The sequence below is a fragment of the Streptomyces sp. WAC 01529 genome (assembly GCF_003945545.1).
In the GTDB taxonomy this organism is placed as follows: domain Bacteria; phylum Actinomycetota; class Actinomycetes; order Streptomycetales; family Streptomycetaceae; genus Streptomyces; species Streptomyces anatolicus.
The window spans coordinates 7,773,356-7,831,026 of sequence record NZ_CP029617.1; the positions used below are offsets into that span (position 1 = coordinate 7,773,356).

Here is a 57,671-nt window from a genome sequence, read left to right on the forward strand (position 1 = left end):
CGAACTGAAGGACCTCGCGGAGACGGTCGACGGGCTGCTCGGCCGTCTCGAAAGCGCCCTCGACTCCCATAAACGCTTCGTCGCCAACGCCGCGCACGAACTGCGGACACCACTGACCGTCGAACACGCCCTCCTCGAGGAGTCGTTGATCGACCGCGACGCCACCGTCGAGTCCTTCCGGTCCAACTTCGAACGGCTCCTGGTGCTCAGCGAGCAGCAGGCACGGCTTCTGGAGTCCCTGCTGACCCTGTCGAGCAGCGAACGCGGCCTGGACCAGCGGGAGCCGCTCGAACTGGCCGAGCTGGCGGAGAAGGCGGTGCTCGGCTGCCGTGAGCAGGCGGAGCGGCGGGGGCTGCGGGTGGATACGGTGACCGGGCCCGCCGCCACCTGGGGCGACAGCGCGCTGGTGGAGCGCCTGATGGCCAACCTCCTGGACAACGCCATCGGTTACAACGTCCCCGACGGCTGGGTGAGGCTCGTGACCCGCGTCGAGGACGAGCACGCCGTCGTCCGGGTGGCCAATTCCGGCAGCCTGATCCCGCCGGACCGGGTGGGCCGCCTCTTCGAACCGTTCCAGCGGCTCGACCGCACCGCGGGCGACGGACACCACGGGCTCGGCCTGTCGATCGTGCGCTCCATCGCCACCGCCCACGGCGCGACCCTGGACGCGCACGCCAGGCCGGAGGGCGGTCTCGTCGTCGAGGTCGCCTTCCCGCTCCGGGCGGCGCGGCGCCCGCAGACCCGGCAGCAGCACGGCGGGCAACGCCGGCCGCGGGCCGCCTCCGTGACGAGCGCGGGCGACTCCGCCTCCGGGTGATCGCGCCCTGGGCCGCCACTGTGGACGGGTCGCGTCAATTCCCCCCTCGGCCATAGCATCGAATTCACCGCGCTTGTTCATGCGCCTGCCCGGTGTCCAAGTGCGCACGGGGCGCGGTTGGACGGCCCGGGAATGAAATAGCCGACGCGGTTCGCGCGGCGAGGGGGAATGATGAACGGCAAAGCTGGTCGCACTCTGCCCTTGCTCGATTCCCAGGAAGGAATCTGGCTGGCGCAGCGCGTGGAAGGCTCCCGTCGGATGTACGGCGTCGGCCAGTACGTCCAGATATCGGGGCCCATTGACGCGCGGTTATTCGAGCGAGCGTTGCGGCAGGTGGTCGGCGAAACGGAAATCCTGCGTGTGCGATTCGTGGAGGACGGCGACAAGGTCTCGCAGGTACTCGCCCCGGAACATCTCCCCGGCCCTTTCCTCGGCGTACCTCTTCTCGACTCCGCACCCCTTCTGGACTCCGTCGACCTCAGTACGGAGGACGATCCCGAAACCGCTGCCGATGAATGGATGCGGGCGGAACTGAACCAGGAGCGGGGCGCTGATTCCGACCGGCCCTTCTCGTACACGCTCTTTCGCCTCGCCCCTGACCGGCACATCTGGTTCCAGCGCTACGACCACCTGCTGATGGACGTGTTCGGCTGTTCCCTCGTGGCCCGCCGCCTCGCGCACGTCTATACGGCGACGCTGCGCGGGCAGGCCCCGGAACCGGCCGGACACGCCGCGCTCGGCGAGCTGTTGGAGGAGGAGTCCGCGTACCGGGCGTCGGATCGGTACGCGCGCGACCGGCAGTACTGGCTCGACCGTTTCGCCGACCGGCCGGACCTGCCCGATGTCCCCGGCCCCGGCCCGGCCGCCCGTACCGAACGCCAACCCGAGCCCCACCCCGAGCCCGAACCCGAGCTTGAACGCGAGCCCGAGATCCTGCGGGAGACGGGCCACTTGGCGCCCTCCGCCGTGCGGGCGCTGTGCGCGGCGGCCGACCGTGCCGGGGTGAGCTGGCCCAGGCTCGTCGTCGCCGCGGTCGCCGCCTTCACGGGCCGTATGACGGGGTCGGCCGAGGCCGTCCTGAGCCTCCCGGTCCCGGGCCGCGCGAGCGACCAGGCGCGGCGCACCCCCTGCACCATGGCGAACCTGCTTCCCCTGCGGTTGTCTGTCGCCCCCGGCACGAGCCTGGTGGATCTGGCGCGGGAGGCAGGGAGCGAGATCGAAGGCCTCCTCGCGCACCAGGGCTTCCGGGGTGAGCGGCTGCGTCGTGAACTCAACTGGCCGGTGGGCGATCGCTGGCACTTCGGCCCCTCCGTCAATGTCATGCCGACGGCCGGCGAGAGCCTGTCGTTCGGCGAGCACCAGGGCGTCGTACGCGACCTGTCGAGCAGGCGCGTCGAGGACTTCGGTGTGCTGGTGAGCGGCTGGTCCGCGGGCGAGGGCATGCGGGTCACCTTCGAGGCCAACCCCGCGCTGTACAGCCGTGACTGGCTCCGGGCGGCGCACCGGTCGTTCCTGACGTTCCTGGAGAGCGCGGTCGGGGATCCGTCGGCGCCGGTCGGCCGCGTCGATGCGGTGGACGGAGCCGAGCGCGACGCGTTGGTGCGGGCGGGGAGTGCCGCCGCGCGGCCGCCCGCCGCGGACTCGGTGCCCGCTCTGCTCGCCCGCCAGCTCGGCTGGTCTATGGACGCGGTCGCCGTCGTGGACGGCGAACGCACGCTTTCGCACGGCGAGTTGGACGCGGCGGCCGGGCGTCTCGCGTCGTATCTGGCCGGTGTCGGCGTGCGGCGCGGGGACCGGGTCGCGGTGGTGATGGAGCGCTCCGCGGAGTTGATCGTCGCGCTGCTCGCGGTGTGGCGGGCGGGCGCGGCGTTCGTGCCGGTGGACGTGGAGTACCCGGCGGAGCGGGTGGCGTTCCTGCTGGCCGACTCGGACCCGGCGGCGGTGGTGTGCACCGAGGCCTACCGGGGCGCGATCCCCCCGGACAGCGGGGCGGAGCCGGTGGTAGTCGACGATCCCGGGGTACGGGCGGCCGTCGCCGCGTGCCGGATCGACGGCCCCGACGTCCCGGTGGGCGGGCAGGACCTCGCGTACGTGATGTACACGTCGGGCTCGACGGGGGTGCCCAAGGGCGTGGCGGTGCCGCACGGGGGTGTGGCGGCGCTGGTGGCTCCCGACGCGGGCTGGGCGGTGGGTGCGGGCGACGCGGTGCTGATGCACGCGCCGCACGCCTTCGACGTGTCGCTGTTCGAGGTGTGGGTGCCGCTGGTGGCGGGCGGCCGGGTCGTGATCGCCGGACCGGGCGTGGTGGACGCGGGGCGGATCAGGGCCGCGGTCGCGGCGGGCGTGTCGGCGCTGCATGTCACGGCGGGCATGTTCCGGGTCCTCGCCGAGGAGTCCCCGGAGTGTTTCGCGGGGCTCGGCGAGGTGCTGACGGGCGGCGACGTGGTGCCGGCCGGGGCGGTGGCCCGGGTGGCGCGGAGGTGCCGGGAGGTGGCGGTGCGGCACCTGTACGGGCCGACGGAGACCACGTTGTGCGCGACCTGGCATGAGCTGCCCGCGGGCGCGGCGGGCGGTCCGGTGCTGCCGATCGGCCGCCCCCTGGGCAACCGTCAGGTGTATGTGCTGGACGCGGCGCTCCAGCCCGTCCCGGCGGGCGTCGTGGGCGAGCTGTATGTGGCGGGGGCGGGCCTGGCGCGCGGATATCAGGGGCGCTCGGGCCTGACCGCGGAACGGTTCGTGGCGTGCCCGTTCGACCACGGCGGGCGGATGTACCGCACCGGTGACCTCGTGCGGTGGGCGCCCGAGGGCGAGTTGGTGTTCGTGGGGCGCGCCGACGAGCAGGTGAAGGTCCGCGGGTTCCGGGTGGAGCCCGGCGAGGTCGAACTGGTCCTCGCCGGGCATGAATCGGTGGCCCAGGCGGTCGTGGTGGCCCGCCGGGACGGCGGCCCCGGCGGCGACAAGCGGCTGATCGGCTACGTCGTGCCGGACGGGCGGTCCGCAGTGGATCCCCGGCTGCTGCGGGAGCACGTGGCCAGGGCCCTGCCGGAGTACATGGTCCCGGCGGCGGTGCTCGTCCTGGACGCGCTGCCCCTCACCGCGAACGGGAAGCTCGACAGGTCCGCCCTGCCCTCACCCGACTTCGCCGACGCGGGCGGTGCCCGCGGCCCCGCGACGCCCGTGGAGGACGTGCTGTGCGCCCTGTTCGGCGAGGTCCTCGGCCTGGGCCGGGTCGGCGCCGACGCGTCGTTCTTCGATCTTGGCGGGGACTCGCTCCTCGGGATGCGGCTGGTGGCGCGGGTGCGTGCGGTCCTGGACGTGGAAGTGGGGATCGGGGAACTGTTCGGCGCGCCGACGGCGGCAGATCTCGCCCGCCTGATCGACGACGGGGGCGCCGGCGGCGTCGGCGGCCTCGACGGGGAGGCGCGGGCCGCGCTGCGTCCGCGATCGCGCCCGCGGGCGGTGCCGCTGTCGTTCGCGCAGCAGCGGATGTGGTTCCTGAACCGGATGGCGGACTCCGTTCCAGGCGCGGCCGCCGCCTACAACTTGCCGCTCACCCTGCGGATTTCAGGCGCCCTGGACATGTCCGCCCTGGAAGCGGCGCTCGGTGATGTGGCTGACCGGCACGAGAGTCTGCGCACGGTCCTCCCGGACGCCGGGGGCGTCCCGTACCAGCGGGTGCTGGAGGGCGAGGAGAGCCGCCCGCCCTTGACCGTGACACCGGCCGGTGAGGAGCGGCTCACCGAGATGCTCGCCGCGCAGCTGGGTGAGGGCTTCGACCTGCGGGTGGATGTGCCGTGGCGGGTGTGGTTGTTGGTGGTGGGTCCGGGTGAGTTTGTGTTGTCGGTGGTGGCTCATCATGTGGCGGTTGATGGCTGGTCGATGGGTGTGCTGGCGCGGGATCTGGAGGCGGCGTACGGGGCTCGCTGCGAGGGGCGCGCTCCTGGGTGGGGTGCGTTGCCGGTGCAGTACGCGGATTACGCGTTGTGGCAGCGGGAGATGCTGGGCGGTCTGGATGATCCGGCGAGTGTGATCAGTGGACAGTTGGCGTACTGGCGGGATGTGTTGACCGGAGTCCCGCAGGAGATTGCTCTGCCGGTGGACCGTGCTCGTCCTGTGGTGCCTTCGTTCGAGGGGCGTCTGGTGGCGGTGGCGGCGGATGCGGGGACGCATGCGCGGCTGGTGGAGGTCGCCGGGCGTGGTCGGGCGACGATGTTCATGGTCGTGCACGCGGCGGTGAGTGTGCTGCTGTCCCGGTTGGGGGCGGGGGAGGACATTCCGCTGGGGACGCCGGTGGCCGGTCGCGGCGACGCCGCGTTGGAGGAGCTGGCCGGATTCTTCGTGAACACGCTGGTGCTGCGGACGGATCTGAGTGGTGATCCGACGTTCGCGGAGCTGCTTGAGCGGGTGCGGGCCACGGATCTGGCGGCGTACGCGCACCAGGACGTGCCCTTCGAACGCCTCGTCGAAGAACTGAACCCCTCTCGTTCCGTCTCCCGCAATCCGCTCTTCCAGGTGATGCTGGCCCTGCCGAACCTGCCCGACCCGGAGTGGAGGCTCCAGGGCCTCCGGGTGCGCCCGCTGCCGATGGTCGCGCCCGCCGCGCGCTTCGATCTCGCGGTCACGCTCACCGAGCGGCGTGACGAGCGGGGGGCTCCGGCCGGGCTGGCCGGTGACGTCCTCCTGGCCGCGGACCTGTTCGACGAGAACACGGCCCGGAAGCTGGCCGAGCGCCTGGTGTACGTCCTCGAACAGGTCGCCGCCGACCCGGAGATCCGGCTCAGCGACGTGGACGTCCTCACGGCGGACGAGCGCGCCCAGGTGGTGGAGCGCTGGAACGATACGGCGGTCCCCGGCACGGACACATCGGTGCCGGGCCTGTTCGAGGAGCGGGCGGGGCGGTCGCCGGACGCCGTGGCCGTACGCTGCGGCCAGGACGCGGTCCCGTACGGGGAGTTGGACGCGCGGGCCAACCGCCTGGCCCGCCACTTGACGGGCCTCGGTGTCGGTCGCGAGGACAAGGTGGGCCTGTGCCTGCCGCGCGGGATCGACATGATCGTCGGCGAGCTGGCGGTGTGGAAGGCGGGCGGCGCGTTCGTGCCGCTCGACCCGGAGTACCCGGCGGACCGGCTCGCGTTCATGGTCGCCGACAGCGGGGCGCGGGTGGTACTGGGCACCACCGCCACCATGACCGACGTACCGGTAACGGCGCAGGTGGTGCTGCTGGACGAGGCGCGGACCACAGCCGCCTTGGCTGCGGAGTCCCCGGCCCCCCTGTACACGGCCGTCCTGCCCGATCAACTCGCCTACGTCATCTACACCTCCGGCTCGACAGGCCGCCCGAAAGGTGTCGCCGTGGCCCACGGCGGGGTGGCGAACCTCGCGGAGGCCATGCGACCGGCGATGGGCGTGGCCGAGGGCGTGGCCGTGCTCCAGTTCGCGTCCTTCAGCTTCGACGCGGCGGTCCTTGACGTGGCGGTGACGCTGGCCGCGGGCGGCACGCTCGCCATCGCGACGAGCCGGGAACGGGCCGAGCCCGCCGCACTGGCCCGGATGATCGACGCCGCCGGGGTGAGCACGGCGAGCGTGGTGCCGTCGCTGCTGAGCGTGCTGGATCCGGCGGCCGTGCCCGGCGTACGCAACTGGGTCCTCGGAGCCGAGTTGCTCACCGCCGACCTGGCGGCCCGCTGGACTCCACAGGCCCGGGTCTGGAACACGTACGGGCCCACCGAGGCGACCGTGATGGCCACCGTCGGACCGGTCGACTCCGCGATCACGGCGGGCGACGAGCCCCCGCCCATCGGGCGCCCCCTGGCCAATATGCGTACGTACGTGCTCGACGGCTTCCTGCGCCCGGTGCCGCCGGGCGTGGTGGGCGAGGTGTACCTCGCGGGGCCCGGTGTGGCGCGCGGCTATGTGGGGCGGGCGGGTCTGACGGCGGAACGGTTCGTCGCCTGCCCGTTCGGCGCGGGCGGGCGGATGTACCGGACCGGGGACCTGGCCCGCTGGACGTCTGACGGGCAGTTGCTCTTCGCCGGACGCGCCGACGACCAGGTGAAGATCCGTGGGTTCCGGGTGGAGTTGGGCGAGGTCGAGGCGGCGCTCTCCGCGCACCCGGCGGTCCGGCAGGCGGTGGCGGTCGTGCGCGAGGACCGGCCGGGCGACCGGCGCCTGGTCGCCTACCTCGTACGTGAGGGGGAGTACGGCATCGCCCCCCAGCGCATCCGCGACCAACTGGCACTGCGCCTGCCGGAGTTCATGGTCCCGGCGGCCGTACTCGTCCTCGACGCGCTGCCGCTCACGGTGAACGGCAAGCTGGACCGGGCGGCTCTGCCCGCGCCGGACTTCACTCCCCGGGCCTCCGGCCGGGAGCCGCGTACGCAGACCGAGGAGATCTTGTGCGGTCTGTTCGGGGAGGTGCTCGGCCTTGAGTGGGTCGGGGCCGAGGACGGGTTCTTCGAACTCGGCGGCGATTCGCTGCTGGCGATGCGGCTGATCTCCCGGGTGCGGGCGGTGCTGGAGGCGGAGGTGGGGATCGCCGAACTGTTCGGCGCGCCGACCGTGGCGGGCCTCGCCCGGCTGATCGACGGCGGCGCCGGCGGCTTCGCGGGGGAGGCGCGGGCCGCGCTGCGTCCGCGGCCGCGCCCGGATGTGGTGCCGTTGTCGTTCGCGCAGCAGCGGATGTGGTTCCTGAACCGGATGGAGGAGTCGGTCCCGGGCGCGGCCGCCGCGTACAACGTGCCCTTGGTGCTGCGCATTTCGGGTGTGCTCGATGTGGCGGCCCTGGAGGCGGCGCTCGGCGATGTGGCGGAGCGGCACGAGAGCCTGCGCACGGTCTTCCCCGACATCGACGGTGTCCCGCACCAGCGCGTCCTGCACGGAAGGACGGGCCGCCCGCCCCTGACCATCGCGCACTGCGACGAGGAGCGGCTCACCGAGATGCTCGCCGCGCAGCTGGGTGAGGGCTTCGACCTGCGGGTGGATGTGCCGTGGCGGGTGTGGTTGTTGGTGGTGGGTCCGGGTGAGTTTGTGTTGTCGGTGGTGGCTCATCATGTGGCGGTTGATGGCTGGTCGATGGGTGTGCTGGCGCGGGATCTGGAGGCGGCGTACGGGGCTCGCTGCGAGGGGCGCGCTCCTGGGTGGGGTGCGTTGCCGGTGCAGTACGCGGATTACGCGTTGTGGCAGCGGGAGATGCTGGGCGGTCTGGATGATCCGGCGAGTGTGATCAGTGGACAGTTGGCGTACTGGCGGGATGTGTTGACCGGAGTCCCGCAGGAGATTGCTCTGCCGGTGGACCGTGCTCGTCCTGTGGTGCCTTCGTTCGAGGGGCGTCTGGTGGCGGTGGCGGCGGATGCGGGGACGCATGCGCGGCTGGTGGAGGTGGCCGGGCGTGGTCGGGCGACGATGTTCATGGTCGTACATGCGGCGGTGAGTGTGCTGCTGTCCCGGTTGGGGGCGGGGGAGGATATTCCGCTGGGGACGCCGGTGGCCGGTCGTGGTGATGCGGCGTTGGAGGAGCTGGCGGGGTTCTTCGTGAACACGCTGGTGCTGCGGACGGATCTGAGTGGTGATCCGACGTTCGCGGAGCTGCTTGAGCGGGTGCGGGCCACGGATCTGGCCGCGTACGCGCACCAGGACGTGCCCTTCGAACGCCTCGTCGAAGAACTGAACCCGTCCAGGTCCCTCTCCCGCACCCCTCTGTTCCAGGTGATGCTGGCACTCCAGAACGTGCCCGAGGCCACCTGGGACCTGCCCGGCGTGCGCGTGAGCCCCGCGCCACTGCCGCCCAGGCTCGCGGCCCGGTTCGACCTGGCGGTCTCCATGGTCGAACGGCGCGACGCGCTCGGCGCCCCGGCCGGTCTGGACGGCGAGATCCTCTACGCCACCGACCTGTTCGACGACGACACGGCCCGGAAGCTGGCCGAGCGCCTGGTGTACGTCCTCGAACAGGTCGCCGCCGACCCGGAGATCCGGCTCAGCGACGTGGACGTCCTCACGGCCGCCGAACGCGCCCAGGTGGTGGAGCACTGGAACGACTCCGCCCTGCCGGTGCCCCCCTCGACGGTCGTCGAACTCTTCGAGGATCGCGCGGCACGGTCCCCGCACGCGGTGGCGGTCGAATCCGGCGTGACGGGGGAAAACGCCCTGACCTACGGGGAGTTGGCCGCCCAGGCCGCTCGGCTCGCCCGGTACCTGGTCGACGCGGGCGTGGGCCCCGAGTGCCGGGTGGCGGTCGTGGTCGAGCGGTCGGTGCCGATGATGGTGGCGCTCGTCGCCGTCTCGATGGCCGGCGGGGTCTTCGTCCCGGTGGACCCGGAGTACCCGGCGGACCGGGTGGCGCATCTGCTGGAGGACTCCGATCCGGCGGTGGTGCTGTGCACGAGGACGACGCGGGGCGCGGTGCCGACGGACGCCGCGGGAATGAGCACGGCGAGGCCCACCGGCTCGGCGGCAGGACACCCACGCTCCGCCCGCCGCGTCGTCGTCATGGACGACTCCGCGGTCGCCGAGGACATGGCCTCGTACGCGCCCGGCCCCCTGCGCCCCATCGAGCGCCTGGCGCCACTGACCGGGGACAACGCCGCGTACGTGATCTACACCTCGGGCTCGACGGGCACCCCGAAGGGCGTCGCCGTCTCCCACCGCGGCCTGCGCAACGTCGTCGAGGACAACCTCCGGCGGTACGCGCTCGACGAGGACAGCCGCGTCCTGCAACTCGTCTCGCCGAGCTTCGACGTCTCCATGGCGGACATCTGGCCGACGCTGTGCGCGGGTGCGCGGCTGGTCCTCGCCCCGTCGAAACTGGACGCCTCCGGCGAGGAGCTGACCCGCCTTATGCGGGCGCGGCGCGTCACCCACCTGGCGACGACCCCGACGTACCTGCTGCAGATGGACGCCGAGGACGTACCGGAGCTGCGCCTGCTGATCATCGGCGGCGAGCCCATGCCACCCGAGGCGCGCCGCCGCTGGCGCCGGGGCCGCGCCATGTACCAGCAGTACGGCGTCACCGAGGCGACGATCATCTCCACGGTGAGCGCGGTCCGGCACGACCGCGACGGCACGGCGCCGATCGGCGGCCCGATCGCCAACACCCGCGTGTACGCGCTGGACACCTCCCTGCGGCCGGTGCCCGTCGGCGTGCCGGGCGAGCTGTACGTCGCCGGGGCCGGGCTCGCGCGCGGCTATCTGGGGCGCTCGGCGCTCTCCGCGGAACGCTTCGTCGCAAGCCCGTTCGGGGCGGGGGAGCGGATGTACCGCACCGGGGACGTGGTGCGGTGGACCGGAGACGGCGAACTGATCTTCGCGGGCCGCGCCGACGACCAGCTGAAGATCCGCGGACACCGCATCGAACCCGGCGAGATCGAGTCCGCCCTCGCCGGCTGCCCCGGAGTGCGCGAGGCCGTGGTGACGGTCCGCGAGGACCGCCCGGGCGAGCGCCGTCTCATCGGCTATGTGGCCGCCGACCCGGGGACGGTGGACGGAGGGACCGTACGCGCGCACGCCGCGGGTCTGCTCCCGGAACACATGGTGCCGACGGCGGTCCTGGTCCTCGACGCGCTGCCGCTGACCGCCAACGGCAAACTGGACCGGGCCGCGCTGCCCGCGCCCGACTTCGCCGAGCGCGTCTCGGGCCGGGAACCGCGTACGGAGACCGAACGCATCCTGTGCGACCTGTTCGCCGAGATGCTGCGGCTCGAACGCGTCGGCGCCGACGACGGCTTCTTCGAGCTGGGCGGCGACTCGATCAGCTCGATGCAGCTGGTGTCGCGGGCCCGCCGGGCGGGCCTTGTCATGACGCCCCGGCACGTGTTCGAGGCGAAGACGCCCGAGCGCCTCGCGGCCGTCGTGGAGGCGGCGGGGGCGCAGGAACGCGCCGTCGACGACGTCGGTGTCGGGGAGGTGCCCTGGACGCCGGTGATGCGGGCCTTCGGCGAGCGCGCCGCGGGCGCCCGCTTCGCCCAGTGGACGACCGTCGGCGCGCCCGCCGGGCTCGGCCTGGACGTGCTGGCGGCCGGTCTCGGCGCCCTGCTCGACACGCACGACATGCTGCGGGCGCGTACCGTACCCGGCGAGCCGAAGCTGATCGTCGGCGAAACGGGGTCGGTGGACGCGGGAAGCCTGGTCGCGCGCGTGGACGCGGTCGGCGTACGGGAAGCCGCACCGGGGGCCGACGTGCCGGTCGGCGCCGACGCGCCGAGGGACCCCACCAGGCTGGACGAGGTGGCGGGACGCGCGGCACAGGAGGCGGCACTGCGCCTCGACCCGGCGCACGGCGTGATGGCACAGGCCGTATGGGTGGACGCCGGACCCGGCCGCACGGGCCGGATCGTGCTGGTCGTCCACCACCTGGTGGTCGACGGAGTCTCCTGGCGGGTGCTGCTCCCCGACCTCCGGGCGGCCTGCGAGGCGGCCGCCGCCGGGCGCGAACCGGCGCTCGACCCGGTCGGCACCTCGTTCCGGCGCTGGGCGCACCTGCTCGCCGAGCAGGCCCACGACGACAGGCGGACCGCCGAACTGGACGGCTGGACCGCCCTCCTGGGAGAGCCCCAACCCCCCCTGGGGAAACGGGCGTTGGACCCGGCAATCGACACCGCGCTGACCCTCCGCCGCCACTCGTGGACCCTCCCGCCCGAGCAGGCGGCCACCCTGGTGGGCCGGACCCCGGGCGTCTTCCACTGCGGTGTGCGCGAGGTGCTCCTCGGTACCCTGGCGGGCGCGGTCGCCCACTGGCGGCCCGAGACCGCCACCGGACTCCTGGTGGAGGTCGAGGGCCACGGCCGCGAACCGCTGGAGGGCGCGGACCTGTCCCGTACCGTCGGATGGTTCACCGGCGTGCACCCGGTCCGCCTGGCGGTGACCGGCGCCGACCTGGACGACGCTATGGCCGGTGGCCCGGCTGCCGGTACGTTGGTCAAGGCCGTGAAGGAGCAGGTCCGGGCGGTGCCCGGGGACGGCCTCGGCTACGCACTGCTCCGCAGGCTCAACCCCGGCACGGGCTCGGCCCTGGCGGCCGCGCCGAGCGCGCAGATCGGCTTCAACTACCTCGGCAGGTTCGCCGCGGGGGCGGCGGGCACCGTCGACGACTGGCAGCAGGCCGGGGCCGCCGCGGTCGGCGGCTCCACCGAACCGGACCTGCCCGCGATGCACGTGGTGGAAGGCCTCGCGGTGGTCCGGGACACCCCGGAGGGACCCGAGCTGACCGTCACCCTCAGCTGGCCGGGACGGCTCCTGGACGAGACCGACGTGGAGCGCCTCGGCCGGGCCTGGGTGGCGATGCTCGGCGGCCTCGCCGTGCACACCGACGAGCCCGCCGCGGGCGGGCACACGCCTTCCGACTTCCACCTCCTCGACCTCGAACAGGACGAGGTCGACCAGTTCGAAGCGATAGCAGCCAAGCTCGAGGAGGGTCTGTCCCGGTGAAGTCATCAACCGCCGCGCAGAGTTCGGCCCACGGCTCCGCCCTGGCGGGAGTGTGGCCGCTGTCACCGCTACAGGAAGGCCTGCTGTTCCACGCCGACTTCGACGACAGCGGCCCCGATGTCTACGCCGTGCAGTTCACGCTGGACGTCGAAGGCCCCGTGGACGCGCGCCGGTTACGGACCTCATGGCAGGCGCTCCTGGACCGGCACGCGGCGCTGCGGGCGAGCTTCCACCGCAGGAAGTCGGGCGAGGCGGTCCAACTCATCACCCGGAACGTCACGTTGCCCTGGCACGAGGCCGACCTCTCCGCGCACCCCGCGGCCGACCGCCCGGCCCGCGCCGAGAAGCTGGCCGCGGGCGAACGCGCGGAGCGACTGGACCTGTCGGCGCCACCACTGCTCCGGCTGCTCCTGATCCGGCTCGCCGACCACCGGCACCGGCTCATCGTGACCTCGCACCACCTCCTGATGGACGGCTGGTCGATGCCCGTCCTGCTGGGCGAGCTGTCACAGGTCTACGCGGCGGGCGGCGACGCCTCCGTACTCGCACCGGCCGCCTCCTACGGGGACTACCTGCTGTGGCTCGGCCGGCAGGACAAGGAGGCGGCACGGGCCGCCTGGCGTGCGGAGCTTGCCGGGGCCGACGAGCCGACCCTCGTGGCCCCCGCGGAGGCGGGCGGGACCCCGGTGCTGCCGGACGAACACCTTGTACGGCTCCCCGAGGAGACCACCCGGGCCCTCGCGGAGACGGCCCGCGCCCAGGGGCTGACCGTGAACACCGTCGTCCAGGGCGCGTGGGCGCTGGTCCTCGCGCGTCTGGCGGGGCGCACGGACGTGGTGTTCGGCGCGACAGTCGCGGGCCGCCCGGCGGAACTGCCGGGCGTGGAGTCGATGGTGGGCCTGCTCATCAACACGCTGCCCGTGCGGGTGCGCCTCGACGGCAAGCAGTCCGTGACGGAGATGCTGGCGCGGCTCCAGGACCGCCAGGCCGCCCTCATGGCGCACCAGCACCTCGGCCTCTCCGAGATCCAGAAGGTGGCCGGCCCCGGCGCGGTCTTCGACACGCTCGTGGTCTACGAGAACTACCCCAACCCGCCCGCCGACCCGACCGCTCCCGACACCCCCACCTTCACCGTCTCCCCGGGCGAACAGGCCACCAACTACCCGCTGACCCTCGGCGTCCTGATGGCCGACCGCCTCCACGTCCGCTTCACGTACCGACCCGACCTGTTCGACCGCCACGCCGTCACCGAACTGGGACAACGCCTGGTGCGGGTGCTCGAACAGATGGTGGCGGATCCGTTGGTGCCGGTGGGGCGGGTGGAGGTGGCGGGTGCGCAGGAGCGCGCGCTGGTGGTGGAGGCGTGGAACGCGACGGCGGGCCGGGTGCCAGGTGTGTCGGTGCCGGAGCTGTTCAGCGGGCAGGTGGCGCGGGCGCCGGACGCGGTGGCGGTGACGGATGGCGAACGCTCGTATAGCTATGGCGAGTTGGCGGAGCGCTCGGGTCGTCTGGCGGCGTTCTTGGCTGGGCGGGGTGTGGGTCGTGGCGATCGTGTCGCGGTGGTGATGGAGCGGTCCGCTGATCTGCTGGTGGCGTTGCTCGGGGTGTGGCGGGCGGGAGCGGCCTACGTTCCGGTGGACCCCGACTACCCGGCGGAGCGCGTGGCGCTGCTGCTGGACGACTCGGACCCCGTCGCGGTCGTGTGCACCGAGGCGACGCGCGGGATGGTGCCCGAGGGTGTAGGGGTCCGGCCGGTGGTGCTGGATGACGCCGAGGTGGCAGCGGCGATCGCGCGGGTTCGGCCCCTGGGGGCGGCGGTTCCCGTGGGCGCGCAGGACCTGGCATACGTGATGTACACGTCCGGGTCGACCGGTGTGCCGAAGGGCGTGGCGGTTACCCACGGGAGCGTGGCGGGGCTGGTCGGCGACCCGGGGTGGTCGGTGGGCGCGGGCGACGCGGTGCTGATGCACGCGCCGCACGCCTTCGACATCTCCCTGTTCGAGGTGTGGGTGCCGTTGGTGGCGGGTGGCCGGGTGGTGGTGGCCGCGCCGGGTGCGGTGGATGCGGGTCGGGTGCGGGAGGCGGTCGCGGAGGGCGTCACGGCGGTGCATGTCACGGCGGGTCTGTTCCGGGTGCTCGCGGAGGAGTCCCCGGAGTGTTTCGCCGGTCTGCGTGAGGTGCTGACGGGCGGGGACGTGGTGCCCGCCGGGTCGGTGGCGCGGGTGCGCGAGGCGTGCCCCGAAGTGCGGGTCCGGCATTTGTACGGGCCGACCGAGGTCACCTTGGCAGCGACCTGGCATGGGCTGCCGGTGGGCGCCGAGGGCGGGCCGGTGCTGCCGATCGGGCGGCCGCTGGGCAACCGGCAGGCGTATGTCCTCGACGCGTTCCTGCGTCCGGCCGGGCCGGGCGTGGTGGGCGAGCTGTATATAGCGGGGACCGGTCTCGCGCAGGGATACCTCGGACGGTCGGGGCTGACGGGGGAGCGGTTCGTGGCGTGCCCGTTCGGTGCGGGCGGGGAGCGGATGTACCGGACGGGGGATCTGGTCCGGTGGTCGTCCGAGGGTGAGTTGCTCTTCGTGGGGCGTGCGGATGAGCAGGTGAAGGTCCGTGGGTTCCGGGTGGAGCCGGGTGAGGTCGAGGCGGTGCTGGCCGGACATGAGACGGTCGGCCAGGCAGTTGTGGTGGCTCGTCAGGACGGCCCCGGCGACAAGCAGTTGATTGGTTACGTGACTGCTGCGGACGGCTTGGGTATCGACACGGAGGAGTTACGTGCGTACGTGACCGACCGTCTGCCCGACTACATGGTCCCGGCGGTGATCCTGACCCTGGACACCCTGCCTCTCACGGTGAACGGCAAGGTGGACCGGGCGGCCCTGCCCGCGCCGGACTTCGCCGCCCGGGTGACCGGACGCGCACCGCGCACGGCGGCCGAGCGGATCCTGTGCGGCGTCTTCGCCGAGGTCCTGGGGCTCGACCGGGTCGGCGTCGAGGACGGGTTCTTCGAGCTGGGCGGCGACTCGATCAGCTCCATGCAGCTGGTCTCGCGCGCCCGCCGGGCCGGGCTCGTGGTGACGTCCCGGCAGGTCTTCGAGGAGAAGACCCCGGAACGGCTCGCGCAGGTCGCCACCACGGTCGAAGAGGCGGGCGCCACGCTCGACGTGGGCATCGGTGAAGTTCCCTGGACGCCGGCGATGCGGGCGCTGGGCGAGCGTGCGGCGCGGCCCGGGTTCGCACAGTGGGTGGTCCTCGGCGCCCCGGCCGGGCTGGGTCTCGGCGTGCTGGCGGCGGGACTCGGTGCCGTCCTGGACGCGCACGACATGCTGCGGGCGCGGACCGTTCCCGGCGAGCAGAAGCTGATCGTCGGCGAGCGTGGCTCGGTCGACGCCGGGAGCCTGGTCGGGCGGGTGGACGCGGCGGATCTCGGCGCCGATGGCGTGGAGGCCGTCGCGCGTGAGGCCGCGGAGCGCCTTGACCCCGCCGCCGGGGTGATGGTCCAAGCGGTATGGGTGGACCCCGGACCCGGCCGGGCCGGTCAACTGGTATTGATCGCCCATCACTTGGTGGTGGACGGGGTGTCCTGGCGCGTACTGGTGCCGGACCTGCGAGCCGCGTGTGAGGCGGCCGTCGCCGGGCGGGTACCCCGGCTGGACCCCGTGGGCACCTCGTTCCGCCGCTGGGCGCAGCTGCTGACGGCCGAGGCGGCCAGTGAGCGGCGCACCGCCGAGCTGGACAGCTGGCTGGCCTTGCTAGGAGCGCGGCAAACACCCTTGGTGAGCGCGGAGTTGGACGCCGCCCTGGACACCGTACGGACCCTGCGCCGCACCACGTGGACCGTCCCCGCGCGCCAGGCCGAGACCCTGCTGACGCGCACCCCGGCCGCGTACCACTGCGGTGTGGAAGACGTGCTCCTTGCCGCGCTGACGGCCGCGGTCGCGTACTGGCGCACCGACGAGGAGACCGACGTACTCGTCGACATCGAAGGGCATGGCCGCGAGCCACTGGACGACGGGGTGGAACTGTCGCGCACGGTTGGCTGGTTCACCAGCGCGCACCCCGTCCGGCTCGGCACGGCGGGAGTGGATCCGGCCGAGGTCCTGGCAGGCGGCCCGGCCGCCGGTGAACTGCTGAAGGCGGTCAAGGAGCAGACGCGCGCGGTCCCCGGCGACGGTCTCGGCCACGCACTCCTGCGCCACCTCAACTCCGAGACCGCCCCCGTCCTGGCGGCCGCCCCGGCCCCGCAGATCAACTTCACCTACATGGGCCGGTTCGCCGCCGACACGGCGGACGGCCACGGCGGCGGAGCCTGGCAGATGGCCGCGGGGAACGCGATCGGGGGCTCCGTCGACCCCGAGACCCCGCTGCGGCACCTGCTGGACGTCGGCGCGATGGTCCGGGACACGCCGGGCGGGCCCGAGCTGACCCTCACCGTGCACTGGCCCCGACGGCTGGTGCGGGACGCGGACGCCGAACGGCTCGGGCGCGCCTGGGCGGACATGCTCGGCGGCCTCGCGGCCCACACCGCGGCACCCGCCTCTGGAGGACACACGCCCTCCGACTTCCCTCTCCTCGACCTCGCCCAGGACGAGGTCGACGAATTCGACCGACTCGACTGACCTGAGGGCCTTGCCGGCCCGACTTCCGTGATCGCCCCGGCACCCCGCCGCTGTGAGGAGACAGAACGATGACCCGATCCGTTGTCGAGGACGTCTGGCCGCTGTCGCCGTTGCAGGCGGGGCTGCTCTTCCACGCCGCCTTCGACGACCAGGGCCCGGACGTCTACCAGGGGCAGCGGACGCTGGAGCTGATCGGGCCACTGGACGCGGACCGGCTGCACAGGTCGTGGCAGGCGCTGCTGGCCCGGCACGGAGCACTGCGGGCGAGCTTCCGCGGCCGCAAGTCCGGCGAGGCGGTGCAGGTCATCGCGCGCGAGGCGGTGCTGCCCTGGCGCGTGGAGGACGTCTCGGGGCTCGGGGAGGCCCCGCCCATGGCCGGACGGGAAGCGGAAGCCGAGGCCGGCCGGGGAGCTGAAGTCGGAGTCGGCCTGGAAGCGGAAGCGGAGGCCGACCGGCTTGCCGCGCGCGAGCGGTCGCAGCGTTTCGATCCGGCCACGGCGCCCCTGCTGCGGCTCCTGCTGATCAGGCTGGGCGACGAACGGCACCGGCTGGTCCTCACCAGCCACCACGTCGTCATGGACGGCTGGTCCATGGCGGTGCTCTTCAACGAACTGCCCGCCGTGTACGCGGCGGACGGCGAGACCCGCGGGCTCCCCAGGACGACGTCCTACCGCGAGTACCTCGCGTGGCTCGCCCGCCAGGACAAGGAGGCGGCGCGCACCGCCTGGCGCGCGGAACTGGCCGGGGCCGACGAACCGACCCTCGTCGCACCGGCCGACCCGGCCCGGACACCGGTCGCTCCCGAAAGCCTCGTCATCCGGCTCTCCGAGGAACTGACGCACGGCATAGCGCAGTTGGCGCGCGCCCACGACCTGACGGTGAACACCGTGATCCAGGGCGCGTGGGCGCTGCTCCTCGCGCGTCTGGCGGGGCGCACGGACGTGGTGTTCGGCGCGACCGTCGCCGGGCGCCCCGCCGAACTGCCGGGCGTGGAGTCCATGGTCGGCCTCTTCATCAACACCCTGCCGGTACGCGTACCGCTCGACGGCGCACAGCCCGTCTCCCGGATGCTGACGCGGCTCCAGGAGCGCCAGGCCGCGCTCATGGCACATCAGCATCTCGGCCTCTCCGAGGTCCAGAAGCTGGCCGGTCCCGGCGCTGTCTTCGACACGATCGTGGTGTTCGAGAACTACCCCCGCCCGCCCCAGGAGGAGCCCGCCCTGGACGCCTTCACCATGCGTTCCCTCGGCGAGCGGGAGGCCGCCCACTACCCGCTCACCCTGGTCGTGGCACCCGAGGGCGCCCGCATGGCCGTCAAGCTCGACCACCGCCCCGACCTGTACGACCGTGAGGCCGCGCAGTCGGTCGTCGAGCGCCTGGTGCGGGTGCTCGAACAGATGGTGGCGGATCCGTTGGTGCCGGTGGGGCGGGTGGAGGTGGCGGGTGCGCAGGAGCGCGCGCTGGTGGTGGAGGCGTGGAACGCGACGGCGGGCCGGGTGCCAGGTGTGTCGGTGCCGGAGCTGTTCGCCGGGCAGGTGGCGCGGGCGCCGGACGCGGTGGCGGTGACGGATGGCGAACGCTCGTATAGCTATGGCGAGTTGGCGGAGCGCTCGGGTCGTCTGGCGGCGTTCTTGGCTGGGCGGGGTGTGGGTCGTGGCGATCGTGTCGCGGTGGTGATGGAGCGGTCCGCTGATCTGCTGGTGGCGTTGCTCGGGGTGTGGCGGGCGGGAGCGGCTTACGTTCCGGTGGACCCCGAGTACCCGGCGGAACGCATCGCGTACGTACTGGCCGACTCCGCCCCGGCGGCGATCCTCTGCACCCGCGAGACCCAGGGGTTGCTGCCCGAGGGCGTAGGGGTCCGGCCGGTGGTGCTGGATGACGCCGAGGTGGCGGCGGCGATCGCTCGATGCCCGGCGGGCGGAGCCGAGGTGCCGATCGGCGCCGAGGACCTGGCGTATGTGATGTACACGTCCGGGTCGACCGGTGTGCCGAAGGGCGTGGCGGTACCGCACGGAAGCGTGGCTGCCCTGGCCGGGGACGCCGGGTGGTCGATCGGCGCCGACGACGCGGTGCTAATGCACGCGCCGCACGCCTTCGACATCTCGCTGTTCGAGGTGTGGGTGCCGTTGGTGGCGGGTGGCCGGGTGGTGGTGGCCGGGCCGGGTGCGGTGGATGCGGGTCGAGTGCGGGAGGCGGTCGCGGAGGGCGTCACGGCGGTCCACGTCACGGCGGGTCTGTTCCGGGTGCTCGCGGAGGAGTCCCCGGAGTGTTTCGCCGGTCTGCGTGAGGTGTTGACGGGCGGGGATGTGGTGCCCGCCGGGTCGGTGGCGCGGGTGCGTGAGGTGTGTCCGGAGGTGTGGGTCCGGCATTTGTACGGGCCGACGGAGGTCGCGTTGTGTGCGACCTGGCATGTGCTGCCGGTGGGCGCCGAGGGCGGGCCGGTGCTGCCGATCGGGCGGCCGCTGGGCAACCGGCAGGTGTATGTCCTGGACGCGTTCCTCAAGCCGGTCCCGCCGGGAGTCGTGGGAGAGCTGTATGTCGCTGGTGCCGGGCTCGCACGCGGGTATGCCGGGCGGTCGGGGCTGACGGGGGAGCGGTTCGTGGCGTGCCCGTTCGGTGCGGGCGGGGAGCGGATGTACCGGACGGGGGATCTGGTCCGGTGGTCGTCCGAGGGTGAGTTGCTCTTCGTGGGGCGTGCGGATGAGCAGGTCAAGGTCCGTGGGTTCCGGGTGGAGCTGGGTGAGGTCGAGGCGGTGCTCGCCTCCCACAAGACGGTCGGCCAGGCAGTCGTGGTGGCCCGTCAGGGCGGCCCCGGTGAGAAGCAGTTGATCGGTTACGTGAGCGCTGCGGACGGCTTGGGTATCGGCACGGAGGAGCTACGTGCGTACGTAACCGACCGTCTGCCCGACTACATGGTCCCGGCAGCGATCCTGACCCTGGACACCCTGCCCCTCACCGTGAACGGCAAGGTGGACCGGGCAGCCCTGCCCGCACCGGACTTCGCCTCCCGGGTGACCGGACGCGCACCGCGCACGGCGGCCGAGCGGATCCTGTGCGGCGTCTTCGCCGAGGTCCTGGGGCTCGACCGGGTCGGCGTCGAGGACGGGTTCTTCGAGCTGGGCGGCGACTCGATCAGCTCCATGCAACTCGCCTCGCGGGCCCGCCGTTCCGGCCTCGTCGTGACACCTCGCCAGGTCTTCGAGGAGAAGACCCCGGAACGGCTCGCCACGGTGGCGGAGACCGCCGGGAAGGCCACCGACAGGCATGACGTCGGTGTGGGCGAGGTGCCCTGGACACCCGTGATGCGGGCGTTGGGGGAGAGGGCGGCGCGGCCCGGGTTCGCGCAGTGGGTGACCCTCGGCGCCCCCGCCGGGCTGGGCCTGGACGTACTGGCTGCCGGCCTCGGTGCCGTACTGGACGCGCATGACATGCTGCGGGCCCGCACGATCCCCGGCGAGCAGAAGTTGATCGTCGGCGAGCGGGGATCGGTCGATGCAGGGCGGCTGGTCGCACGAGTGGACGCCGTGCACGTGGCGGAGTGTGACCTGGACGGCGTCGCGGCACGGGCCGCGCAGGAGGCGGCCGGCCGTCTCGACCCGGCCGCCGGGGTGATGGTCCAGGCGGTATGGGTGGACCCCGGGCCGGAGCGCGTCGGCCGACTGGTCCTGGTGGCCCACCACTTGGTGGTGGACGGGGTGTCCTGGCGCGTACTGGTGCCGGACCTGCGAGCCGCGTGCGAGGCGGCCGCCGACGGTCAGGTGCTCCGGCTGGACCCGGTGGGCACCTCGTTCCGGCGCTGGGCGCAGCTGCTGGCGGCCGAGGCGACCGGCGGGCGCCGGACCGCCGAGCTGGACGACTGGCTGACGCTTCTCGGCGGCGCACAAATACCTCTGGGTAAACGGGCGTTGGACCCGGTGGTGGACACCGCCCGGACTCTGCGTCAGCGGACATGGGTGGTGCCGCCCGAGCAGGCGGCCACGCTGGTGGGCCTCACGCCAAACGCCTTCCACTGCGGGGTCGACGATGTCCTCCTCGCGGCGCTGGCGGGCGCGGTCGCGCAGTGGCGGCCGGAGGCGGGCTCGGGGCTTCTGGTGGACATCGAAGGGCATGGGCGTGAGCCGTTGGGTGATGGCGTGGATCTGTCGCGCACGGTCGGTTGGTTCACCAGTGCGCGCCCGGTGCGGTTGGGTGCGGCAGGTGTGGATCTGGCCCAGGCCCAAGCCGGAGGCCTGGCTGCCGGTGACCTCCTGAAAGCGGTCAAGGAGCAGGCCCGTGCCGTCCCCGGTGACGGCCTCGGCCACGCACTCCTGCGCCACCTCAACCCCGCGACCGCCCCCGCCCTGGCAGCCGCCCCGACCCCGCAGATCGGCTTCAACTACCTCGGCCGCTTCACCGCCACCCCGGGCGACGCCCGAAGCGCCACCCCGGGCACACCCGACGCCACCCCAGGGGCCACCCCCGGCGCGACCGCACCCTGGCAGATGGCGGGCACGGCCCCGATCGGCGGCTCGGTCGATCCGGACATGCCCCTCCCGCACGCCCTGGAAGCGAACGTCACCGTCCACGACACGCCCAGCGGACCCGAGTTGGAGATCAGGCTGAGCTGGCCCGGCGACCTGCTCGAGGAAGCGGACGCCGAACGCCTCGGCCGGACCTGGACCGCGATGCTCGCCGGTCTCGCCGCGTACACTGAGCAGAACGGGGCGGGCGGACACACGCCCTCCGACTTCCCCCTCCTGGACACCCTGACCCAGGCCGGCGTCGAACGGCTGGAGTCGGCCGTGCCGGGACTCACCGACGTATGGCCGTTGTCGCCACTGCAGGAAGGCATGCTCTTCCACGCCACCTTCGACGGCGAGGGCCCGGACGCGTACCAGAGCCAGCGTGTGCTCGCCGTCGACGGGCCGCTCGACACCGACCGGCTGCGCGCGTCGTGGCAGGAACTGGTGGCGCGGCACGACGCGCTGCGGGCGAGCTTCCACCGGCTGCCGTCCGGCGAGGCCGTGCAGGTCGTGGCGCGGCGGGTGGAACTGCCCTGGCGCGAGGCCGACGTGTCCGACCGCCCCGAGGACGAAGCCCTCGCCGAGGCGCGGCGGCTCGCCGCGCGCGACGCGGCGGAGCGCCTGGACCTGTCGGCGCCCCCGCTCCTGCGGCTGCTCCTGATCCGCCTCGGCGAGAACCGGCACCACCTGGTCGTCACCAGCCACCACATCGTGGCCGACGGCTGGTCGACACCCCTCCTGCTCAACGAGGTGTCCGAGGCGTACGCGGCGGACGGCACCGCCCCCGCACCCCCGCGGGCCGCCTCGTACGGGGAGTACCTCGCATGGCTGAACCGGCAGGACAAGGAGGCCGCGCACCGCGCCTGGCGGGCCGACCTGGCCGGAGCCGACGAGCCGACCCTCGTGGCCCCCGCGGACCTGGGCGGGGCCCCGGTCCTGCCCGAGGAGTGCTCGCTGCGCCTCTCCAGGAGCACGACACGCGCCCTCACCGAACTGGCCCGCGCCCAGGGCCTGACCGTGAACACCGTGGTGCAGGGCGCGTGGGCGATGGTCCTCGCCCGCCTCGCCCGGCGCACGGACGTGGTGTTCGGCACCACCGTGGCCGGGCGGCCCCCGGAGATCCCCGGCGTCGAGACGATGGTCGGCCTGTTCATCAACACGCTGCCGGTGCGGGTGCCCCTCGACGCCCGCGAACCGGTCCTCGCGATGCTCACCCGACTCCAGGAGCGGCAGACCGCGCTGATGGCGCATCAGCACACCGGTCTCACGGAGATCCAGGCGGCCTGCGGCGCGGGCGCGACCTTCGACACCATGCTCATGTTCGAGAACTATCCCCGGAGCACACCCCTGCTCCCCGCCCCCGGCTCCGGCTCCGGGCGTGACGGCGACGGCGGCGAGGTCGCGCTCACCCAGGTGGACAGCCGTCTCGGAACCCACTACCCGCTGGCCGTCGGAGTCGTCCCCGACGACCGCCTCGGCATCCGCCTGACCTACCGGCCGGACGTGTTCGACGGGCCGCGGGCCCTGCACGTGGGCCGCCAGCTGGCGCGCGTCCTCGACCGGCTCGCGGCCGATCCGGCGCTCCGGGTCGGCGACATCGACGTACTGGAGCCGGCCGAGCGCACCACGGTCCTGGAGCGGTGGAACGCCACCGACCGGCCCGTTCCCGGCGGGACCCTGACGGAACTGTTCCAGGCGCAGGCGCGCCGCTCCCCGGACGCGCCTGCCGTGATCGCCGCGGACCGACAGTGGACGTACGCGCAGCTCGCACGGGCCGCCGACCGCGTCTCGCACGAGCTGCGGGCGCGCGGAGTGCACCGCGGCGACCTGGTCGGCGTGGTGATGGAACGCTCGGCCGACGTGGTCGCGGTCATGCTCGGCGTGGCCGGGGCCGGAGCGGCCTTCGTACCGGTGGACCCGGCATACCCGCGGGAGCGCCTCGCGCATGTGCTGGCCGACGCCGACCCCGCCCTCGTGGTCTGCACGGCCGCGACCGAACCGGTGCTCCCGGCGGGCGTGTCGCGGTGGGTGCACGACACACCCGCGACGCGCCCGGCGCCGACCGGCGAGACCAGTGACGTCGACGAGGTCGGCGGGGCCGTCCGGACACACCGTGCCGGGAACGGCACCAGCCGCGCGGCGGACCCGGCCTACGTGATCTACACGTCCGGCTCGACCGGAACACCGAAGGGCGTCCTGGTCACCCACAACGGACTCGGCAACCTGGCGACCGGCCAGATCGAACGGTTCGCCGTACGCCCGGACTCCCGCGTCCTGCAACTGGCCTCCTGGAGCTTCGACGCCGCCGTCTCCGAGATGTGCATGGCCCTCCTGTCGGGAGCGGCGCTCGTGGTGGCCGGGGCGGACCGGCTGCCCCCGCACGGCGCGCTCGCGGAGGTGGCCGCCGAGTTCGGGGTGACGCACATGACCGTCCCGCCCTCGGTCCTCGCGACGGTGGACGCGCTGCCGGACACCGTCGAGACCCTGATCGTCGCGGGCGAGGAGTGCCCGCCGTGGCTGGCCGAGCGCTGGTCGGACCGGCGCCTGGTCAACGCGTACGGTCCGACGGAGGTGACCGTCTGCGCCGCGATGAGCGAACCGCTGCGCGTGGCCCGGGACGGCGGCCCGGTGCCCGTCGGCCGCCCGCTCGTCAACAGCCGGGCCTATGTCCTCGACGACTTCCTGAAGCCGGTCGCCCCCGGAACCGTCGGCGAACTGTACGTCGTGGGACCGGGTCTGGCGCGCGGATACCTCCACCGGCCGGGCCTGACGGCACAGCGGTTCGTCGCCAACCCCTTCCGGGCGCCGGGCGACGCGGACCGGATGTACCGGACGGGGGACCTGGCCCGGTGGACGGCCGACGGACAGCTGATGTTCGCGGGGCGTGTGGACGAGCAGGTGAAGGTCCGCGGCTTCCGGGTGGAGTCGGGTGAGGTCGAGGCGGCCCTCGCCGGGCACGAGGCCGTGACGCAGGCGGTGGTGGTGGCCCGTCAGGACGGTCCGGGGGAGCGGAGGTTGATCGGCTACGTGACTGCCGCGGACGGGGCTCGCGTGGAAGCGCGGGATGTGCGTGCGTACGTAGCCGACCGTCTGCCCGAGTACATGGTCCCGGCGGCCGTCGTCGTCCTGGACGCCCTGCCGCTGACCGTCAACGGCAAGCTCGACCGGGCGGCGCTGCCCGCACCGGACTTCGCCGCCCGGGTGAGCGGACGGGAGCCGCGCACCGAGACCGAGCGCGTGCTGTGCAGGCTCTTCGCCGAGGTGCTGGGCCTGGAACGGGTCGGGGCCGAGGACGGCTTCTTCGAGCTGGGCGGCGACTCCATCAGCTCCATGCAGCTCGCCTCGCGGGCACGTGAGGCGGGCCTGGTGGTGACACCACGGCAGGTCTTCGAGGAGAAGACGCCCGAACGCCTCGCGCTGGTCGTGGCGGCCGCCGCGGGGCAGGAGGCTCCGACTGTCGACGTGGGCGTCGGGGAAGTGCCCTGGACGCCGGTGATGCGGGCGTTCGGCGAGCGTGCCACGGATGCCGGGTTCGCGCAGTGGGTGATCCTCGGCGCCCCGGCCGGGCTGGGCCTGGACGTACTGTCCACCGGCCTCGGTGCCGTGCTGGACGCGCACGACATGCTGCGGGCCCGGACCGTTTCGGGGGAGCCGAAGCTGATCGTCGGCGAGCCCGGCACGGTGGACGCGTCCGCGCTGGTCTCCCGGGTTCCCGCCGCCGCCGCGGAGGTCGGCGAGGTCGCGGAGCGGGCGGCGCGCGAGGCCGTGGCGCACCTCGACCCGGCAGCGGGCGTGATGGTGCGGGCGGTCTGGGTGGACGCCGGGCCGGACCATGACGGCCGACTGGTCCTGGTGGCCCACCACTTGGTGGCGGACGGAGTGTCCTGGCGGATCCTGGTGCCGGACCTGCGAGCCGCGTGCGAGGCGGCCGCCGACGGGCGTGAGCCCCGGCCTGCCCCGGTCGGCACGTCATTCCGGCGCTGGGCGGAGCTGCTGGCGGCGGAGGCGGTCGGCGAGGGGCGGGTCGCCGAGCTGGACGCCTGGCTGACCTTGCTTGGGTCGGGCCAAGCACCTTCGACATCGCGGGAGTTGGACCCGGCGGTGGACACCGCCCGGACCCTGCGCCGCACGTCCTGGGTGGTGCCGCCCGAGCAGGCGGCCACGCTGGTGGGCCTCACGCCAAACGCCTTCCACTGCGGGGTCGACGATGTCCTCCTCGCGGCGCTGGCGGGCGCGGTCGCGCAATGGCGACCGGAGACGGGCTCGGGGCTTCTGGTGGACATCGAAGGGCATGGGCGTGAGCCGTTGGGTGATGGCGTGGATCTGTCGCGCACGGTGGGCTGGTTCACCAGCGCGCGCCCGGTGCGGTTGGGTGCGGCAGGTGTGGATCTGGCCCAGGCCCAAGCCGGAGGCCTGGCTGCCGGTGACCTCCTGAAAGCGGTCAAGGAGCAGGCCCGTGCCGTCCCCGGCGACGGCCTCGGCCACGCACTCCTGCGCCACCTCAACCCCGCGACCGCCGCCACCCTGGCAGCCGCCCCGACCCCGCAGATCGGCTTCAACTACCTCGGCCGCTTCACCGCCACCCCGGGCGAAGCCCCAAGCGCCACCCCAGGCACACCCGACGCCACCCCAGGAGCCACCTCCCCCCCGGTCGTCGCCCCCTGGCAAATGGCCGGTGAGGCCGCGATCGGTGGCTCTGTCGACCCCGACATGCCCGCCCTCCACGTCCTGGAGGCGGCAGCGGCGGTGCGGGACACTCCGGACGGGCCCGAGCTGACGCTCACCCTGACCCGGGCCGGGCTCCTGGTGACGGAGGGCGAGGCCGAGCTGCTCGGCCGTGCCTGGGTGGCGCTGCTCGGCGGTCTCGCCGCGCACACCGAGGAGAGCGGCGCGGGCGGACACACGCCCTCCGACTTCCCCCTCGTCCACGCCCTGACGCAGGGCGGCGTCGAGGAGCTGGAGTCGGCGGTGCCGGGACTGGACGACGTATGGCCGTTGTCGCCCCTCCAGAAAGGCATGCTCTTCCACGCCACCTTCGACGAGGAGGCGCCGGACGTCTACGAGGGGCAGCGGGCCCTGGCCCTGGAGGGGCCGCTGGACGCCGACCGGCTGCGCGCCGCGTGGGAGACCGTGCTGCGCAGGCACCCGATCCTGCGGGCGAGCTTCCACCGCCTCGCGTCGGGCGAGGCCGTACAGGTCGTGTCCAGGAACGTTGAGCTGCCTTGGCGTGAGGTGGACTTGGCAGGTCTGGCGGAGGGTGAGGCGAGCACCGAGGCCGAACGCCTGGCCGAGACCGAGCGGGCGGACCGGATCGATGTGACGCAGGCCCCGCTGCTGCGCCTCCTCCTGATCCGCTTCGGCGAAAACCGGCACCGGCTGGTCATCACCAGCCACCACATCACGATGGACGGCTGGTCCCTGCCGGTCCTGATCAAGGACCTCCACACGGCGTACGAGGCGCGCGCCGCCGGCGGCGACGAGCGGGTCCTGCCCCCGGTGACGTCCTACCGGGACTACCTCGCATGGCTCGACCGGCAGGACAAGGACGAGGCGCGGGAGGCCTGGCGGGCGGAGCTGGCCGGCCTCGACGAGCCGACGCTGGTCGCGCCCGCCGAGTCCGTACGCGTGCCGATGGTCCCGGACCGGATCCGGTTCGCCTTCCCCGAGGAGGTGTCACGGGGCGTCGCGGCGCTGGCCCTGAGGCACGGCCTCACCGTGAACACGGTGGTGCAGGGCGCCTGGGCGCTGCTCCTCGCGAGGCTCGCCGGGCGTACGGACGTGGTGTTCGGCGCGACCGTGGCGGGCAGGCCCGCGGACCTGCCCGGCGCGGAGTCGGCGATCGGTCTGTTCATCAACACCGTGCCCGTACGCGTACCGCTGGCGGCCGCGCAACCGGTCCGCGACATGCTCGCCGAACTGCAGCAACGCCAGGTCGCCCTGATGGCCCACCAGCACATGGGCCTCGCCGAGATCCATCAACTCGCGGGCCCCGGCGCCACCTTCGACACACTCGTCGTCTACGAGAACTACCCCCACCCGCCCGACGGCCCGGCGGCCCCCGGCTCCCTGCGCATCCGCCCCGACGGAACCCCGCAGGACATGGGCCACTACCCGCTGACGTTCGTCGTCTCGCCGGGGGAGCGCATGCACGGCGACTTCGTCTTCCGGCCGGACGTGTGCGACCGCGCCCGCGCCGAGGACATGGTCGCCTCACTGGTGCGGATCCTGGAGCAGCTGGTCGCGGACCCCTCAGTACCCGTGGGCCGGGTGGACGTGGTCTCCGCCGCCGGGCGCGACCTCGTCGTACGGGAGTGGAACCGGACGCGGGACCCGGCGGCCGCCGCGGCACCGCTGCCCGAGCTGATCGCGCGGCAGGCGGAACGGACGCCCGACGCGGCGGCGCTCGTCGCCGGTGAACAGACGCTCACCTATCGGGAGTTGATGGAGGACACCGGGCGGCTCGCGCGGTATCTGACGCGGGCCGGGGTCGGCCCCGAGTGCCGGGTGGCCGTCGTCGGGGAGCGGTCGGCGACCATGGTGCGCTCGCTCCTCGCCGTGTCGATGGCCGGAGGCGCCTTCCTTCCGGTGGACGCGGACTACCCGGCGGAGCGCATCGCGTACGTACTAGCCGACGCCGCCCCCTCGGTGGTGGTGTGCACCGAGCGGTCCCGGGGCGCGGTGCCCGCCGGATACACCGGGCGTGTCGTGGTGACCGACGACCCGCGCGTGGCCGACGAGGTGCGCCGGTGCGCGGGCGGCCCCCTGCGGGACGAGGAACGGACGGCACCCCTGAAGGCGGCCAGCGCCGCCTACGTCATCTACACGTCGGGGTCGACGGGAACACCCAAGGGCGTCGTCGTCACCCACGCGGGTCTCGGCAACCTCGCGCGGGCACAGATCGACCGCTTTGGCGTACGCGCGGACTCACGCGTGCTCCAGTTCGCGTCGCTGAGCTTCGACGCGGCGGTCTCCGAACTCTGCATGGCGTTCCTGTCGGGCGGATCACTCGTCGTGGCCGCCCCCGACGAGCTGCCGCCACGGGTCTCCCTGGACGAGGCGGTGCGCCGGGCGCGGGCGAGCCACGTCACCGTGCCGCCGAGCGTCCTCGCGGCCGAGGAGCGGCTGCCCCGGGAGCTGGAGACCGTGATCGTGGCGGGCGAGGCGTGCCCGCCGGGGCTCGTGGACCGGTGGGCGGGGGACCGGCGGATGGTGAACGCCTACGGCCCCACGGAGACCACCGTCTGCGCGGCGATGAGCGCGCCGCTGACGCCGGGCCGCGACACCGTGCCCATGGGGCGGCCCATGGCGAACGCACAGGTGTTTGTCCTCGATGAGTTCCTGCTGCCCGCCCCGCCCGGCGTGGCCGGTGAGCTGTATGTCACCGGCGCCGGGCTCGCACGCGGCTATCTGGGACGGGCCGGCCTTTCGGCCGCACGCTTCGTCGCCTGCCCGTTCGAGACGGGGACACGGATGTACCGCACCGGGGACGTGGCGCGGTGGACGCGCGAGGGCGAACTGCTATTCGTCGGCCGCGCCGACGACCAGCTCAAGATCCGCGGCCACCGGATCGAGCCCGGCGAGATCGAAGCGGCCCTGACCACCCACCCCGACGTCGTACAGGCCGTGGTCATCGCACGCCAGGACCACGCCGACGGCCACCGCCTCGTCGCGTACGTCGTCGCCGACCCCGCCCGCCGCGGCGGCGACGCGATGACCGCCGATGTCGTCGCCGAACTGCCCGCTCACCTACGCGAGCGGCTGCCGGAGTACATGGTCCCGGCGGTGTTCATACCGCTCGACCGGCTGCCGCTGACCGTCAACGGCAAGGTGGACCGGGCCGCGCTCCCCACGCCGGACTTCGCCGAACGGGTCACGGACGGGGAAGCGCGCACGGGGACCGAACGGCTCCTGTGCGACCTGTTCGCCGAAGTACTCGGTCTGGAGCGGGTCGGGGTCGGCGACAGCTTCTTCGAGCTGGGCGGCGACTCGATCATGTCGATGCAGCTCGCGTCCCGGGCGCGCCGGGCAGGACTCCTGCTGACCTCCCGGCAGGTCTTCGAGGAGAAGACCCCCGAACGGCTCGCGGAGGTGGCCCAGGGCGCCGAACCCGAGGCCGCCGTCGACGACGTCGGTGTCGGCGAAGTGCCCTGGACGCCGGTGATGCGGGCGCTCGGCGAGCGGGCCGCGCGCCCCGGGTTCGCGCAGTGGATGGTCCTCGGCGCCCCGGCCCAACTGGGGACGGAGACGCTGGCGGCGGGGCTCGGAGCCCTGCTCGACACGCACGACATGCTGCGGGCGCGCACGGTCCCCGGCGAGCCGAAACTGACCGTCGGCGAGCGGGGATCGGTGGACGCCGAGAACCTGGTCGTACGCGTGGACGCGGCAGGCACCGACACGGACGCCTCCTCGGACGCCCCGGCCTCCCCGGACTCCCTGGACCAGATCGCGGCGCGGGCGGCGCGCGAGGCCGTGGAGCGCCTCGACCCCGCCTCCGGCGTCCTCGCACAGGCCGTCTGGGTGGATGCGGGCCCCGCACGCACGGGCCGCGTCATCCTGGTGGTGCACCACATGGTGGTGGACGGAGTCTCCTGGCGGGTGCTGGTGCCGGACCTGCGGGCGGCCTGCGAGGCGGCGGCCGCCGGACGCGCACCGGCACTCGACCCGGTCGGCACGTCGTTCCGCCGCTGGGCGCAGCTGCTCACGGCCGAGGCGTCCAGTGAGCGCCGGACCGCCGAACTGGACGACTGGCTCGCCCTGCTGGGCAAGCCGCAACCCCCGCTCGGCCAGGGCGAACTCGACCCCGACCTGGACACCGTACGCACCCTGCGCCACCACACCTGGACGCTGCCGCCCGAGCAGGCCGCCACCCTGGTGGGCAAGGCCCCGGCCGCCTTCCACTGCGGGGTCGACGACATCCTCCTCGCCACCCTGGCGGGGGCGGTCGCGCACTGGCGGCCCGACACCGCCTCAGGACTCCTGGTCGACGTCGAAGGGCACGGCCGTGAGCCGGTGGAGGGCGTGGATCTGCTGCGCACGGTCGGCTGGTTCACCAGCGTGCGGCCGGTCCGCCTGGAGGTGGGCGCTGCTCAGTTGGACGCCGCTATGGCGGGCGGCGAGGCTGCCGGTAGCTTGGTGAAGGCCGTCAAGGAACAGGCCCGGGCGGTGCCCGGGGACGGCCTCGGTCATGAGCTGTTGCGTCATCTCAACCCCGTGACGGGCCCGGTCCTCCAAGCCGCGCCGGCCGCGCAGATCGGCTTCAACTACCTGGGCCGGTTCGCGGCGGGCGGCGGTGCGGACGACGGCACCGGCACGGGTCCGGCCGGACCGTGGCAGCTGGCCGGTGAGACCGCGATCGGCGGCTCGGTCGACCTGGGCATGCCCGCCACACATGTCGTGGACGCGGGCGCCGTGGTGCGGGACACCGCCGACGGGCCCGAGCTGACGATCACGCTGAGCTGGGCGAGCCGGCTGCTGGAGGAGGCCGAGGCGCGGCGGCTCGGAGCCACCTGGCTGAAGATGCTCGACGGCCTCGCCGGTCACACCACCGACCCCACGGCGGGCGGACACACCCCGTCCGACTTCCGCCTCCTGGACCTCGCACAACACCAGATCGACGAACTCGAAGCCGGATTCTCCGGCGAGCAGTCATAGCCGAGCCATTGCAGGACCGGACGCCGGCAGCCACCGGACGTCGTGAGCCGACAGGCACCAGCCGTTGTGAGGAGACAGAGCGATGACCCGACCCCGATCCCTCGTCGAGGACGTGTGGCCCCTGTCGCCGTTGCAGGAGGGCATGCTGTTCCACGCCTCCTTCGACGACCAGGGTCCGGACGTCTACACCGTGCAGTCCGCGGTGGACGTCAACGGCCCGCTGGACACGGATCGGCTGCGGACGTCGTGGCAGGCCCTGCTGGCCCGGCACGCCGCGCTGCGGGCCTGCTTCCGGCCGGTCACCGGCGCGCACATGGTGCAGGTCATCCCCCGCGAGGTCGTGCTGCCCTGGCACGAGGCGGACGTCTCCGGACTCGCGGAGCCCGAGGCCCTCGCGGAGATCGACCGGCTGGCCGCACAGCAGCGGGCGGAGCGCTTCGACCTCACGGTCCCGCCCCTGCTGCGCCTGCTGCTCGTCAAGCTCGGCGAGAACCGGCACCGCCTGGTCATGACGCTCCATCACATCCTGTTGGACGGCTGGTCGATGCCCGTCCTGCTGGGCGAGCTCTCGGCGACGTACGCGGCCGGGGGCACCACCTCGGCGCTCAAGCGGGTCGCGCCCTACGGCGAGTACGTGGCCTGGCTGGGCCGCCAGGACAAGGAGGCCGCGTCGGCCGCGTGGCGGGCCGAGCTGTCCGAGGTCGACGGCTCGACGCTCGTGGCACCGGCGGACCCCGGCCGCATACCCGTGCTCCCCGAGCAGGTGCACACGGCCGTCACCGCCGAACTCGCTGACTCACTCTCCGAGTTGGCGCGCGGCAGGGGCCTGACGCTGAACACGGTCGTCCAGGGCGCCTGGGCGCTGGTCCTGGCACGCCTCGCGGGCCGTACCGACGTGGTGTTCGGCGCGACCGTCGCCGGACGCCCCGCCGAACTGCCCGGCGTGGAGTCCATGGTCGGCCTCTTCATCAACACCCTGCCGGTGCGCGTGCCGCTGGACGGCGGGCAGCCGGTCGCGGAGATGCTGGCGCGGCTCCAGGAGCGCCAGTCCGCGCTCATCCCCCACCAGCACGTGGGGCTCGCGGAGGTCCAGAAGCTCGCGGGCGCCGCGGCCGTCTTCGACACCCTCGTGCTGTACGAGAACTACCCGCTGCCGCCCGCCCCTCCCGCCCCCGGTCCCGACACGGTCTCCCTCAGCCCGGCGGGCGCCTCGCGTGACGCCTCGCACTACCCGCTCACGCTCGTCGCGGTCCCCGGCGGCGACCGGATGCGGTTCAAGCTGGACTACCGGCCGGATCTGTTCGACCGCGGCACGGCGGAGTCGATCGTCCAGCGGTTCATCCGGGTCCTGGAGCGCATGGCGGCCGACCCCTCCGCGCGGATCGGCGACATCGACGTACTGGACGACGCCGAGCGGTCGCGGGTGGTGGAGCGGTGGAACGCCACCGGACAGCCCGTGTCCGCGGACTCCGTGCCGGCCGCGTTCGAGGAGTGGGCGGGCCGCACACCGGACGCGGTGGCGGTGCGCTGCGGCCAGGACGCGGTGTCGTACGGGGAGTTGGAGGCGCGGGCGAACCGTCTGGCCCGCTACTTGACGGGCCTCGGTGTCGGCCGTGAGGAGAAGGTGGGGCTGTGCCTGCCGCGCGGGATCGACATGATCGTCGGTGAGCTGGCGGTGTGGAAGGCGGGCGGCGCTTTCGTGCCGCTGGACCCGGAGTACCCGGCGGACCGGCTCGCGTTCATGGTCGCCGACAGCGGCACCCAGGTGGTGCTCCACGCCGGTCAACCGCCGATCGGGGCCGCGCGCATGGTGCGCGTCGACGACCCGGAGACCGTGCGGGCCATCGCCGCGGAGTCCGCCGATCCGCTCGCCGTGCCCCTCCTGCCGGACCAACTCGCCTACGTCATCTACACCTCCGGCTCGACGGGACGCCCCAAGGGCGTGGCCGTCGCCCACCACGGTGTGGCGAATCTCGCGGACGCGCTGCGCCCGGCGCTCGACCTCGACGCGGGCACGGTCATGCTGCAGTTCGCGTCGTTCGGCTTCGACGGATCCGTCCTCGACGTGGCCGTCACCCTGGCGGCCGGCGGCACCCTCGCCATCGCCTCGGCCGAGGAGCGCACCGAACCGGACGCGCTGACGGGGATGATCCGCGAGGCGGGCGTCGAGGCGGCCAGCGTCGTGCCGTCGGTGCTGCGCGTCCTGGACCCGGCCGACGTGCCCGGCGTACGCAACTGGGTCCTCGGCGGCGAGCTGCTGACCGCCGACCTCGCGAGCCGGTGGACATCCCGGGCCCGCGTGTGGAACACGTACGGGCCCACCGAGGCGACCGTGATGGCCACCGTCGGACCGGTCGACTCCGGGATCACGGCGGGCGACGAACCCCCGCCGATCGGACGCCCCCTCGCCAACATGCGTACGTACGTGCTCGACGGCTTCCTGCGCCCGGTGCCGCCCGAGGTCACCGGCGAGCTGTACGTCGCCGGGCCCGGCCTGGCGCGGGGCTACGCGGGACGGCCCGAGCTGACGGCGGAGCGGTTCGTGGCCTGCCCGTTCGGCGCGGGCGGGCGGATGTACCGGACCGGGGACCTGGCCCGCTGGACGTCCGACGGCCAACTGGTCTTCGCCGGACGGGCCGACGAACAGGTGAAGCTGCGCGGATTCCGCGTGGAGCCCGGCGAGATCGGGGCGGTGCTCGCCGGACACGCGGCGGTGGGCCAAGTGGCGGTCGTCGCCCGCGAGGACCTGCCGGGCGACAAACGGCTCGTCGCGTACGTCGTGCCCGCCACGGCCCCCGCGACCGGCGCCGGAGCGGAAGCCGGAACCGAAGGCGTCGACGACACGATCGACCCCGAGGCGCTGCGCGCGTTCGCCGGAGCCCGGCTCCCCGAGTACATGATCCCCGCGACGGTCGTCGTCCTCGACGCACTGCCGCTCACCGTGAACGGCAAGCTCGACCGGGCCGCCCTGCCCGCACCCGAACACGCCGTCCAGGGCGGCCGGGAGCCGCGGACGCCCGTCGAAGCGGTCCTGTGCGGACTGTTCGCCGAGGCGCTCGGCGTCGAACGGGTCGGCGCCGACGACTCTTTCTTCGCCCTCGGCGGCGACTCCATCCTGTCGATGATGCTGGTCTCCGCAGCCCGCCGCGCGGGCCTCGCGATCACCGCACGCCAGGTGTTCGAGCACCGGACACCGGCCGCCCTCGCGCTGGTGGCCCTGCCCGTGGACGGCGCGGCCGTCGGCGGCGGCGAACCCGGGACCGGCGAAGTGCCCCTGACCCCGGTGATGCACGAACTGCTCGACCGCGTCGGCGCCGGCCAAGTGGGCCGGGTCGTCCAGTCCGCCGTGGTCGAGGCCCCGGCCGCACTGCGCTCGCAGACGCTGGCCGACGCGGTGCGCGCCGTGGTGGACCACCACGACATCCTGCGCGCACGCCTGGAGACCGAACCGGCACGGCGGCTCGTGGTGTCCGCACCGGGCACGGCACCCGCCGGAGCGTGGGTGCGCCGCGTCGACGCGACCGCGCTCGACGCCGACGACCTGGCACGCACCATCGCCGAGGAGAGCAGGGCGGCGGTGACGCGGCTCGACCCGCGCTCCGGCGTCATGGCGCAGGTGGTCTGGTTCGACCGCGGACCCGAGACCGCGGGGCGGCTGCTCCTCGTCGTCGACCACCTCGTGATGGACGCGGTGTCGTGGCGGATCCTGCTGCCCGACCTGGAGCAGGCCTGCGCGGCGCTCGCCGCCGACCGCAAGCCCGAACTGGAGCCGGTCCCCACGTCGTTCCGGCACTGGGCGCGCGCGCTCGCCGAGCAGGCCGGCAGCCCGGAGCGGATCGCCGAACTCCCGCGCTGGACCGAGCTGCTCCAGGGCCCCGACCCGCAGCTGACCGAGGTGCCCCCGGACCCGGCACGCGACGTGGCCGCCACCGTGCGGCGGGTCTCGGTGACGGTACCGGCCGACGTCACCTCCGCCCTGCTGACCGGCTTGCCCGCCGCCTACCACGCGGGCGCCGACGACGTACTCCTGACCGGCCTCGCCGCCGCGGTCGCGCACTGGCGCGACGGCGCCGACCCCGAGGGCGGCTTCCTGGTGGACGTGGAGGGCCACGGCCGGGTGGAGCTGACCGACGGCATGGACCTGTCCCGGACCGTCGGCTGGTTCACCGGCACGCATCCGGTGCGGCTCGACGCGGGCACCGCCGACCTCGAAGAGATCCTCACCGGCGGCCCGGCCGCCGGCGAGACGGTGAAGCGGGTCAAGGAACAACTGCGCGCGGTACCCGGCGACGGCCTCGGCCACGGCCTGCTGCGCCACCTCAACGAAGAGACCGCGCGGCAGCTCGCCGCCCTGCCCGCCGCCCGGATCGGCTTCACCTACCTCGGCCGTGTCCCCGGCGCACCGGCGGACGACGACCACGGGGCGGCGCCCGACCCCGTCGGCGGTCAGCTCCCGGTCGCCCACCCCCTGGAGGCCGTCGGCGTCGTCCACGACCTCCCCGAGGGGCCGCGCCTCACCCTGAGCCTGGCCTGCCCGGAACACCTCCTGGACGAGACGCGGGCGCGCGCCCTGGTCGAGGGCTGGGCGGCCATGCTGACCGGCCTCGCCGCCCACGCCGCGGACCCCGCCGCGGGCGGCCACACCCCCTCCGACTTCCCGCTGGTCACGCTCACCCAGAACCAGGTCGGGAAGCTGGAGGACGCGGCGCCGGGCCTCGCGGACATCTGGCCGCTGTCACCGCTGCAAGAGGGACTGCTGTTCCACTCGATGTTCGCGGACGAGGGCCCGGACGTGTACGTGGAGCAGATGATCGTGGGCCTCGAAGGGCCGCTGGACACCGAAGCCCTCAGGGCGTCCTGGCAGTCGCTCCTCGACCGGCACGCGAGCCTGCGCGTCGGCTTCCGTCAGGTGGCCGGGTCCGGGCAGGCCGTCCAGATCGTCATGCCCCGGGTCGTCCTGCCGTGGCGCGAGGAGGACCTGTCGGAACTCGGCGACGACGCGGCCCTGGAGGAGTCGGAGCGGATCGGCAGCGGGGAGCGGGAGAAGGGCTTCGACCTGGAGCAGCCGCCGCTCCTGAAGGTGCTGCTCGTCAAGACGGGCCACGAGCGGTACCGCATGATGGTGACGCTCCATCACATCATCCTCGACGGCTGGTCGTTGCCCGTGCTGCGGCGCGAGCTGTGGTCCTGCTACGAGGCCGGGGGCAGCGCCGACGACCTGCCTGCGGTGACGCCCTACTCCGAGTTCCTCGCCTGGCTGGGACGCCAGGACAAGGAAGCGGCACAGCGGGCGTGGGGGACCGAGCTGTCCGGCGCGGAGGAGCCGACGCTGGTCGTACCCGTGACCCCGGGCGCCACGGTCGAGGCGTCCGGCGCCTCCGGCGAGGTCTTCGCCGTCGCCGACGAGGCGCTGAACGCCGCGCTCGGCGAGCTGACCCGCGCCCACGACGTGACGCTGAACACCGTGATCCAGGCCGCGTGGGCGCTGGTCATCGGCCAGCTCGCGGGGCGCAAGGACGTGGTGTTCGGCGCGTCCGTCGCGGGCAGGCCCGCCGAACTGCCGGGCATGGAGGACATGCTGGGCCTGTTCATCAACACCGTCCCCGTCCGGGTGCGCTGCGAACCGGCGCGGACCGTCGCCGAGGTCCTCACCGACGTACAGGCCAGGCAGTCCGTCCTGATGGACCATCAGTATCTGAGCCTGGGCGACATCCAGCGGATCGCGGGACCGGGGGCGACCTTCGACTCCCTCATGGCGTTCGAGAGCTTCCCCACCGGCATGGACGCGCCCACCCAGCCCGGCGAAGGGCCCCGGGAGGCCACACCGCCCGGCCTGAGCTTCACCGAGGCCGGGATGCGCGAGTCGATCAACTACCCGCTCGGTCTCGTGGTGGACCCGCTCGGCGGGCTGCGGCTGCGGCTCACCTACCGCTCGGACGCCTTCGAGGAGCCGGCCGCCCACGCCCTCCTCGACCGGTTGGTGCGGGCCCTGCGGCAGATGGCCGCGGACCCCGCGCTCCCCGTGGGCCTCATCGAGCTGTCGGACGACGCCGAACGGTCCCTGGTGACCGAGCGGTGGAACACGCCGGCGGTTGCGGTCCCGGACGCGCTGGTGCCGGAGCTGATCCGGACCAGGGCGGACCGCGCCCCGGACGCGGTGGCGGTCCGGTGCGGCGAGGAATCCGTGACGTACGGGGAGCTGGAGGCCCGGGCGAACCGCCTGGCCCGCCATCTGGCCGGGCTCGGTGTGGGGCGTGAGGTGCGGGTGGGCCTGTGCCTGCCGCGCGGGATCGACATGATCGTCGGCGAGCTGGCGGTGTGGAAGGCGGGCGGCGCGTTCGTGCCGCTGGACCCGGAGTACCCGGCGGACCGCCTGGGCCATGTGATCGCCGACAGCGGCGCGCGGGTCGTGCTGGGCGCCGGTGACTCACTCGACGGCCTGCCGATGGGCGCGGCGCGGGCGGTCCTGCTCGACCAGGTGGAGACCGCGCAGGCGCTCGCGGCGCAGCCCGCCGAGCCCCTCGCCGTGACGGTGACACCGGATCAACTCGCCTACGTGATCTACACATCGGGGTCGACCGGCACCCCGAAGGGCGTGGCCGTGGCACACGGCGGCGTGGCGAACCTGGCCGAGACCATGCGGCCCGCCCTGGGCGTCGCCGAGGGCGTGGCGGTCCTGCAGTTCGCGTCGTTCAGCTTCGACGCGGCGGTCCTGGACGTGGCGGTCACCCTCGCGGGCGGCGGCACGCTGGTCATCGCCTCGGGACAGGAGCGGGCCGAGCCGGGGGCGCTGGCCGAGATGATCCAGTCCTCGGGCGTCAGCACGGCGAGCGTGGTGCCGTCGCTGCTGAGCCTGCTCGACCCCGACGCGGTCACCGGCGTCGGCAACTGGGTCCTCGGCGCGGAGCTGCTCACCGCCGACCTGGCGAGCCGATGGACCCCGCAGGCGCGGGTGTGGAACACCTACGGCCCCACCGAGGCGACCGTGATGGCCACCGCGGGACCCGTGGACGAGGACATCAGGTCGAACGACGGGCCGCCGCCGATCGGCCGCCCGCTCGGCAACATCGGGACGTACGTCCTCGACACCTACCTCCACCCGGTGCCGCCGGGCGTCACCGGCGAGGTCTACATCGCGGGACCGGGTGTGGCGCGCGGTTACATCGAGCGTCCCGGCCTGACCGCCGAGCGGTTCGTGGCCTGCCCGTTCGGCGCGGGCACACGGATGTACCGGACCGGGGACCTGGTCCGCTGGACGACCGACGGACAGCTGCTGTTCGTGGGGCGTGCGGACGAGCAGATCAAGATCCGCGGATTCCGGGTGGAGCTGGGCGAGATCGAGGCAGCCCTCACCTCCCACCCGCAGGTACGGCAGGCCGTGGCCGTGCTCCGCGAGGACCGGCCCGGCGAACGGCGCCTGGTCGGCTACGTGGTGGCCGCCCCCCAGGGCGACGCCCCGGGGGCCACCCCGGGCACCACCCAGGACGACGCCAAGGACGCCTCCGTGGACGTGGAGGCGGTCCGCGAGCACCTGGCCCGCACCCTGCCCTCGTACATGATCCCGGCGTCGGTCGTGGTCCTGGAGAAGCTGCCGCTGACACGCAACGGCAAGGTGAACCGCAGGGCGCTGCCCGTCCCGGACTTCGCGGGACGCGTCTCCGGGCGGGAACCGGAGAACGAGACCCAGGCGACCCTCTGCGCGCTCTTCGCCGAGATCCTGGACCTCGAACGGGTCGGCGTCGACGACAACTTCTTCGACCTGGGCGGCGACTCGGGCCTCGCGATGCGGCTCGCCGCGCGGATCCGCGAGAAGTTCGGCATCGAGCTGAGCATGCGGCGCTTCTTCGGCACCTCGACCCCCCTCGGCGTCGCCAGGCTCCTGACGTCGAAGGAACTCCCGGAGCTGCGGCCGGTCGACCACCCCGCAGACATCCCCGCCACGGCGAGCCAGGCACGCGTCTGGCGGCTGGAGCGGGAGAACCCCGGCGCGGCGGTCCGGCGGGCCCCGATCGCCCTGCGGCTGAACGGCACGCTGAACCGCGACGCACTGCGGGAGGCGCTCGGCGATGTGGCCGCACGCCACGACCTGCTGCGCACGACCTTCGCCGAGTCCGATAGCGGTGAGCTGTACCAGCACGTCCTGGACGTCGACGAGGCCCGGCCCGCGTTGCCGGTGACACCGGCGACCGAGGAGGAGCTGCCGGACCTGCTCGCCGACCACGCCGGGTACGAGTTCGACCTCACCCGCGAGACCCCGTGGACGTGCCGCCTGTTCGCGCTCTCGGAGACCGACCACGTCCTGCTGATCGTGGTGCACAGGATCGCGACGGACGACGCCTCGCTGGTCATCCTGGTCCGTGACCTGGCGGCCGCCTATGGAGCCCGCCGGGAGGGCCGCGCCCCCGAACGGGCCCCGCTGCCCCTGCAGTTCGCCGACTACGCGCTCTGGGAGCGCGAGATGCTCCGGGACGAGCGGGACCCGGACAGCCTGATCGGCGAGCAGTTCGCCCACTGGAAGAAGGTGCTGGCGGGCCTGGGCGCGGAGCTGGACCTGCCGACCGACAGGCCGCGGCCGGCCGTCGCGTCCCACCGGGCCGACTCGGTGCCGCTGGTCCTCGACGGTGACACGCACGCCCGGCTGAAGGAGGTGGCCGAGGGCGAGGGCGCGACCGTCTCCATGGCGCTGCACGCCGCGCTCACCCTGCTCCTCTCGGCGCTCGGCGCCGGGCCCGACGTCACCCTCGGCACGGTGCTGCCGCTCCGCGACGAGGAAGGCGACCTGGACGGCCTCGTGGGCCCCTTCGCCGACCCGATGGCCCTGCGGACCGACGTCTCCGGCGACCCCACGTTCCGCGAACTGCTCGGCCGGGCACGGGACACGCACCAAAGGGCGGCGCAGAACACCGATGTGCCGTTCGCCCGCCTGGTGGAGGCCCTCTCCCTGCCGCCTTCCACGACGCGGCACCCCGTCTTCCAGGTCCTGCTCGAAGTCCACGGCGACGCCGCCGAGATATGGGAGTCGCCCGCCCTGCCGGGCCTGAGCACCACCCGCCTGCCCGTGGGGACACCGGTGGGCGAACTGGACCTGGAGCTGAGCCTCACCGAACGGCAGGGCGCCGAGGGCCGCCCGAACGGCGTCGACGGCACCATCCGCTACGCGGCCGAGCTGTTCGACAGGTCCACCGTCACCGCGCTCGCGCGGCGCCTCGTCCGCGTCCTCGCACAGGTCGCCGCCGAGCCGGGGCTGCGCCTGAGCCAGGTGGACATCCTCCTCGACCCGGCCGAACGCCACCAAGTGGTGGAGGCCTGGAACGACACGGCGTCGGAGGTACCGGACCGCACCGTCGTCGACCTCCTCGCCGAGCAGGCCGCGCTGCACCCCGACGCGGTGGCCGTCACCGACCAGCACGGCGGCACGCTCACCCACGGCGCGCTGGACGCCGCGGCAGGCCGGCTCGCGGACCGGCTGGCCGCGCGGGGTGTCGGCGCGGAGGACGTGGTCCTCGTGGCGCTGCCGTCCACTGCCGACCTCGTCGTCGCACTGCTCGGCGTACTCCGGTCCGGTGCCGCCTGCCTGTTCGCCGACCCGAACCGGCTCATGGAGGACATCGCCTCGTGCCTGCGCCGGGCCACCCCCGCGACCCTGGTCTGCGACACGGCCCTGGCCCCGCTCCTTGCCGACGGCATCACGGTGCCGATGCTGCTGCTCGACGCCCCGCAGGCGGCCGAGGCGACCGGCACGCACACCGCCGACGGGACCGGCGGCAGGCTGCCGCTGCCCGGCCAGGCGGCGCTCGTCCTCGGCACCACCGCACCCGGCGCCGCGGACGGTTCCGTCGCGGGCGCCGTCATCGAGCACCGGACGCTGCGCGACCAGACCGCGCACCGGACGCACGTCTCGCCCGCAGGGCACGGGGTGACCGTCCTTGACGTACGCGCACCCGTCTCCACGTTCCTGACACCACTGCTCGCGGCCCTGTGCGAGGGCGGCGGCGTCCGGCTCGCAGTGCCCGGCGACGACACCACACCGACCGCAGGGCCGGACGGCACGCAATTCCTCGTCACCACCCGCGAACTGCTGCCGACGGTCCCCGAACCGGCCTCCGGGCAACCGGCGTTCGCCGCTGTCACGGTCGTGGACGACACCGGGACGACCACCGCGGCGGAGACGCGGGACTGGCTGGCACGCCACCCGCAGACCGCGCTGGTCAGCGTCCACGGCACGGCGGAGACCGCGGGCGCGTGGCTCGATCACACGACCGAGCCCGGCGAACCACTGCCCGTCCAGGCCCCCGCGGGACGACCCGTGTCCCACACCCGGGCCTACGTCCTGGACGACTTCCTGCGCCCCGTCCCGCCGGGCGGCACCGGCGACCTGTACGTCGCGGGATCCTCGCTGGCGCGGGGGTACGCGGACGGCCCGCGCCCGACCGGTGAACGGTTCGTCGCCTGCCCCTTCGGGCCCGCGGGGGAGCGCATGCTCCGCACCGGCGAGCGCGCGAAGCGGACGGCCACCGGCCTGCTCGCCCTGCGCGGCAAGAGCCAGGACGGGAAGCACGGTGCCAGGACGGCCCGCCGCGCCGGCGGAGACCACGGCGACCTGGAGGCGCTGCTGCCGCTGCGCCCGACGGGCACCCGGCCCCCGCTGTTCTGCCTCCACACCGGCACCGGACTGAGCTGGGCCTACGCGGCGCTGCTGCGCCACCTGCCGCAGGACCTGCCCGTGTACGGCGTACAGGCGCGCGGGCTGGCGGGACCGGAGCCCATGCCGCAGAGCGTGGAGGAGATGGCCGCCGACTACGCCGAGCAGATCAGGACCGTACAGCCCAGCGGCCCCTACCACCTCCTCGGATGGTCACTCGGCGGGCTGATCGCCCACGCGGTCGCCACCCGCCTGGAGGAGCAGGGCGAAGAGGTGCGGCTGCTCGCGGTGATGGACGGCTACCCCGAAGGGTCCGGCGGAGCCGACCTCGGCCGCAGGCGCGGACCCGACCAGGACGCGGACTCCACCCCGGCGCAGCGCGGCAGGACGCTCGGCCTGGACGCCGGCACAGGCATGGACGAAGGCCTCAGGGCCAACATGCAAGCCGTGATCGACAACATCGGCCGTCTCACCCCGCACCACACGCCACGCCGCTTCCACGGCGACCTGCTCCTCTTCGTCGCGGCCGAGGACCGGCCCGCGGAACTGACCGCGTCGGTCGCGCGGGAGAGCTGGCAGCCCTTCGTGGCGGGGGAGGTCGAAGCGCACGAGATCGCCGCGAGCCACTACACCATGCTGCAGCCCGTGCCCTCGTCGGACATCGGAGGCATCCTCGCGGCGAAACTCCCGGCGCCCGACGACACCGGAACGAAGTGAATCGCCCGATCCCCTGACGCGGAACACGGATGACGAAGGGACCCCCGAATGGCGAAGCGACTGAAAACCGCCGCGCATACGCGCAGGAACGGCATAGAACCCCTGCCCGAACTGGCGAGCATCAGCGCGCAGACACCGCTCGTCCGGGTCGACGCCGAGGGGTCGTTCTCGGGCTGGCACTGGCTCGCCACCGGCCTCGACGAGGTGCGGGCGATCCTCAGCGACGACCACAGGTTCAGCATGATCCCGCCGCCCACTCAGATGCACGGCGCCGCGGGGCGCGTCGAGATCGGCAATCTCCTGCGGTACGACCCGCCCGAGCACACCCGGCTGCGGAAGATGCTGGTGCCCGAGTTCACCGTACGGCGCATCCGCCGCCTCGAACCCTTCGTGACGGAGATCGTGACGGACTGCCTGGACGCGCTGGAACTCGCCGGGCCACCCGCCGACCTCATGCCCACCTTCGCCCTGCCCGTCCCCGGCCTGGTCGGCTGCGCCCTGCTCGGCGTGCCCCGCGACGACGCGGCCGATCTGGCACGCCACTTCATCTCCACCTCCGCCGCCGCCACCGACCACCGCACCGATCCCCGCGAACGGGAGCGGATGCGGGCGGCGGGCAACGCGTTCGTCACGTACATCCGAAGGCTCGTCCGCCAGAAGCGCCGCGACCCCGGCGACGACCTGCTGGGCATGCTGATCCGCGAGCACGGCGCGGACGTCACCGACGAGGAGCTGACGGGCATCGCCGCGACCCTCCTCGGATCCAGCATCGAGAACGTCGGCGGCATGCTGGCACTCGCCCCACTCGCCCTGCTCCAGCACCCCGACCAGCTCGCCCTCTTCCTGGACCGGCCGGAACTGATCGACCAGGCGGTGGAGGAACTGCTCCGCTACGTCTCCTCCGTCCCGAACTCCATTCCCCGCTACGCCACCACCGACGTACGCGTGGGGGACCAGGTGATCAGGACGGGCGAGGTGGTCATGTGCTCCCTGCTCGCCGTCAACCGCGCCCAGCTTCCGGGCGTACCGCAGGACACCCTCGACATCACCCGGGACAGCAGCGGCCACATCGCCTTCGGGCACGGCATCCACCACTGCCTGGGCGCGTCCCTGTCCAGGCTGGAGCTGCGGATCGCCCTTCCGGCCCTCTTCCGCAGGTTCCCCGGACTGCGGCTCACCGTGCCGGCCGAGCAGCTCCGGTACCGGACCTGGACGCCCAACTACGGAGTCGACGTACTGCCGGTGGTCTGGTGACCTCACGCCCTGCCGCACCCGTGCGGGAAAGGAAGACCGTCCATGCCCAAGCCGTTGAAGGACTCCGACCAGAAGCCGCTCGTCGCGACCGTCGTGCCGGGTACCTCGGACCGTGCCTGGATCGCCAACGGCTACGACGAGGTGCGGGCGATCCTCAGTGACGACCGGTTCAGCACCATGCCGCCCGCGAAGACCCCCGAGGCCTCCCGGCGGCTCATCCAGCCCGGCAACCTCCTCCAGTACGACCCGCCCGAGCACACCCGGCTGCGCAGGATGCTGACGGGGGAGTTCACGCTCCGGCGGGTCCGCGCCCTCGAACCCCTCGTCGAAGGCGTCGTGAAGGACCGCCTTGACGCCATGGAAGGCGCCGGGCAGCCGGTCGACCTCGTGGCCCACTTCGTCTGGCCGACCACCAGCCTGATCGGCTGCGCCCTGCTCGGCATCCCGCGCGACGACCAGGCGGAGCTGGTCCGCCACCTCGACACCAACCGCCTCGACAACCCCGACCGGGAACAGCGGGACATGGCGGGCACCGCGTACCTGGCCTACCTGGACAAGCTCATGCGGCTCAAGCGCCGCAAGCCCGGCGACGATCTGCTCGGCCGGCTCATCCGCGACCACGGCAGGAGCCTCACGGACCCGGAACTCACCGGCACCGCGGCGACCCTCCTCGCCTCCTTCATCCCGATCACCGGCGGCACCCTGGGCCTCGGCCTCGTGGGGCTCCTGGAGAACCCGGACCAGCTGGCCCTGCTCATCGAACGCCCCGAGCTGATCGACCACGCGGTGGAGGAAGTGATCCGCAGCGTGACGATCATCCCGCACGCCTCGCCGCGCACCGCCACACAGGACGTCACCATCGGCGACCAGGTGATCAAGTCCGGTGAGTTCGTGGCGTGTTCACTCCTGGAGGCCAACGGCACGCGCGCGCCCGGACAGCCGCAGGACACCCTCGACATCACCCGCGACAACAGCCACCACATGGCCTTCGGGCACGGCCTCCACTACTGCATGGGCGCGTCCCTGGCCCGCATGGAGCTGCGGATCGCGATCTCGGGGCTGCTGCACCGCTTCCCCAAGGTGCGGCTCGCGGTGCCGCGCGACGAACTCCGCTTCACGGCACGGTCCGTGGAGTCGCTCCCGGTGGCCTGGTAGGGGAGGGGCGAGATGCCGAACGAACCGGCGCCCGTGCCCCTGCACACCCGCCGCACCCGCTTCGATCCGGCCGACGAACTGCGCCGGCTCTCCGACGGCGGCCCGGTCACCCGGGTCAGCCTGGCACCCGGCGCCGGTGACCGGCCCCTGTGGCTGGTCACCGGCTACCACGAGGTGCGCCAGGTCCTCGGCGACCAGGTCCGCTTCTCCACCAGCCGCTTCGGCGCGCGATCGGCGGCGGGAGGCAGAGCCGCCCAACGGCCCGACGAAGGCATCGGGCTGCTCATGGACTACGACCCGCCCGAGCACACCCGGCTGCGGAAGATGCTCACCCCCGAGTTCACGGTCCGGCGGATGCGCAGGCTCCAGCCCCGGATCGAGGCCATCATCACCGAGTGCCTCGACGCCGTGGAACGCGCCGGACACCCCGCCGACCTCGTAGAACTGTTCGCCTCCGCCGTCCCGGGCCCCGTGCTGTGCGAGCTGATCGGGGTGCCGCGCGACGACCGCGACGACTTCCTGCGCCGCTGCCACGCCCACCTGGAGACCGGCAAGGAACGGAGTGAGCGGGCGGCCGCCGGGACGGCATTCACCCGCTACCTCGCCGCCCTCGTGGCCCGCCAGCGCAAGAACCCCGACGAGGGCTTCCTCGGCATGCTGGTGCGCGACCACGGCGACGAGTTCACCGACAAGGAACTGCGGGGCATCTGCATCCTGTTGATGCTCGCGGGCCTCGACAACATCTCCGGAATGCTGGGCCTCGGAGCGCTGGCGCTCCTGGAGAACCCCGGCCAGCTCGCCCTCGTCCGCGACGACCCGGCCGCCCTCGACCGGGGCATCGAGGAGCTGCTGCGCTATCTCTCCGTACCGCACGCCCCCACGCCCCGCACCGCGGTGGAGGACATGACGCTCGGCGGCAAGCGGATCAGGGCGGGCGACACCCTCGTCTGCTCGATCCCGCTGGCCAACCGCGATCCGGCGCTCATCGACGAGCCCGACCGGCTCGACATCACCCGCGAGCCCGTGCCCCACGTCGCGTTCGGGCACGGCATCCACCACTGCCTTGGCGCCGCCCTCGCACGGATGGAAATGCGCATCGCCTACGGGGAGTTGCTGCGCCGCTTCCCCGGCCTGCGCCTCGCGATACCGGCGGAGGACGTGGAGTTCAGGGTCCGCTCGACCGCGTACGGGGTGGAACGGCTGCCGGTCACCTGGTGAGCACGGGGGAGGCGCAAGGAGCCCTGGTGAGCCCGAGAGGAAGCCCGAGAGGAAGAAGGGAGAGGAGATGAGGATGGAGATACGAGTGGACCGTGAACGCTGCGCCGGTTCCAGTCTGTGCCTGAGCTACCTGCCCGAGGTCTTCGACCAGTCGGACGACGACGGCAAGGTACTGCTCCGCACACCGGTGCCCGGCGCAGACATGGAGGAGGCGGTCCGGGGCGTGGCCGCGAGGTGCCCCACCGGCGCCATCACCCTGCACGCACGGGACGCGCAGGACGCGTAGGCACCCGACGCGAGGGCCCACGACGCACCCCGGAACAGTGAAGGCCACGAGCCCGCCGGCCCGTGGCCCTTCGGCATGCCCGGCCGCGAATCCGCAGGTGGCAGGCGTCCCGACCGCCCGCGGACCGGCAGGCGATGAGGGCACTGTGCGGGCGCCCCGCTTTGTGTCCGCCGTGTGACCGCCGGCCGCGTAGAAGTGTGGTCCATGTTCCTCACACACAAGCGAGCGACCGCGCGCAATCGAGTCGCACACAAGCGAGCCGTCGCCCCCGCCCTCCTGGCCGCCTCCGTCTTCGTCACGGGGGCCGCGCTCACGGGCTGCTCCGGCGACTCCTCCGCCGCGTCCAAGGAGAAGGAGGCATCGCCGACGAGCGCCTTCGACCGGGCGCTGGCCTACTCGGAGTGCATGCGGAGCAACGGAGTCCCCGACTTCCCCGACCCGCAGCAGGACACCGGCGGCGTCAAGCTGACCCCGGAGGGCAACGCCGACCCGAACTCCGAGGGGTTCAAGAAGGCCGTGGAGGCCTGCCAGGACAAGGCGCCGCAGGGCCTCGGCGGAGGCGGCGGCGGGGGCGGCGGCGAGGCCATCGACTCGGCCAAGGTCGCCGCGTGGGCCAAGTGCCTGCGGAAGAACGGCGTACCGAAGTTCCCCGACCCCGAGATCAACGGCGGCACCATGAACATCGACCTCGTCGGCGCGGGCGTCGACCCGCAGAGCGCCGCGTTCACCAAGGCCATGCAGACCTGCCAGAGCAAGTACCCGGGCGGCGGCGTCATGTTCGGGCCCGCCGGGGGTGGGCAGTGACTCCGGACGGCACGGACGAGATGGCACCGGACCGGCCATCCGCACCCGAACGGCGACCCGGGGCGGACCGGCCGGCCGGGGCCGACAGGTCAGCCGGGGCGCTGGAGCGCCACAGCACCGGCCAGGTGTCGACCAAGACCTCCAGGGACGTCGACACGGCCGCCGAGGAAGAGCCCGCCAGGGAACTCGACACGGCCGCCGCACAGGAACCCCCGGCCAAGGACGAGGAGCAGCCCGGCAGCGCCCGCAGGCGCCGCCCGCTGCGCACCTCGCTGATCGTGCTCGCCGCCACGGTGGTCGCCGCCGCCGTGGGCATCGCCGCCACCGGGACCCTCGGCGGCGACGGCACCGACTCCGCGAGCGCCGCCCCGACGGGACCGCCCGCGACGGCCAAGGTGGAACGGACCACGCTGACCGACTCCGAGACGGTCGACGGCAACCTCGGCTACGGCGACGCGCAGACCGTGCAGGCCCCCGCCTCCTCGACCGGCACCGGCGACTCCGGGCAGGGCGGCGCCTCCGGCGGCGACAAGGGCGACGGCATCCTCACCTGGCTCCCCGAAGAGAGCAAGGTCATCAAGCGCGGCGACACCGCCTACCGCGTCGACGAGCAGAAGGTCCCGCTCCTGTACGGGTCCTTCCCGCTCTACCGCACCCTCAAGTCCGGCACCGAGGGCGCCGACGTCAAGATGCTGGAGAAGAACCTCCGCGCCCTCGGCCACACCGGCTTCACGGTCGACGACACCTACGACTCCGCCACCGCCGAAGCCGTGCGGGACTGGCAGGACGACCTCAACCGCGAGGAGACCGGCGAGGTCCGGCCGGGGGAGGCTTTGGTCGCCCCGGAAGCCCGGCGCGTCGCGAACGTGACGGCCACCCCCGGCGCCGCCCTGAACGGAAACCTGTTCTCCTGGACCGGCACCGAGCGCATCGTCGGCGTCGACCTGGACGTGCAGTTCGAGGACCTGGTCGACAAGGGCACCGAGGCCACGGTCAGGCTCCCGGACGACACCACGGTCAAGGCCAAGGTGACCGACATCGGCACCCCGTCGACGTCCAAGGGCGACGACTCCGGTTCCGGCGAGTCCGACTCCGGGTCCGGCGGCTCGGGCGGCAACGAGGACCCCACGCTGCCCGTCGAGTTGACGGTGAAGGACCAGAAGGGGCTCGGCCGCTACCAGGCCGCCGCCGTCGAGGTCACCCTGAAGGCCGAGACCCGCGAGGACGTGCTCGTCGTTCCCGTCAACGCCCTCGTGGCGCGGAAGGGAGGCGGCTACGCCGTGGAGGTCGTCACGGCGGACGGCACCGCGCTGCGCCCGGTCAAGCCCGGCATGTTCGCGGACAGCAGGGTCGAGATCTCCGGGTCCGGCATCAAGGAAGGCACCGTCGTGGGGGTCCCCAAGTGACCTGGCAGGCAACGGGGGCGACCACGGACCGCCCGGTGGTCGAACTGGCGGGGGTGTCCAAGACGTACGGGGACGTCGCCGCCCTGCGCGACGCGGACCTGGTCATCCGGCGGGGCGAACTCCTCGCCATCGTCGGCCCCTCGGGCTCCGGCAAGTCCACCATGCTCAACATCATGGGCACCCTGGACCGCCCCACCCAGGGCACCGTACGCATCGACGGGCACGACGCGGCCAGCCTGAGCGACCGCGAGCTGTCCGCGCTGCGGGCCGGCACCATCGGCTTCGTCTTCCAGCAGTTCCACCTGGCCTCCGGAGTGCCCGCGCTCGACAGCGTCGCGGACGGGCTGCTGTACAGCGGCAGGCCGCGCGGCGAACGGCGCCGCCTCGCCGAGAAGGCGCTGCGCCGGGTCGGCCTCGGCCACCGCCTCTACCACCAGCCGCACCAGCTCTCCGGCGGCGAGAAGCAGCGCGTGGCGATCGCCAGGGCCGTGCTCGGCGACCCCCCGCTGCTGCTGGCCGACGAGCCGACCGGCGCCCTGGACTCGCGGTCCGGCGCCGTGGTGATCGAGCTGCTGCACGAGCTGCACGAGGCCGGCACGACGGTGGTCGTCATCACGCACGACCGGGACATCGCCGCCACCCTGCCCCGCGAGGTACGGGTCAAGGACGGCCGCCTGGAGCACGACTCCGGCCGCGCGGGCACGTCCACTTCCCTGGTGCCCGAGGAGGCCGTGCGATGAGCGCGACGAACACGATCAGGGAACTGGAGGGGGCCGCGAACCCCGAGCCGCCGCGGCGGCCGAAGCCCGCCCGGATGAACCCGGCCGACGTGCTGCGGGTCGGCGGCTCCGGACTGCGCTCACGGCCGATGCGGGTCTTCCTCTCGGCGCTCGGCATCGCCATCGGCATCGCCGCGATGATCGGCGTGGTCGGCATCTCCACCTCCTCCACCGAGGACCTCAACCGCAGGCTCCAGGCCATGGGGACCAACCTCCTGACCGTCACACCCGGCCAGTCCTTCGTGGGCGACGCGGCCCATCTGCCCGCCGAGTCCGTCGAGATGATCGGCAACATGGACGACGTGGAGTCGGTCTCCGCCATCGGCAAGACCAGCGCGAAGGTCTACCGCAACGACCACACCCCCAAGCAGGAGACCGGCGGCCTCACGGTCGCCGCCGCCCGCACCGACCTGCCGAAGTCGGTCGGCGCCGAGATCGTCGACGGCCGCTGGCTCAACGCCGCCAACAGCCGCTACCCGGCCGCCGTCCTCGGCCCCAAGGCCGCCGAACAGCTCGGCGTGCACAGGGCGGGCCCCGACGTGAAGGTCTGGCTCGGCGGTCGCTGGTACACCGTCGTCGGCCTGCTCGCGGCCAACGAACTCGTGCCCTCGCTGGACTCCTCGGTCCTCGTCGGCTGGACGGTCGCGGAGAAGGAACTGGGCTTCGACGGCTACCCGACCGCCATCTACACCCGCGCCGAAGAGGCGGCCGTCAACGACGTCCAGAGCGTCCTCGGCGCCACCGCCAACCCGGAGACCCCCAGCGAGACCACCGTCTCCCGGCCCTCCGACGCGCTGGCCGCCAAGGAAGCCACCGACGACGCCCTCAGCGGACTGCTGCTCGGCCTCGGCGGGGTCGCCCTGCTCGTGGGCGGGGTCGGTGTGGCCAACACCATGGTCATCTCCGTACTCGAACGCCGCTCCGAGATCGGCCTGCGCCGCGCACTGGGCGCCACCCGGGGCCAGATACGCACCCAGTTCCTGGCCGAGGCGCTGCTCCTTTCGGCACTCGGCGGGCTCGGCGGCGTCCTGCTCGGCATCGCCGTCACCGGCGGCTACGCCTCCTACCAGGGCTGGCCGTCCGTCGTCCCCCTCTGGGCGATGGCGGGCGGGGTGGGCGCCACCCTGGTCATCGGCGGCCTCGCCGGGTTCTATCCGGCGGTACGAGCCGCCAGGCTGCCCCCGACCGAGGCCCTGGCCACGACCTGACCCGCTGAGAGGCACCACCTGGGACCGCGGTGCGCCCGCTGGAACCATCCCCCGTGCCACGGGGGCACCGCGCCCGCCCGTTCCGCCCCGGGCCGATCCCGGCAGGCGGCACGGGCGGGACCTCAGGCCTCGACCAGCCCCGCGATCCCGGCGAGGCCCCGGAAGGAGTCCAGGAGGCCCTCACGGTCGTACGTACTGGTCGTCACCAGCACTTCCTGGGCGCCGCTCTCCTTGATCACCCGCTCCAGACCGTCCGCGACCTGCTCCCGCGTGCCGTACAGATGGCCGCGCAGCCCCGACTCGTAGAAGCCGCGCTCCTTCTCCGTCATCGTCAGGGCCTCCACGCGCTCGGCCGGGGGAAGCGGCGGGAACGTCCCGTGGGTGCGGGAGTACGCCAGCGACCAGGCCTCCGGTATCAGCAGCCGGCGGGCCTCCTCCTCGCTCCGCGCGACGGCGACCGTGCCCGCGATCACGACATACGGCTCCGCCAGCCAGGGCGAGGGGCGGAACCCGCCGCGGTACGCCTCGATGCCGCGCAGCATCTTCTCGCGGCCCCTGATGTCCCCGATGACCAGCGGAAGACCAGCCTCGGCGGCGATCGTGGCGCCTTCACCCACGGCGAGGACGTACGGCGGGACGGTAAGGCCCTCCGCGGGGCGGGCCCGCACACCGGTGCCGGACGTGCCGCGGAACCAGCCGAGCAGCTCGGTCAATTGCGCGGCGAAGTCCTGGGCGTCGTGCTTGTCGCGCCCGAGCGCCTTGCGCACCCCGTCCGTGAAGCCGACGGAACGGCCGAGCCCCATGTCGATCCGGCCCGGGAAGAGCGACTCCAGGACCCCGAACTGCTCGGCCACCACCAGCGATTGGTGGTTGGGCAGCATCACGCCGCCCGTGCCGACCCGGATGGTCCGGGTGGCCGCCGCGACAGCCGCGGCGAGGACCGTGGGCGCGGAGCCCGCGACGCCCGGCACGCCGTGATGCTCCGAGACCCAGAAGCGGTGGTAGCCGAGCGCCTCCAGCTCCTGGGCCAGGCGCACGGTGTCGCGCAGGGCCTCGGGACCGTCGTGCCCCTCCCGGGTGCGCGAGCGGTCGAGGACGGAGAACCGGGTTGCCGCGATCACTGAACTCACGCTCGGTTCAACACCTGGGAGCCGCGATCATTCCCGCCCCGGACTCCGGCCGCGGATCCCCGTCGCGCCGACCACGCTGATTACGCTGATGCCGTGACCGACGACAAGAGACCTCTGGCCGTGTTCGACCTGGACAACACCCTCGCGGACACCGCGCACCGCCAGAAGTACCTGGAGCGCAAGCCGCGCGACTGGAACGCGTTCTTCGCCGCGGCCCCGCACGATCCGCCGCTGGCGCCCGGCATCGAGCTGGCCCTCGCGAGCGCCAAGGAGTGCGAGGTCGTCTACCTCACGGGCCGCCCCGAGCGCTGCCGCGCCGACACGGAGGCCTGGCTGGCACGCCAGGGCCTGCCGGCGGGCCGCGTCTGGATGCGCGGCAACGCGGACCGGCGCCCGGCGCGCCGCACCAAAGTGGAGATCCTGCGGGACCTCGCCCGCAAACGGGAGATCCGGATGCTGGTGGACGACGACGGGCTGGTCTGCGCGGACGCGGCCCGCGCGGGCTTCACGGTCGTACGAGCGGACTGGGCGGACACCTCGGAGGCCCTGAAGACCGCCCAGGAGAAGGAAGGCCGCACCTGAGAGGGCCTGAGAGGACCTGAGAGGCGCCCTCAGGGGGAGGCGGCTACGTGAGGTCGCCGTCCTCCAGGCGGAACCCCACCTTCAGGCCGACCTGGTAGTGCTGGATCTCCCCGTTCTCGATGTGCCCCCGCACCTGCGTGACCTCGAACCAGTCAAGAGAGCGCAACGTCTGCGAGGCCCGCGCGATCCCGTTGCGGATCGCCTGGTCGACTCCCTCGTGAGAGGTGCCGACGATCTCGGTGACACGGTAGGTGTGGTTCGACATGGGGGAATTCCTCCCGGCCGTGGGTGACGTCGTGGAGTGCGTCACTCCACCGTGCAGCAACGCGCGCGGACGCGCGAGATGGCGTACCCGACGGAGTACCCGAGGTAACGCGGTGGCCGGGGTGGCGCAGGTATCCGGGAGTTACCCCTTGACCGGCCCTTTGGTACAGACCAAAATCCAGCCAGTACCCGTTCGAGCCATCTGCTCACCCCCCGCGTCGGGCTGACCTTCCCCTGTCCGCAGGCAGAAAGTGACCCACGTGAACCCGCACCGCCGCGCCGCCATGCCGCTGGCCCTCGCGCTCTCCTCGACCTTGCTGCTCGCCGGGTGCGGGCTGCTGCCGGGGGAGGACGAGCGCCGCACCGTCACCGTCTGGATGATGAAGGGCAGCGCGTCCCCGGAGTTCGTCGCACGCTTCACCGAGGACTTCGAGAAGGAGCACCAGGCCATCGACCTGGACATCCGGGTCCAGGAGTGGACGGGCATCGGCGCCAAGGTCAAGAAGGCCCTCAAGGACGAGGGCGGAGACGGGCCCGACGTCATCGAGGTCGGCAACACCCAGGTCGCCCAGTACGTCGACGAGGGCGGCCTGTACGACCTGACGCTGGAGTCCGCACGCGACCTCGGCATGGACGACTGGCTGCCGGGCCTCGCCGAGCCGGGCAACTACAACGGCGCCCAGTACGGCATCCCCTGGTACGCCGCCAACCGCGTCGTCATCTACCACAAGGACCTCTTCGCGAAGGCGGGCATCAAGCGCCCGCCCCGCACCCGCGAGGAGTGGCTGGCCGACACGGAGAAGCTCAACACCGCGGGGAACCAGGGCATCTACCTCGCGGGCCAGGACTGGTACACCCTCGCCGGATTCATCTGGGACGAGGGCGGCGACCTCGCCAAGGAGACCAAGGAGTCCTCCGGCGACTGGCGCGGCACCCTGGACTCGGCCGCGGCGCTGCGCGGCATGGAGTTCTACCAGCGCCTCCAGGCCCTCGGCAGGGGACCGCGCGACGCCGACGAGGAACACCCCCCGCAGGCCGGGGTCTTCGCGGGCGGCGACGTCGCCCAGATCGTCGCGGTGCCCGGCGCGGCGCGGGCCATCGAGGAGAAGAACCCCGAACTGAAGGGCAGACTCGGCTACTTCCCGATCCCCGGCAAGACGGCCCGCAAGCCCGGCGCGGTCTTCACCGGCGGCTCCGACCTCGTCGTGCCCGAGCGCAGCGACGACCACAAGGGCGCCGTGGAGGTGATCAAGGCGCTGGCGGGCGAGAAGTGGCAGACCGACCTGGCGAGGACCATGAACTACGTGCCCAACAAGGCGAAGCTGGCCCCCGCCGTGGCGGGCGAGGAGGGCGTCGCGGCGATGGCCGCCGGCGCCGCGAACGGCCGGGCGACCCCCAACTCGCCGCGCTGGGCGGCCGTCGAGGCCGACAACCCCATCAAGGGCTATATGACCGCGGTCCTGACGGGCGGCGACCCGGCGTCCCGGGCCCGCGAGGCCTCCCGCAAGATCACCAGGACGCTGGACGTCGGCGGAGTGTGAACGGGCGGGCCTACACCGGCGTGCTCAGCGACAGCGCGAAGCGCCCCCGCTCATCGGTCCACCAGTGCGTCAGGTCCAGCCCGCAGGCGGCGAGTTCGGCCCGCACCCCCTCCTGTCTGAACTTCGCCGAGATCTCCGTGCGCGTCTCCTCGCCCGCGGCGAAGTCGACGGCCAGGTCGAGCGCGGGGATCTTCACCGTCTGGTCGGCCGTCGAGCGCAGCCGCATCTCGATCCACTCGTTCTCGCGGTCCCAGACGGCGACGTGGTCGAAGGCGGCGGGGTCGAAGTCCGCCTCCAGCTCGCGGTTCATCACCGCGAGGACGTTCTTGTTGAACGAGGCCGTCACCCCCGCCGAATCGTCGTACGCCGAGACGAGCACCGACTCGTCCTTCACCAGGTCGGTGCCGAGGAGCAGCGCGTCGCCGGGGGAGAGCAGGTCGCGCACCGAGGAGAGGAACGCGGTGCGCTCGGTGGGCAGGAGGTTGCCGATCGTGCCGCCGAGGAACGCGACCAGGCGCGGACCGGGCGTGCCCGGCAGCGCGAGGCCGCGCGTGAAGTCGGCGATCAGGGCGTGCACGTCGAGCGAGGGCCGCTGCGCGAGCAGGGTGTTCGCCGCGCCGGTCAGCGCGCTCTCGCTGACGTCCACGGGGACGTAGGTGTGCAGGGAGGTCATGGCGTCGATCAGATGGCGGGTCTTCTCCGAGGAGCCGGAGCCCAGCTCGATCAGGGTGCGTACGCCCGTGATCTCGGCGATCTCGGCGGCGCGGGCGACCAGGATCTCCCGCTCGGCGCGCGTCGGGTAGTACTCGGGCAGGGTGGTGATCTCCTCGAAGAGGGCGCTGCCGCGCGCGTCGTAGAACCACTTGGGCGGCAGCGTCTTCGGGGTGCGGGTCAGGCCGTGCAGTACGTCGGCGCGCAGCGCGGCGCCGGTGGCGTCCTCGGGCAGGGTGCGGGTCAGCAGGAACGGGCTCACGCAGGGGGCTCCTTGAGCGGTGTCAGCAGTACGTCGGTGCGGCTTGCGGCGAGCAGGGTGCGGTCGGGCACCTCGCGCCAGTGCGGATCGTCGTCGTAGGGTTCGGAGGCGACCACGGTGCGGCGGCCGGGCTCCGCGAGGTACCAGAGGGTGTCGCCCCAGGCGGTCGCGGTGATCGTGTCGCCGTTGGTCAGCAGGAGGTTGAGGCGCGAGCCGGGGGCGGCGGCGGCGACCTCCAGGACGGTGTCGGCCAGGGCCTGGCCCTCCTCGTCACCGCCGCGCAGCCGGTGCAGGACGAGCGCCCACACCAGCGCGGAGTCGCAGCGCGCCTCCATCGAGAGCAGCTCGGCCGGCGGCAGGCCCTCGGCGAGGGCGGCGAGCGAGCGCGGCCAGCCCGTCACCGCGCCGTTGTGGCTGAAGAGCCAGGGCCCGGAGGCGAAAGGCGCGGCCGCGGCCTCCCCGTCCGCGCCCGCCAGCGTGGCGTCCCGCACCGCCGCGAGCAGCGCCCCGGAGCGCACGACGCGGGCGAGATCGGCGAAGGACTGGTCGCCCCAGATCGGCCCGGAGTGGCGGTAGCGGCCGGGCACCGGGTCCCCGTCCGCGTACCAGCCCACCCCGAAGCCATCGGCGTTGACCGTGCCGTACCGCTGGTGGCGCGGCGCCCACGACTGGCGGTACAGGCTGTGCGCGGGCTCCACAAGGAGCCTTCCCAGCGGCTCCGGCGCGCCGAGGAAGGCGATATGACGGCACATCAGACGGCCTCCGGGGCCGGGGCCTCCGTCGGCCCGGCGTCCCGTGCCGTGCGGAATCCGGAGAAGATCTGCCGCCGCACCGGATGGTCCCAGTTGCGGAACGTGCCCCGGCAGGCCACCGCGTCCACGGAGAACGCGCCGCCGCGCAGCACCTTGTAGTCGCCGCCGAAGAACACGTCCGAGTACTCGCGGTAGGGGAAGGCGGCGAAGCCCGGATAGGGCAGGAAGTCGCTGGACGTCCACTCCCACACATCGCCGATCAACTGCCTTATGCCCAGCGGTGATGCGCCCGCCGGGTAGCTGCCCGCGCGGGCCGGGCGCAGGTGCCGCTGCCCCAGGTTCGCCCGCTCCGGGGTCGGGTCCGCGTCGCCCCACGGGTAGCGCAGCGAGCGGTCGGCCACTGGGTCGTGCCGGGCGGCCTTCTCCCACTCCACCTCGCTGGGCAGCCGCCGGCCGGCCCAGCGCGCGTACGCGTCGGCCTCGTACCAGCTCACGTGCAGCACCGGCTCGTCGGCCGGCACCGGCTCGACCGTCCCGAAGTGGCGCCGCAGCCACTGGCCGCCCTCGCGCCGCCAGAACAGCGGCGCGCGCAGCTTGTTCTGACGGACCATCGCCCAGCCCGCCGGAGCCCACCAACGGATCTCCTCATAGCCGCCGTCGTCGATGAAACGCTGGTAGGCGGCGTTGGTGACCGGGGTGGTGTCGAGGAAGAACGGCGGCACCAGACGGCGGTGCGCCGGGCGTTCGTTGTCCAGGGCCCACGGCTCGGTGGAGGTGCCCATCGTGAACGGGCCGCCGGGCACGAGGACTTCGTCGGGCCCGGTGAAGTCCGGTCCTGGCTCCGGGTCCGGTGCGGTGAGCGCGCCGGGGCCCGAGCGCAGCTGGTGCGTGATGAGCATGGTCTCGTCGTGCTGCTGCTCGTGCTGGGCGATCATCCCGAACGCGAAGCCCGCGTCCGTGAGCGGGGTGCCCCGCAGCGGCGTCTTCTCCAGTACGTCGAGCGCGCGGCCCCGCACCTCGGCCGCGTAGCCCCGGGCCTCGGCGGGCGCCAGGAGCGGCAGGCTCGGGCGCTCCGAGCGGGGATGCTCGAAGGCGTCGTAGAGCGGGTCGATCTCGGGCCGCATGGCGTCGCGACCCGCGACCGCGCGCAGCAGCCACTGCTCCTCCTGGTTGCCGATGTGCGCGAGGTCCCAGACCAGCGGTGACATCAACGGCGAGTGCTGTGCGGTCAGTTCGGTGTCCTCGACGCACGTGGTGAGGAGCGTCGTGCGGTCCCGGGCGGTGAGCAGCGCGGCGAGGGCGCGCTCGCGCAGGGCTTCCGGGTCGGTGGTGGAGCCGTTCATCGGCGGGAGTCCTTCCCCGTTGCTTCTTGGTGTCGATGTGCGCCGCCCGGGCCGTCGGGCAGGCCCTCTCCCGGGCCGTCCCACGGCTCTTCGCCCAGGCCGTCCAGCAGGTCGTCGGCCGGGCAGCGGCCCCGCGCGACATATCGGTCGGCGTACGCCGCGACCGCGTCCCGCACGGACGCGTCCGCGCCCATCCGGGGCAGTGCGTCGACGGCGGCCGCGAAGCAGACGGTGGCCGCCTCGCGCAGCTCGGCGTCGGCCATGCCGTGGCGCGCCGCGTCCAGCCACAGCGGACTGTGCGGACCGGCGGGGGAGCCGGGCGGCCCGTCCCGCTCGGCGAGCGGCTTGACGGCCCGGTAGGCGGTCTCGGCGGCCTCCGGGTCGTCGAAGAGCGCACTCGTCACGGCGAGCGGCACGATCCAGCCGTCCTCGCCGGGCTGCGCGTCGACCATCCGCAGCTCCAGGTGGCCGCGCGCGCGGACCGGCGGGAAGAGCGTGGTCAGGTGGTAGTCCAGGTCCTCGCGGGTGGGCGGCCGCGGCACGCCCGAGCGGGCCCAGGCGCGGAACGTCAGCCCTTCCGGGGTGCTCCAAGGGCCCTCGCCAGGCGGCCTTTTGA

At 73.3% G+C, this 57,671-nt stretch carries 21 protein-coding genes (2 of these 21 running past the window's edge); 15 read left to right on the forward strand and 6 right to left on the reverse strand.

The genetic code is table 11. The features are described from left to right. The 13 genes from DMA15_RS34335 to DMA15_RS34405 form a co-directional block, all read left to right on the forward strand. A protein-coding gene (locus DMA15_RS34335) for a HAMP domain-containing sensor histidine kinase (protein WP_125516557.1) crosses the window boundary here: on the forward strand, positions 1–817 show its 3' portion. It extends 491 nt beyond the left edge of the window; only the last 817 of its 1,308 coding nucleotides appear in the window; its start codon lies beyond the left edge, outside the window; the stop codon is at positions 815–817. 171 nt (positions 818–988) lie between these two features. Continuing rightward, positions 989–12,235, forward strand: coding sequence for a non-ribosomal peptide synthetase (locus DMA15_RS34340; protein WP_240660334.1), 11,247 nt, complete (start codon positions 989–991; stop codon positions 12,233–12,235). Continuing rightward, on the forward strand, positions 12,232–16,848 hold the full coding sequence (locus tag DMA15_RS34345; protein WP_125516559.1) for a non-ribosomal peptide synthetase: 4,617 nt from the start codon (positions 12,232–12,234) through the stop codon (positions 16,846–16,848). The genes DMA15_RS34340 and DMA15_RS34345 overlap by 4 nt, the downstream gene beginning before the upstream one ends. 68 nt (positions 16,849–16,916) lie before the next feature. Beyond that, a complete protein-coding gene (locus DMA15_RS34350; protein WP_125516560.1) occupies positions 16,917–31,001 on the forward strand; it encodes a non-ribosomal peptide synthetase in 14,085 nt (4,694 codons plus the stop codon). Positions 31,002–31,083: 82 nt separating this feature from the next. Continuing rightward, complete coding sequence (locus DMA15_RS37780; protein WP_240660087.1) at positions 31,084–42,360, forward strand: non-ribosomal peptide synthetase; 11,277 nt, start codon at positions 31,084–31,086, stop codon at positions 42,358–42,360. Between the two features lie 48 nt (positions 42,361–42,408). After that, a complete protein-coding gene (locus DMA15_RS34370) occupies positions 42,409–43,614 on the forward strand; it encodes a cytochrome P450 (RefSeq protein ID WP_125516561.1) in 1,206 nt (401 codons plus the stop codon). Between the two features lie 42 nt (positions 43,615–43,656). Continuing rightward, positions 43,657–44,769 carry a cytochrome P450 gene (locus DMA15_RS34375; RefSeq protein WP_125516562.1) on the forward strand — a complete coding sequence of 371 codons (1,113 nt, stop codon included), beginning with the start codon at positions 43,657–43,659 and terminating at the stop codon, positions 44,767–44,769. Between the two features lie 12 nt (positions 44,770–44,781). Beyond that, entirely contained in the window at positions 44,782–45,987 is a 1,206-nt protein-coding gene (locus DMA15_RS34380) for a cytochrome P450 (protein ID WP_125516563.1), read from the forward strand. Positions 45,988–46,060: 73 nt separating this feature from the next. Further along, on the forward strand, positions 46,061–46,273 hold the full coding sequence (locus tag DMA15_RS34385) for a ferredoxin (RefSeq protein WP_125516564.1): 213 nt from the start codon (positions 46,061–46,063) through the stop codon (positions 46,271–46,273). A gap of 204 nt (positions 46,274–46,477) precedes the next feature. After that, positions 46,478–47,077 (forward strand): hypothetical protein, encoded by a 600-nt coding sequence (locus DMA15_RS34390; RefSeq protein WP_125516565.1) that lies wholly within the window; start codon positions 46,478–46,480, stop codon positions 47,075–47,077. 125 nt (positions 47,078–47,202) lie between these two features. Continuing rightward, the gene (locus DMA15_RS34395) at positions 47,203–48,483 is read left to right on the forward strand and encodes a peptidoglycan-binding protein (RefSeq protein WP_240660088.1); all 1,281 of its coding nucleotides are present in this window, start codon (positions 47,203–47,205) and stop codon (positions 48,481–48,483) included. Beyond that, positions 48,480–49,223: an ABC transporter ATP-binding protein gene (locus tag DMA15_RS34400; RefSeq protein WP_240660089.1), complete on the forward strand. Its 744-nt coding sequence runs from the start codon at positions 48,480–48,482 to the stop codon at positions 49,221–49,223. Before DMA15_RS34395 ends, DMA15_RS34400 begins: the two co-directional genes overlap by 4 nt. Positions 49,224–49,297: 74 nt before the next feature. Next, positions 49,298–50,470: an ABC transporter permease gene (locus DMA15_RS34405; RefSeq protein ID WP_240660339.1), complete on the forward strand. Its 1,173-nt coding sequence runs from the start codon at positions 49,298–49,300 to the stop codon at positions 50,468–50,470. 122 nt (positions 50,471–50,592) lie between these two features. On the opposite strand, the gene DMA15_RS34410 is transcribed toward DMA15_RS34405, so the two are convergent. Further along, positions 50,593–51,600, reverse strand: coding sequence for an LLM class flavin-dependent oxidoreductase (locus DMA15_RS34410; RefSeq protein ID WP_125516567.1), 1,008 nt, complete (start codon positions 51,598–51,600; stop codon positions 50,593–50,595). A 93-nt stretch (positions 51,601–51,693) separates the two neighbouring features. On the opposite strand from DMA15_RS34410, the gene DMA15_RS34415 reads away from it, so the two are divergent. Further along, positions 51,694–52,182 (forward strand): HAD family acid phosphatase, encoded by a 489-nt coding sequence (locus DMA15_RS34415; protein WP_125516568.1) that lies wholly within the window; start codon positions 51,694–51,696, stop codon positions 52,180–52,182. A 43-nt stretch (positions 52,183–52,225) separates the two neighbouring features. Here the strand turns inward: DMA15_RS34415 and DMA15_RS34420 are convergent, their stop codons facing one another. After that, complete coding sequence (locus DMA15_RS34420; protein WP_125516569.1) at positions 52,226–52,447, reverse strand: dodecin; 222 nt, start codon at positions 52,445–52,447, stop codon at positions 52,226–52,228. Positions 52,448–52,730: 283 nt separating this feature from the next. On the opposite strand from DMA15_RS34420, the gene DMA15_RS34425 reads away from it, so the two are divergent. Next, the gene (locus DMA15_RS34425; RefSeq protein WP_125518204.1) at positions 52,731–53,987 is read left to right on the forward strand and encodes an extracellular solute-binding protein; all 1,257 of its coding nucleotides are present in this window, start codon (positions 52,731–52,733) and stop codon (positions 53,985–53,987) included. A gap of 10 nt (positions 53,988–53,997) precedes the next feature. On the opposite strand, the gene egtD is transcribed toward DMA15_RS34425, so the two are convergent. The 4 genes in view from egtD to egtA are tightly spaced (each overlapping or abutting the next) and all read right to left on the reverse strand, a layout consistent with a single transcriptional unit that may run on beyond the window. Next, a complete protein-coding gene (gene egtD / locus DMA15_RS34430; protein WP_125516570.1) occupies positions 53,998–54,960 on the reverse strand; it encodes an L-histidine N(alpha)-methyltransferase in 963 nt (320 codons plus the stop codon). Beyond that, positions 54,957–55,712, reverse strand: a complete 756-nt coding sequence (gene egtC / locus DMA15_RS34435) for an ergothioneine biosynthesis protein EgtC (protein WP_125516571.1) — start codon at positions 55,710–55,712, stop codon at positions 54,957–54,959. The genes egtD and egtC overlap by 4 nt, the downstream gene beginning before the upstream one ends. Then, positions 55,712–57,055, reverse strand: a complete 1,344-nt coding sequence (egtB, locus tag DMA15_RS34440; RefSeq protein ID WP_125516572.1) for an ergothioneine biosynthesis protein EgtB — start codon at positions 57,053–57,055, stop codon at positions 55,712–55,714. Before egtB ends, egtC begins: the two co-directional genes overlap by 1 nt. After that, positions 57,052–57,671 carry the 3' end of an ergothioneine biosynthesis glutamate--cysteine ligase EgtA gene (gene egtA / locus DMA15_RS34445; protein WP_125516573.1) on the reverse strand. 769 nt of this gene lie beyond the right edge of the window, so 620 of the gene's 1,389 nt are visible here — the last part of the coding sequence; the start codon falls outside the window, past its right edge; it ends in the stop codon at positions 57,052–57,054. The genes egtB and egtA overlap by 4 nt, the downstream gene beginning before the upstream one ends.

What these genes read in the sequence shown, in the direction of transcription:
- DMA15_RS34340 (WP_240660334.1), top strand. Translation starts at nt 989, where the DNA reads ATGAACGGCAAAGCTGGTCGCACTCTGCCCTTGCTCGATTCCCAGGAA.
- DMA15_RS34350 (WP_125516560.1), top strand. Translation starts at nt 16,917, where the DNA reads ATGACCCGATCCGTTGTCGAGGACGTCTGGCCGCTGTCGCCGTTGCAG.
- DMA15_RS37780 (WP_240660087.1), top strand. Translation starts at nt 31,084, where the DNA reads ATGACCCGACCCCGATCCCTCGTCGAGGACGTGTGGCCCCTGTCGCCG.
- DMA15_RS34370 (WP_125516561.1), top strand. Translation starts at nt 42,409, where the DNA reads ATGGCGAAGCGACTGAAAACCGCCGCGCATACGCGCAGGAACGGCATA.
- DMA15_RS34375 (WP_125516562.1), top strand. Translation starts at nt 43,657, where the DNA reads ATGCCCAAGCCGTTGAAGGACTCCGACCAGAAGCCGCTCGTCGCGACC.
- DMA15_RS34380 (WP_125516563.1), top strand. Translation starts at nt 44,782, where the DNA reads ATGCCGAACGAACCGGCGCCCGTGCCCCTGCACACCCGCCGCACCCGC.
- DMA15_RS34385 (WP_125516564.1), top strand. Translation starts at nt 46,061, where the DNA reads ATGGAGATACGAGTGGACCGTGAACGCTGCGCCGGTTCCAGTCTGTGC.
- DMA15_RS34390 (WP_125516565.1), top strand. Translation starts at nt 46,478, where the DNA reads ATGTTCCTCACACACAAGCGAGCGACCGCGCGCAATCGAGTCGCACAC.
- DMA15_RS34405 (WP_240660339.1), top strand. Translation starts at nt 49,298, where the DNA reads ATGAACCCGGCCGACGTGCTGCGGGTCGGCGGCTCCGGACTGCGCTCA.
- DMA15_RS34420 (WP_125516569.1), bottom strand. Translation starts at nt 52,447, where the DNA reads ATGTCGAACCACACCTACCGTGTCACCGAGATCGTCGGCACCTCTCAC.
- DMA15_RS34425 (WP_125518204.1), top strand. Translation starts at nt 52,731, where the DNA reads ATGCCGCTGGCCCTCGCGCTCTCCTCGACCTTGCTGCTCGCCGGGTGC.
- egtC (WP_125516571.1), bottom strand. Translation starts at nt 55,712, where the DNA reads ATGTGCCGTCATATCGCCTTCCTCGGCGCGCCGGAGCCGCTGGGAAGG.
- egtB (WP_125516572.1), bottom strand. Translation starts at nt 57,055, where the DNA reads ATGAACGGCTCCACCACCGACCCGGAAGCCCTGCGCGAGCGCGCCCTC.